Raw genomic sequence first — 57,671 nt, forward strand, 5'->3', positions numbered from 1 at the left:
GGGGAGGGTGTGTTGTTTGTTCTGGCGCCTTCGCGGGCAAGCCTCGCTTCTACAGGGAATGCATCGTGTGGACGACGTAAACCTGTAGGGGCGAGGCTTGCCCGCGAAGAACGATAACGCGGTGCTGCTGACGAAATCAGCGGCTTTGGCGTTGTTGTAACAACAGGTTGCTAAAGCCGCTGCCGGCCAGTTGTTTTTGCGCGGTGGTCAGCTGTTCGCGGTTGCTGAACGGGCCGACCAAAACGCGGTACCAGGTTTCGTCCTTGACCGTGCCGGATTCAACCGCCACGGCCTGACCGAGCAAAATGATCTGCGCGCGAACCTTGTCGGCATCCGCTTCTTTGCGGAACGAACCGGCCTGCAAGAAGAACTTGGTCACTGGCGCCGCTTTCGACACCGGCGGTGCTGGTGGCGGGGTAATCCCGGCCAGAGCCGCCTGAGCGCGCGCGGTGTCGATCTTCGCCGCTTGCTCCGGGGTCACCGGCGTGGTCGGCACGGCGGGCACTTGCGGCGTCGGCAGAGTCTTCTCCGGCACCGCGTCCGGCGGCACGATCACTTCCGATTCCGGCAGCAAGGTATAGAAGTCGTACTTCGGCTTCACCGGCTGCGTCGGGCTCGGCGGGGTCTTGTTGGCCTCGGCGATCTTCGACGCTTTCTGCTGTTCGATCTTTTCGCGCTTGACGCTCTCGCTGCCCTTGCCCGGTTCCAGTTTCATCAGGAACACGATAAACGCGCCGACCGTGAGGCCGATGGCCATCCACAGCCAACCCGGAATCGGTTGCTTGGCAGGAGCGGTGTAACGACTGGCGCCGCGCTTGGGTGCAGGTTTTTTCTTGGCAGCCAACTTACATACGCTCCAGAGTTTCCAGACCCAACAGTTCCAGGCCTTGCTTGAGTGTGCGGCCGGTCAGCGCGGCGAGGCGCAGACGGCTTTGCATTTGTGCCGGGGTGTCGGCGCTGAGGATCGGGCAGTTCTCGTAGAAACTCGAGAACAGACCGGCGACATCGTACAGGTAGGTGCACAGCGTGTGCGGCGTTCCTTTGTCAGAAACGTTGTTCAGCACTTCGGCGAACTGCGCCAGTTTGGTCGCCAGCTCCAGTTCATGCGGCGCTTCGAGGACGATCTGCCCTTCGACTGCGCTGAAATCCTTGCCCAGTTTGCGGAACACGCCGGCCACGCGGGTGTAGGCGTACAGCAAGTACGGCGCGGTGTTGCCTTCGAAGTTGAGCATCAAATCGAAGTTGAAGCTGTAGTCGCTGGTGCGGTGCTTGGACAGGTCGGCGTATTTCACCGCGCCAATCCCCACGACCTTGGCGATGTTGCGCAAATCGTCTTCGGCCAGCTCCGGGTTTTTCTCTTTGACCAGCGTGTAGGCGCGGTCCTTGGCTTCGGTCAGCAGATCGACCAGCTTCACGGTGCCGCCATCACGGGTCTTGAACGGACGGCCATCGGCGCCGTTCATGGTGCCGAACCCCATGTGTTCCATTTCCATCGGGTGCGTGACAAAACCGGCCAGCCGCGCGACCTGGAACACTTGCTGGAAGTGCAGCGCCTGACGCTGATCGACGAAGTACAACGCGCGATCGGCTTTCAGTTTGCCGCTGCGATAACGCACGGCTGCCAGGTCAGTGGTGGCGTACAGGTAGCCGCCATCAGCCTTGACGATGATCACCGGCAGCGGGTCGCCGTCGGCGTTCTTGAATTCGTCGAGGAACACGCATTGCGCGCCGTTGCTTTCGACCAGCAGGCCAGCGGCCTTGAGGTCGTTGACCACGTTGATCAGGTCGTCGTTGTAGGCACTTTCGCCCATCACGTCGGCCATCGTCAGTTTGACGTTGAGTTGTTCGTAAATGGCTTGGCAGTGCGACAGCGAAATCTCGCGGAAACGCGTCCACAGCGCCAGGCATTCGGCATCGCCGGCCTGCAACTTGACCACCAGGCCACGGGCGCGGTCGGCGAATTCTTCGCTGCCGTCGAAGCGCTGCTTGGCGGCGCGGTAGAAGTTTTCCAGGTCCGACAGCTCATCGCTGGTGATCGGGTTTTCCTGCAGATACGCCATCAACATGCCGAACTGGGTGCCCCAGTCGCCGACGTGGTTCTGCCGGATCACGGTGTCGCCGAGGAATTCCAGAACCCGCGCCACGCCGTCGCCGATGATCGTCGAGCGCAAGTGGCCGACGTGCATTTCTTTCGCCAGGTTTGGCGCCGACAGGTCAACCACGGTGCGTTGCAGCGGGCCGGCCTTGCGCACGCCGATATTTTTATCGGCCAGTGCGGCGTCGAGGCGCGCAGCCAGGGCTTGGGTGTTCTGGAAGAAATTGAGGAAGCCCGGCCCGGCGATTTCGGTTTTGCTGACGTTATCGTCAGCCGGCAGCGCGGCGATGATTTTTTCCGCCAGATCACGCGGCTTCATCCCGGCCGGTTTGGCCAGCATCATCGCGATGTTGCTGGCGAAGTCGCCGTTTTTCTTGTCGCGCGAGTTTTCCACCTGGATCGCCGGCGACAGGCCTTCAGGCAACACACCTTCGTTGACGAGTTGGGTGATGGCTTGTTGGATCAGCTGGCGAATGGTGTCTTTCATGGTGTTCTCTTTCGACCGCAAGCGCGGCGGCGCCTGGATGCGCTAGTGGAAAAACTGGGCATTATCCGTGGCACGGACGTGCTTGCCAACTATAGCGGGCAGGTTATGGATATGTGGTGACAAATAGGGCCTCTTCGCGGGCAAGCCTCGCTCCTACAGGTTATGGGTCGTGCGCATCATTTTCGAACGCCACATGACCTGTAGGAGCGAGGCTTGCCCGCGAAGGCAATTTCCCAATCAATACAAATCGACGGGATCAACATCCAGCGACCAACGCACCGCCCGCCCGCTCGGCATTTGCTCCAGCGCCAGCAACCAACTGCTCAGCAACCGATGCAGCGGCGCCCGCGCCGTGGCTTGCAACAACAACTGCGCGCGATAACGCCCGGCGCGCCGCTCCATCGGCGCCGGCACTGGCCCCAACAATTCAATCCCGCTCAGATTCTGCTCGGCAAGCAAGCGTTCCGCCTCGCTGCACGCTTCATCGAGAAAGCCTTCAGCCTGTCCCGGTTTGTGCGCTTCGGCGCGCAGCAGCGCCAGATGCGCAAACGGCGGCAGCCCGGCCGAACGACGCTCGCTCAAGGCTTGCTCGGCAAACGCGAAATAACCCTGCTCGGTCAATTGCACCAGCAGCGGATGGTCGGCGAGGTGCGTCTGAATGATCACTCGGCCCGGTTCTTCCGCCCGGCCCGCGCGCCCGGCGACCTGCACGATCAGTTGCGCCATGCGCTCGCTGGCGCGGAAGTCGCCGGAAAACAGCCCGCCGTCAGCATCGAGAATCGACACCAGCGTCACCCGTGGAAAGTGGTGCCCTTTGGCGAGCATCTGCGTGCCGACCAGAATGCACGGCTGGCCTTTCTGGATCGTCGCGAACAGTTGATTCATCGCATCCTTGCGCGAAGTGCTGTCGCGGTCGACCCGCAACACCGGCACATCCGGGAACAGAATCGCCAGGCGCTCCTCGGCGCGCTCGGTGCCGGCGCCGACCGGGCGCAAATCGACCTTGCCGCACTTCGGACAATGCCGCGGCACGCGTTCGACGTAGCCGCAATGGTGGCAGCGCAGTTCGCCGGAGCGCTGGTGCACGGTCATCCGCGCATCGCAACGCTGGCATTCAGACATCCAGCCGCAATCGTGGCACAGCAGCGTCGGCGCAAAACCGCGTCGATTGAGGAACACCAACACCTGTTGCCCGGCCGCCAGCGTCTGGCCGATGGCTTGCTGCATCGGCCCGGAAATGCCGCTGTCCAGCGGACGGCTTTTCACGTCCAGGCGCAGAAAGCGCGGTTGCTTGGCGCCGCCCGCGCGCTCGTTCAGGCGCAGCAGGCCGTAACGGCCGGTGTAGGCGTTGTGCAGGCTTTCGAGCGACGGCGTTGCGGAGCCGAGGACAATCGGGATGTTTTCCTGCCGCGCCCGCACCAGCGCCAGATCCCGCGCGTGATAGCGCAGGCCTTCCTGCTGTTTATAAGAGCCGTCGTGCTCCTCGTCGATGATGATCAGGCCGGGATTTTTCATCGGCGTGAACAGCGCCGAACGCGTGCCGATAATAATGTCGGCGTCGCCATCGCGCGCGGCCAGCCAGGCTTCGAGGCGTTCGCGATCGTTGACCGCCGAATGGATCAGCGCAATGCGCGCATTGAAGCGCTGCTCGAAGCGCGCCAGGGTTTGCGGACCGAGGTTGATTTCCGGGATCAGCACCAGCGCTTGCTTGCCGGCCTCGAGGGTTTCGCGGATCAACTGCAAATACACTTCGGTCTTGCCGCTGCCGGTGACGCCGGCCAGCAGGAACGCGTGATAACTGTCGAACCCGGCGCGGATCGCCTCGTAAGCGGCGCGTTGTTCCGGGTTGAGCGGCAGTTCCGGTTGCGCCAGCCAATGTTCGTGGCGGGCGTCGGGCGCGTGTTTGCGGATTTCCACCTGCACCAGTTCTTTGGCGAGCAACAGGTCGAGGCTGTCCTTGCTCAGCATCAGTTTGCTGAGCAATTGATGAGCGACGCCGTGCGGGTGCTGCGCCAGTGTCGCCAACGCTTCACGCTGACGCGGCGCGCGGGCGATGCGCGGGTCATCAAGGCTGGCGCCGGGCGCGGCGGACCAGAAGCGCTCCTGGCGCGCTTCGGCCAATTCACCCTGGCGCAGTAGAACCGGCAACGCCCAGCTCAACGTATCGCCGAGGCTGTGCTGGTAATACTGCGACGTCCACAGGCACAGTTTGAACAGCGCCGGTGGCAGCGGCGGCGTGGCGTCGAGCAGGGCAATCGCCGGTTTGAGTTTCTCTACCGGGACTTCGCTGGTGTCGGTGACTTCGACCAGAATGCCGATCATTTCCCGTCGCCCGAACGGCACCCGCAGGCGCATGCTCGGTTGCAACTGGGCGCGCAATACCCCGGCCGGCGCGCGGTAATCGAACAGACGGCGCAGCGGCGAAGGCAGGGCGAGGCGCAAAATGGCGTCGGGCACGCGGAGGGATCTCGATCAACAGAACGGCGGGGCTATCACCTGTAGGAGTGAGCCTGCTCGCGATGAGGGCGTATCAGTCAGCACTTGCGGCGTCTGACACAGCGCTTTCGCGAGCAGGCTCACTCCTACAGGGACGGGCGATTGGAGCGGGAGCCTAGCAGACGACCGGTTGAAGCGACAGCTTGCGCGATTTCAAAGGTCTGGTAGAATCCGCGGCCTAATTACGTGCGGTATTCAACAATAGTGTTGAGTGGCGGCACGCTAGCCTGAGGAATACACCATGAAAGCCGATATCCATCCAGCGTACGAAACCATCGTAGTAACTTGCAGCTGCGGCAACAAGTTCGAAACCCGTTCGAACCTGTGCAAGCCACTGGGTACTGACGTATGCAACGAGTGCCACCCGTTCTACACCGGTAAGCAGAAGACTCTGGATACTGGCGGCCGTGTACAGCGCTTCGCAGACCGTTTCGGTGCTTTCGGCAAGAAACCTGCTGCTGCAGAGTAAGGTTGAAGGGCCCGATGGGCTTTTCCCCGCTGTTGAAAAAGGCGTCCCTTGTGGGCGCCTTTTTTGTGTCCGCGATTTGGCTGTCCGCCGCGCAGGCCTTTTGTCCTGTGCCCGCCGGGCTGACGCCGATTGCCGTGGAGCGCGTGGTCGATGGCGACACTCTGCGCCTGAGCGACGGCCGCAGCGTGCGCATGATTGGCTTGAACACGCCCGAGCTCGGCCGTCAGGGTCGCGGCGACGAACCGTTCGCGGTGGCCGCTCGCCAGCGTCTTGTCGCGTTGGTGGCGGCCAGCAATGGCCGAGTGGGTTTGCGTCCGGGTAAAGAGGCGCACGACCGCTATGGCCGCACGTTGGCGCACGTCTACAGCGTCGATGGCGCCAACCTCGAAGCGCAAATGCTCGCCGAGGGTTTCGGTTTCCAGGTGGCGGTGGCGCCGAATGTCGATTTGGTCAGTTGCCAGCAATCCGCAGAGCGCGCGGCGCGACAGGCCAGCCTCGGAGTGTGGAAGCGCTCGCCGGTACTGCAAGCGGCGCAGATTCAACAGTCCGGGTTCGCCGTGCTCAGCGGCCGTGTGGCCAATGTGCAGCGCAATCACGGCGGAGTCTGGATCACCCTGCAAGGCTCGGTTGTACTGCGCGTTGCGCCCAATTTGCTCGGCAAATTCGACGTCGCGGCGCTGCAACGGCTCAAAGGCAAGCAGATCGAGGCGCGCGGCTGGGTGGTCGATCGCTCGCGGCGCGGTGGAATGAAACAGGGGCAAGCGCGCTGGTTGCTGCCATTGGGCGATCCATCGATGCTGCAAACGGCGCAATGGTAAAAAATTGTAGACATTTTTTATCCAGATTGTGAACAGTCAAGCCCTTGTGTTCCGTGGCTCTTGGCCCAAAGTCGTAGGGCAGGGCGCTTGACAGGGGTGACTGGTCAGTCTTGTAGGGACTTTGCGACACGCGTATCCTCGGCGGTCCGTCTGTCCAACAGTAAAAAGCGGAATGCCCACATGTCTGATTTGAAAACTGCCGCTCTCGAATATCACGCCCATCCTCGTCCAGGGAAGCTGAGTGTCGAGCTCACCAAGGCCACCGCTACCGCCCGCGATCTGTCGCTGGCCTACAGCCCCGGCGTAGCCGAACCAGTACGCGAAATCGCCCGCGATCCTGAACTGGCCTACAAATACACCGGTAAAGGCAACCTGGTTGCAGTCATTTCCGATGGCACCGCGATTCTCGGCCTGGGTAACCTCGGCCCGTTGGCTTCCAAGCCAGTCATGGAAGGTAAAGGCGTGCTGTTCAAGCGCTTCGCCGGCATCGACGTTTTCGACATCGAAGTCGACTCCGAAAGCCCGCAAGCCTTCATCGACACCGTCAAACGTATCTCCATCACCTTCGGCGGCATCAACCTGGAAGACATCAAGGCGCCTGAGTGCTTTGAGATCGAACGCGCTCTGATCGAGCAGTGCGACATTCCGGTTTTCCACGATGACCAGCACGGCACCGCCATCGTAACGGCGGCCGGCATGATCAACGCTCTGGAAATCGCTGGCAAAACCCTCGCTGACGCCAAGATCGTCTGCCTGGGCGCCGGTGCGGCCGCCATCTCCTGCATGAAATTGCTGGTAAGCATGGGCGCCAACATCGAAAACATCTTCATGGTTGACCGTACCGGCGTGATCCATTCCGGCCGTGACGACCTGAACCAGTACAAAGCGGTGTTCGCTCACGCGACCGAAAAACGCACCCTGGCTGACGCGTTGAGCGGTGCTGACGTGTTCGTCGGCCTTTCCGGCCCGAACCTGCTGAGCGCTGAAGGCCTGAAATCCATGGCGGCCAACCCGATCGTGTTCGCGTGCTCGAACCCGGATCCGGAAATCTCCCCGGAACTGGCACACGCCACCCGCGACGACGTGATCATGGCCACTGGCCGTTCGGACTACCCGAATCAGGTCAACAACGTGCTCGGCTTCCCGTTCATCTTCCGTGGTGCCCTGGACGTTCGCGCCAAGCGCATCAACGAAGAGATGAAAGTGGCCGCCGCCAACGCCCTGCGCGAACTGGCCAAGCTGCCGGTTCCTCAGGAAGTGTGCGACGCCTACGGCGGCATCAAACTGGAATTCGGTCGTGAGTACATCATTCCGAAACCAATGGATGCACGCCTGATCACCGTGATCTCCGATGCCGTGGCCAAAGCCGCGATCGAGACCGGCGTAGCGACCCTGCCGTACCCGAAGAACTACCCGCTGCAAAGCGTGGATGACGTGTTTAACGGCTAAGCCGTTGTAGCGCATCAACCGAAAGCCCCGGCTCGTAAGTGAGTCGGGGTTTTTTTATGCCTGGGAGTTTCGCAGCGGCAGTGATGGCCCCTTCGCGGGCAAGCCTCGCTCCTACAGGGATAGCGCCGGACCCGTAGGAGCGAGGCTTGCCCGCGAAGGCGTCGTGACAGGAAACACGGATGTTTGATCGTTCCCGCGCAGCGTGGGAACGATCAGAAACGAAAAAGCCCCGCGCTTCTTTCGAAGGCGGGGCTCCCGGTTTGCGTTACGCGATCAGAACAAGTCGATCGGCGCCGCTTCGTCCGCTGGCAGCGGGCTGCCCGGCGCGGTGCCGTTGCCCAGTTCGTTGGCCGACGGTGGCGTGTCTTCAGCCTTGAACAGCTCAAAGTACGCACCTGGCGTGCCTGGCGACGCGGCACGGCCGCTGACCGGGTCAACCCGCAGGCTGAGGATGCCTTCAGGCTCCGCTTGCGTGTGCGGCGGCTTGTCCTTGAGCGCGGCGGCCATGTAATTCATCCAGATCGGCAGCGCCACAGTGCCACCGAACTCGCGGCGACCGAGGCTTTCAGGCTGGTCGAAACCGGTCCACACCGTGGTCACGTAATCGGCGTTGTAACCGGAGAACCACGCATCCTTGGATTCGTTGGTCGTACCGGTTTTGCCAGCGATATCGGAACGCCCCAGCGCCAGTGCGCGGCGACCAGTGCCGCGCTTGATCACGTCCTCAAGCATGCTGTTGAGAATGAATGTGGTGCGACCATCGACAATCCGCTCGGCCACGGCCGGCGTTTGCGGCGCCGCTGCAGTGCTCGGCGCTTCACCCGGCGTTGCGTTGACCGTGAAGGCCTCGGCGGCAGCTGGCGCGGCTATGCCACTGGCCACGGCAGCGTTCTGCGGCACGCTTGGCGGGTTGGCGACGAACAGCGTGTCGCCATTGCGGCTTTCGATCTTGTCGATGATGTACGGGGTGATCTTGTAGCCGCCGTTGGCAAACGTGCTCCAACCGGTGGCGATCTCCATCGGCGTCAACGTCGCGGTGCCGAGGGCCAGCGACAGGTTGCGCGGCAGATCCTGCTTGTTGAAGCCGAACTTGCTGATGTAATCGATGGTGCGATCGACGCCCAGCGCCTGCAGCAATCGGATCGACACCAGGTTGCGCGACTTGTACAGACCTTCACGCAAGCGGATCGGGCCGAGGAAGGTATTGGTGTCGTTCTTCGGCCGCCAGACTTTGTCCAAGTACTCGTCGACAAACACGATCGGCGCATCGTTCACCAGCGTCGCGGCGGTGTAGCCGTTATCCAGCGCGGCGCTGTAGACAAATGGCTTGAAGCTCGAACCCGGCTGGCGCTTGGCCTGCAAGGCGCGGTTGTAGTTGCTCTGCTCGAACGCGAAACCACCGACCAGCGAGCGAATCGCGCCGTTCTGCGGATCAAGCGAAACCAGCGCCCCTTGAGCCTGCGGAATCTGGCTGAATTTCAGCGAATTGTCCGGCTGACGCTGCACGCGGATCAGGTCACCGACCTGCGCGACATCCGACGGCTGCTTCGGATTGGCGCCCATGCTGTTGGTGTTGAGGAACGGCCGCGCCCATTTCATCGTGTCCCAGCTGACGTGTTCGTCGCCGGTGCGGGTCAGCACCTGCACGCCATTCTTGTCGACTTGGGTAACGATCGCCGGTTCCAGACTGCTGATGGTGCGCTGCTTGGTCAGCTCGCTGGCCCAGGCTTCGCGGGTCTTGCCCGGCAAGCGCGACTCGGGGCCGCGATAACCGTGGCGCTGGTCGTAGGTCATCAAACCTTCGTGCAGCGCAGTGTTGGCCATTTCCTGAAGGTTGCTCGGCACCGTGGTGGTGACGCGGAAACCTTCGGTGTAGGCGTCGCTGCCGTAACGGCCGACCATTTCGGCGCGGGCCATTTCGGCGATGTAAGGCGCGTTCACTTCCGGGGTCGGCACGTGATAGCTGGCGTTCAGCGGCTCGTTGATCGCCGTGGTGTAGTCGGCTTCGGTGATTTTCCCGAGCTTGTACATGCGCCCCAGAATCCAGTCGCGACGCTCTTTGCTGCGCGCCGGGTTGGCCAGTGGGTTGAAGCGCGACGGGGCTTTAGGCAGGCCGGCGATCATCGCCATCTGCGCCAGGCTCACATCACGAATCGATTTGCCGTAGTAAACCTGCGCCGCCGCCTCGATGCCGTAAGCGCGGTTGCCGAGGTAGATCTTGTTGACGTACAGCTCAAGGATCTCGTCCTTGGTCAGCTGCCGTTCGATCTGCAGCGCGAGGAGAATTTCCGTGGTTTTACGCGAGAAGCTGCGTTCGCTGGTCAGGAAGAAGTTCTTCGCGACCTGCATGGTGATAGTGCTGCCGCCGGACTGAATGTGGCCGCTCTTGACCAGTTGGGTCGCGGCGCGCATCAGGCTGCCGGGATCGACGCCATAGTGGTTGGCGAAGTTATCGTCTTCAGCACTTAGTAACGCATTAATGAAATTGGGGGGAATGTCGGCGAAACGGATCGGAGTGCGGCGCATTTCGCCAAACTCTGCGATCAACTTGTTATCGCTGCTGTACACGCGCAGAGGAATCTGCAACTGAATGCTTCTCAGCGCCTCCACGGACGGCAATCCCGGACTAAGGTAAAGATAGGCGCCGCTGAGACCTAAAAGCAGTCCGCAGAAAACGGCGACGATGGACCAACCGAAAAATTTCAGCAGACGAATCAAGGCGTTTGGACATCCAGGGTGAAAAATGAATTTGGCGTCAGGGTCTTCTTAACAAGGAAAACAACCCGCGCTGGCAGTAAAAGCGGAAAAAATCGCTGGGCATTATAAGCATTTTTCCGCCGGGGGCGTCATGGGCGCTTCTGTCAAGACGTGGTGATTGAACGCAATGCACATTACAGAGTCCGTAACTCACGGATAGTCATAGGGAATTGGTAGTGCTAGGACTCTTCAATAAAAAGACCAGAACGCTTCTGGGGATCGACATCAGCTCGACGTCGGTGAAGCTTCTGGAGCTCAGCCGTCAGGGCGACCGCTACCGGGTCGAGGCCTACGCGGTGGAGCCTTTGCCGGCCAGCGCGGTGATCGAAAAAAACATCGCCGAGCTCGAAGGCGTGGGCCAGGCGCTGTCGCGTGTGCTGCTCAAGGCCCGCACCGGCATCCGCAACGTCGCAGTCGCTGTGGCCGGTTCGGCGGTGATCACCAAGACCATCGAAATGGACGCCGGGCTCTCCGACGACGAGATGGAAAACCAGCTCAAAATCGAAGCCGACCAATACATTCCTTACCCGCTGGATGAAGTTGCCATCGACTTCGAAGTGCAGAGCCTCTCGGCGCGCAACCCCGAACGCGTCAATGTGCTACTAGCCGCCTGTCGAAAAGAAAACGTCGAAGTCCGAGAGGCTGCGCTGGCCCTCGCCGGGCTGACCGCGAAAGTGGTCGATGTCGAGGCCTACGCGCTGGAGCGCTCATTTGGCCTGCTGGCCACGCAAATGGCGGTGAATCCGGAGCGCTCGACCGTTGCCGTGGTGGACATCGGCGCGACCATGACCACCCTGAGCGTGCTGCACAACGGGCGGATCATTTATACCCGCGAACAATTATTCGGCGGCCGCCAGCTCACCGAGGAAATCCAGCGCCGGTATGGCTTGACCACCGAGCAGGCCGGTCTGGCAAAGAAACAGGGCGGTTTGCCGGACGATTACGTCAGCGAAGTCCTGCAACCGTTCCGCGAAGCACTGGTGCAGCAAGTGTCGCGTTCATTGCAGTTTTTCTTTGCGTCCGGCCAGTACAACGCGGTCGACCATATCCTGCTGGCCGGCGGCACTGCGTCGGTGCCCGGACTTGACCGGTTGATCGAGCAACGCCTGAGCACGCCGACCCAGGTCGCCAATCCCTTCGCCGACATGGCGCTCAGCAGCAAGGTCAATGCCGGCGCCCTCGCCAGCGATGCCCCGGCGCTGATGATTGCCTGCGGTCTGGCCCTCAGGAGTTTCGACTGATGGCGCGGATCAACCTTTTACCGTGGCGCGAAGAACTGCGCGAAGAGCGCCGCAAACGCTTTCTGCTGGTGTTGATTGGCGTGGTGGTCGGCTCGATCGGCCTGGTGCTGATCACCGATCAAGTCATCGGCAACAGCATCAATCGGCAACTGGCGCGCAATGACTACCTCGGCAAACAGATTGCGGTGGTCGATGAGCGGATCAAGCAAATCAGCGAACTCAAGGCGCGTCGCCAGCAACTGGTCGAGCGCATGCGCATCATCCAGGACCTGCAAGGCAACCGGCAGATCAGCGGACGAATCTTCGACCAACTGGCGCGCACGCTGCCGGACGGCGTGTATTTCACCGAAGTGAAAATGGATGGCAAAACCCTATCCGTCACGGGCGCTGCCGAGTCGAACAACAAGGTTTCGGAGCTGATGCGCAACCTCGATGCGTCGGACTGGTTCGATGCGCCGAGCCTCACCGAAGTCAAAGCGACGACCGCCGGTCAGCTCGATCAGGCCAACGTGTTCCAGTTGACCGTGCGTCAGACGCAACCGGCGACGATGGAGGCTGCCAAATGAGCCCGTCGGAATGGTTTGAAGGCCTGCGCAAGATCGACATCAACGACCTGGACACCAACAACATCGGCTCCTGGCCGCCGGCCATCAAGGCTGCGGCGGGCATTCTGCTGATGGTTCTGGTGCTGGGGCTCGGTTACAACTTCTACATCAGCGACCTGGAAAACGAGCTCGATCTCAAGCGCGAGGAAGAAACCACGCTCAAGGAGCAGTTCGCCAGCAAGGCCAGCCTGGCGGCCAACCTGGAGCTTTACACGCAGCAGATGAAGGAAATGGAAAATTCCTTCGGCGTGCTGCTGCGCCAGTTACCCAGCGACACCGAAGTGCCGGGCTTGCTGGAAGACATCACGCGCACGGGGCTGGGCAGTGGCCTGGAATTCGAAGAGATCAAGTTGCTGCCGGAAGTCACCCAGCAGTTCTACATCGAGTTGCCGATCCAGATCACCGTCACCGGCGCCTATCACGACCTCGCGACGTTCGTCAGCGGCGTGGCCGGGCTGCCGCGCATCGTCACTCTGCATGACTTCGACCTCGCGCCGGCCAGCCCCGATGGCGGCACCAAGCTGCGCATGAGCATCCTCGCCAAGACCTATCGCTACAACGACAAGGGGTTGCAGAAATGACCCCGTTTCGTGGTTTGTCCCTGGGCGTTTTACTGATCGGTCTGGCCGGCTGCAGCGGCGAAAACGACTTCAGCGACCTCGATGCTTATCTCAATGAAGTGCGCCTGCGACCGCCGGGCAAGATTGAACCAACCCCGACATTCCGGTCCTACCCCACATTCACTTACAGCGCGGCCAACCTGCGCAGCCCGTTTTCGCGCCAGGTCAGGATCGACATGGCCGGGCAGAAGCACGGTTCGCGCAACGTCAAACCCGACCCCAACCGGGTCAAGCAGTACCTCGAAGGTTTCAACATCGAGCAGTTTGAAATGGTCGGCACAATCTCCAATGCCAACGGCTCCTTTGCCCTGCTGCGCGGGGCGGGCGGGGTGCATCGGTTGAAAGTCGGCGATTACCTGGGGCGTAACGATGGACGGATCGTCGCCATCAGCGGCTCGCAAGTCGATGTGGTCGAAATCGTTCCTGACGGCGAAGGCGCCTGGCTGGAACGGCCGCGGACCATCCCTTTGAAAGAGCACTCATAGTGGAACTCGAATAATGAACAGGATTTTCTCAACCCTCGGTATTTCGCTATGGATAGCGCTGTTATCGCCGATGGTCATGGCGGCCAACCTCAATGCGCTGGATGTCGCTGCGCTGCCGGGTGACCGCATCGAGTTGAAGTTGAGCTTCGATGGCCCGCCGCCCGCGCCCCACGGCTACACCACCGAATCGCCGGCGCGCATCGCGCTCGACCTGCCGGGCGTGGTCAGCAAACTGGCGAGCAAAAACCGCGATCTCGGCGGCGGCAATGCCCGCAGCGCCACGGTGGTCGAAGCCAAGGACCGCACGCGGCTGATCATCAACTTGACTGAGCTGACGCCGTACAGCGCCAGAGTCGAGGGCAACAATTTGTTCGTGGTGGTCGGCCAAGGTGCGCAACCGGCAGCGTCCAGAACGGCGGCACCCAAGCCTGCTACGGCTGCCAGCGCGCCGCGCACCGCCAGAGCCAATCCGGCGCCGACGAAAACCTTCGCGGCGGTCGGCAAAACTATTCGTGGCGTCGATTTCCAGCGCGGCACGCAGGGTGAAGGCAACGTCGTGATCGACCTGTCGGACCCTTCAATTGCGCCGGACATTCAGGAACGCGACGGCAAGATCATCCTTGGTTTCGCCCGCACGCAACTGCCGGAACCGCTGCGCGTGCGCCTCGACGTCAAGGATTTCGCCACGCCGGTGCAGTTCGTCAACGCCACCGCGACCGGTGACCGCGCGATGATCACCGTCGAGCCCAGCGGTGCTTACGAATACTCGACCTACCAGACCGACAACAAGCTGACCGTCAGCATCCGCCCGATGACCGCCGACGATTTGCACAAGCGCAACGCCGACCGGTTTGCCTACACCGGCGAAAAGCTCTCGCTGAATTTTCAGGACATTGATGTGCGCTCGGTGCTGCAACTGATCGCCGACTTCACCAACCTCAATCTGGTGGCCAGCGACACGGTGCAGGGCGGCATTACCTTGCGCCTGCAAAACGTGCCGTGGGATCAGGCGCTGCATCTGGTGCTGAAAACCAAAGGCCTGGATAAACGCATGATCGGCAACGTCCTGCTGGTCGCGCCAGCGGATGAAATCGCCGCCCGTGAACGTCAGGAACTGGAGTCGCAGAAGCAGATCGCCGAACTGGCGCCGCTGCGTCGCGAGCTGTTGCAGGTCAACTATGCCAAGGCTGCGGACATCGCCAAACTGTTCCAGTCGGTGACCAGCGCCGAAGCGAAAATCGACGAGCGCGGTTCGATCACTGTTGATGAGCGCACCAACAACATCATTGCCTACCAGACTCAGGATCGCCTCGACGAGCTGCGCCGGATCGTCGCGCAACTGGATATTCCGGTGCGCCAAGTGATGATCGAGGCGCGAATCGTCGAAGCCAACGTCGACTACGACAAGAGCCTCGGCGTGCGCTGGGGTGGTTCGATCCAGAACAAGGGTAACTGGAACGCTTCGGGTGTCAGCAGCGGCGCCAACGGTTCGACGACGATTGGCACGCCGGGCAGCACCAGCACCAACTCGCCGTTCGTCGACATGGGCACAGCGGCCAATACCTCCGGGCTCGGCATCGCGTTCATCACCGACAACGTGTTGCTCGATCTGGAGCTGACCGCGATGGAGAAGACCGGCAACGGCGAAATCGTTTCGCAGCCCAAGGTCGTCACGTCCGACAAGGAAACCGCGAAAATCCTCAAAGGCACGGAAATCCCCTATCAGGAAGCCAGCTCTAGCGGTGCGACATCGGTGTCGTTCAAGGAGGCTTCGCTGTCGCTGGAGGTGACGCCGCAAATCACCCCGGACAACCGCATCATCATGGAGGTCAAGGTCACCAAGGACGAACCGGATTACCTGAACAAAGTGCAGGACGTACCGCCGATCAAGAAAAACGAGGTCAACGCCAAGGTGTTGGTCAATGACGGCGAGACCATCGTCATCGGTGGGGTTTTCTCAAATACTCAAAGCAAGGTTGTAGATAAGGTGCCATTTCTCGGCGATGTGCCGTATCTTGGCCGCCTTTTCCGGCGTGACGTGGTTTCGGAGAAAAAATCCGAGCTGCTGGTATTTCTCACTCCGCGTATCATGAACAACCAGGCGATTGCTGTGAGTCATTGATTCTGTGCGAAATTTGATTCTTGTAGGACCGATGGGCGCTGGAAAAAGCACCATCGGCCGTTTGCTGGCCAAAGAGCTGCGCCTGCCATTCAAAGATTCCGACAAGGAAATTGAATTGCGAACCGGCGCCAATATCCCGTGGATCTTCGATAAGGAAGGCGAGCCCGGCTTTCGTGATCGCGAGCAAGCGATGATCGAAGAGCTGTGTGCCTGCGACGGCGTGGTGCTGGCGACCGGTGGCGGCGCGGTGATGCGTGAAGCCAATCGTCGGGCCCTGTATGCCGGCGGACGGGTGGTTTACCTGCACGCCTCGGTCGAGCAACAAGTCGGCCGCACCTCTCGTGATCGCAATCGTCCGTTATTGCGCACCGCCGATCCGGCGAAAACCCTGCGTGATCTGCTGACCCTGCGCGATCCGCTTTATCGGGAAATCGCCGATCTGGTGGTGGAAACCGATGAGCGGCCGCCGCGAATGGTCGTCCTCGACATTCTCGACCGCTTGCAGCAACTTCCTCCCCGTTAAAGCGCGGCGCGAAATGCGCTATCCTCGGCGTCCTGTCATGGCCGCAAAGGTTGTGGCGGATGGCTGGCAAGCGGCGTCACACCAGCAGACGCCCGGCTCATTTGGTTACCGGCACATTGGATTATTCAAGGCAGGACGCCTGATTCCATCTTCACTGTGGGGACACATGCAGACACTCAAGGTCGATCTAGGCGAGCGCAGCTACCCGATTCATATTGGCGAAGGTTTGTTGGATCAGCCTGAGTTGCTGGCCCCGCATATTCGCGGACGGCAAGTGGCTATCATCTCCAACGAGACCGTGGCGCCGCTCTATCTCGAACGCTTGAGCAAAAGCCTCGCGCAGTTTTCGGTGGTGTCCGTGGTGTTGCCGGACGGCGAGTCGTTCAAGAACTGGCAAACCCTGCAACTGATTTTCGACGGTCTGCTGACCGCACGGCACGACCGCCGCACCACGGTGATCGCCCTCGGCGGCGGTGTGATTGGTGATATGGCCGGTTTTGCTGCTGCGTGCTACCAGCGCGGCGTCGACTTCGTTCAGGTACCGACTACGTTGCTGTCGCAGGTCGATTCGTCGGTCGGCGGCAAAACCGGGATCAACCATCCGCTGGGCAAAAACATGGTCGGCGCCTTCTATCAGCCGAATGTCGTGCTGATCGACACCGCAACCCTCAATACCTTGCCGGCTCGCGAGCTCTCTGCGGGCCTGGCCGAAGTCATCAAATACGGTTTGATCTGCGACGAGCCGTTCCTTACCTGGCTTGAAGAAAACGTCGAGCGCCTGCGTGCGCTCGACCAAGTGGCGCTGACCTACGCGATCAAGCGCTCCTGCGAAGCCAAGGCTGAAGTGGTCGGCGCCGACGAAAAGGAAACCGGGGTTCGCGCCACGTTGAACCTGGGCCACACTTTCGGCCACGCCATCGAAACCCACATGGGCTATGGTGTGTGGTTACACGGTGAAGCGGTCGCTGCTGGCACCGTAATGGCGCTGGAAATGTCCGCACGTCTCGGCTGGATCAGCGAGCGGGAACGCGAGCGCGGCATCCGCCTGTTCCAGCGCGCCGGCCTGCCGGTGGTGCCGCCGGAAGAGATGACAGAAGCCGATTTTCTCGAACACATGGCAATTGACAAGAAAGTGATCGACGGTCGTTTGCGCCTGGTGCTGCTGCGCCGCATGGGCGAAGCGGTGGTGACCGACGATTATCCGAAAGAGGTTCTACAGGCCACGCTGGGAGCGGATTACCGCGCCCTGGCTCAGCTTAAAGGTTAATAAGATCCCGATGACTAGTTTGCATGCCGACGAGGCTTTCCTCGGCCATTTCCAGTTAAGCCATGACCCTTTTGCGCCACGGGTGCCTGGCTTCAAATTCTTCCCGGCCCAGCGCAAACCAGTGCTGGGTCAACTGCATCATCTGGCGCGTTACAGCCAGTTGCTGCTCGTTGTGACTGGCCCGCAAGGCAGCGGCAAGACGCTGTTGCGCCAGGCTCTGGTGGCCAGCACCAACAAGCAATCGGTGCAAAGCGTGGTGGTTTCCGCCCGTGGCGCCGGTGACGCGGCGGGCGTGTTGCGTCAGGTCGCGCAGGCGTTGAACGTTGCTCAGCCGGAGATCGGCGCGATCCTCGCTCAAGTGGTGCAATTGGCACTCACCGGGCAGGAAGTCTATTTGCTGGTGGACGACGCCGAGCAGCTCGACGAGTCCTCGCTCGAAGCCTTGATGGCGCTGGCCGCTGGCGCACCTGAAGGTCGCCCGCACGTGTTCCTGTTCGGCGAGTCGTCGCTGATTGCGCAACTTGAGGCTTTGAACCTCGAGGAAGAGCGCTTTCACGTCATCGAACTGCAGCCGTACACCGAAGAAGAAACCCGCGAATACCTCGATCAGCGTCTTGAAGGCGCCGGCCGCGGTATCGAACTTTTTACCGCAGATCAGATCTCTGATATTCACGAAAGCTCCGACGGCTGGCCTGGCAACATCAACCAGGTTGCCCGCGATGCGATGATCGAAGCAATGATTGCCAGCCGCACAGCGGTGAAGCGTCCAAGTATGGGGTTCAACATGCCGAAGAAACACGTATTGGCGATTTCCGCCGTCGTCGTGGTCGCGGTAGCCGCCGCCTGGTTGATGCCGGGCCGCAACAAGACACCGACCACCGGCGCTCCTGTCAACGAGCAGGCACAACTGCCGTTGGGCACGCCGCAACCGAACGCTGCTGGCGGCGCGCCTGCCGTCGAGTTCGCCGGTAACACCCAGCCAATGCCGCTGCCGCTGGTCGGCCAGCAGCAGCCGGTCATGCGCAGCCCTCTGGCCGAAGCGGCTGGCGGCATCACTGAAGGCGACGACGGCGTGCCGGTCGAAGGCTCCAGCGCGACGCCGCCAACCGTGACCACCTCGGCGCCACCGGCCGGCATTCAGCCAGGCCCGGCACCGACCCCGGCGCCAGCGGCCAAACCGGCTCCAGCGCCGGCACCGACCCAGATCGCAACCGCCAAGCCTGCCCCGGCGCCAGCGGCAAAACCGGCGCCAGCGCCGGCCAAACCTGCCGTTGCTGCCAAACCTGCCGAGAAGCCGGTCACCGTGGCCAAGGCTGCTGGCGCAGGCTGGTACGGCGGTCAGCCGACGAGCAATTACGTAGTGCAGATTCTCGGCACCAGCTCTGAAGCCGCTGCGCAAAGCTTCGTCAAGGAGCAGGGCGGCGAGTACCGTTATTTCAAGAAAGTGCTGAACGGCAAACCGCTTTACGTCATCACCTACGGCAGCTTCGCCAACCGCGATGCAGCCCTGACCGCCATCAAGGCCTTGCCAGCGAAGGTTCAGGCTGGTAAACCTTGGCCTCGCACTGTCGCCAGCGTCCAACAGGAACTGGCAACAACTCGCTGAAGATTCGGCGGCCTTACCCAGGCCGCCTCTCCAAGCACCTCAAAATTTCTGCAAGTGCGCGCCGTCTCTACAGACCGCGTGCCTTGTGGTGTCTGCGTCACAGTAGTCTTTGAGTCGTTGCGGTCAAAATTAAAAAAGTTTTGACTAGCACAGCAGATCGCTTTAAACCTTTCACAAATGCGACATAGATTTGCGACAGTTCGTCGTCAAATTTGTGAGCGTCTGTGTCGCTGTGTACAATGACCACCCTTTTGCCCCCGCTAAGCCGACGAACGTTCGGCGCGGATCGCAAGTGGTTGAATTGAAAAGAAATTTGCTTCGAAAAGAAGCAGCCTGGTGAGAAAGTGTCTATGAAAGCAGGTCTGTACCAACCAGATGAATTCAAGGATAACTGCGGTTTCGGCCTGATAGCCCACATGCAGGGCGAGCCCAGTCATACCCTTTTGCAAACGGCCATCGAGGCCCTGACCTGCATGACCCACCGCGGTGGGATCAACGCCGACGGCAAGACCGGTGACGGTTGCGGCTTGCTGATTCAAAAGCCCGATGTGTTCCTGCGAGCCATTGCCCAGGAAACCTTCGGCGTCGAACTGCCCAAGCAGTACGCCGTGGGCATGGTCTTCTTCAATCAGGACCCGGTGAAAGCCGAGGCCGCTCGCGAGAACATGAACCGCGAGATCCTCGCTGCCGGCCTGACCCTCGTTGGCTGGCGCAAAGTGCCAATCGACACCAGCGTCCTCGGCCGCCTGGCCCTTGAGCGCCTGCCGCAGATCGAGCAGGTGTACATCGGCGGTGAAGGCCTGAGCGATCAGGACATGGCGATCAAACTGTTCAGCTCGCGTCGTCGCTCGTCCGTGGCCAACGCCGCCGACACCGACCACTACATCTGCAGCTTTTCGCACAAAACCATCATCTATAAAGGCCTGATGATGCCGGCGGACCTGTCCGCCTTCTATCCAGACCTTAGCGACGAGCGCCTGCAAACCTCGATTTGCGTGTTCCACCAGCGCTTCTCCACCAACACCTTGCCGAAATGGCCGCTGGCGCAGCCGTTCCGCTTCCTCGCGCACAACGGCGAAATCAACACGATCACCGGTAACCGCAACTGGGCTGTGGCCCGGCGCACCAAGTTCACTAACGATCTGATGGACCTGGAAGAACTCGGCCCGCTGGTCAACCGCGTCGGTTCCGACTCGTCGAGCATGGACAACATGCTCGAACTGATGGTCACCGGTGGCATCGACCTTTTCCGTGGCGTGCGCATGATCATTCCGCCAGCGTGGCAGAACGTCGAAACCATGGACCCGGATCTGCGTGCGTTCTACGAGTACAACTCGATGCACATGGAACCGTGGGACGGCCCGGCCGGCGTAGTAATGACCGACGGTCGCTACGCCGTGTGCCTGCTCGACCGTAACGGTCTGCGTCCGGCGCGTTGGGTCACCACCACCAACGGTTTCATCACTCTGGCCTCGGAAATCGGTGTCTGGAACTACCAGCCTGAAGACGTTATCGCCAAGGGTCGCGTAGGTCCGGGGCAGATCTTTGCGGTGGACACCGAAACCGGGCAGATCCTCGACACCGATGCGATCGACAACCGCTTGAAGTCGCGTCACCCGTACAAGCAATGGCTGCGCAAGAATGCCCTGCGCATCCAGGCGACCATGGAAGATAACGACCACGGCTCGGCGTTCTACGACGTTGACCAACTCAAGCAGTACATGAAGATGTATCAGGTCACGTTCGAAGAGCGTGATCAGGTGCTGCGTCCGCTCGGCGAGCAAGGCTACGAAGCCGTCGGTTCGATGGGCGACGACACGCCGATGGCCGTGCTCTCGCAGCGTGTGCGCACGCCGTACGATTACTTCCGCCAGCAGTTCGCGCAGGTCACCAACCCGCCGATCGACCCGCTGCGTGAAGCCATCGTCATGTCGCTGGAGATCTGCCTCGGTGCCGAGCGCAACATCTTCGAAGAATCGCCGGAACACGCCTCGCGCGTGATCCTCAGCTCGCCGGTCATTTCCCCGGCCAAGTGGCGCTCGCTGATGAACCTGGAGCGTCCGGGTTTCGAGCGCGCGATCATCGACCTCAACTACGACGAAAGCGTCGGCCTCGAAGCGGCCATCCGCAACGTGGCCGATCAGGCTGAAGAAGCCGTGCGTTCCGGTCGTACCCAGGTTGTATTGAGTGACCGTCACATTGCTCCGGGCAAGTTGCCGATCCACGCTTCGCTGGCGACCGGCGCGGTGCACCACCGCCTGACCGAAAAAGGCCTGCGTTGCGACTCCAACATTCTCGTTGAAACCGCTACCGCCCGTGACCCGCATCACTTTGCGGTGCTCATCGGTTTCGGCGCCTCGGCGGTTTATCCGTTCCTGGCCTACGAAGTACTGGGCGACCTGATCCGTACCGGTGAAGTGCTGGGCGACCTCTATGAGGTGTTCAAGAACTACCGCAAAGGCATCACCAAAGGTCTGCTGAAGATCCTCTCGAAGATGGGCATTTCGACCATCACTTCGTACCGCGGTGCGCAGTTGTTCGAAGCCATCGGCCTGTCCGAAGAAGTCTGCGAACTGAGCTTCCGTGGTGTGCCGAGCCGCATCAAGGGTGCGCGTTTCGTCGACATCGAAGCCGAACAGAAAGCCCTCGCCGCAGAAGCCTGGAGCCCGCGCAAGCCCATCCAGCAGGGCGGTTTGCTGAAGTTTGTGCACGGTGGCGAATATCACGCCTACAACCCGGACGTCGTCAGCATGCTGCAAGCCGCAGTGCAGCAAGGCGACTACAGCAAATTCAAGGAATACACGGCGCTGGTGGACAACCGCCCAGTGTCGATGATCCGTGACTTGTTCAAAGTGAAGACCTTGGACACGGCGCTGGACATCAGCGAGATCGAACCACTGGAATCGGTGCTCAAGCGCTTCGACTCCGCCGGCATCTCTTTGGGCGCGTTGTCGCCCGAGGCTCACGAAGCCCTCGCCGAAGCGATGAACCGCCTCGGTGCGCGTTCCAACTCCGGCGAAGGTGGTGAAGACCCGGCGCGCTACGGCACCATCAAGAGCTCGAAAATCAAGCAGGTTGCGACTGGCCGTTTCGGGGTGACTCCGGAATACCTGGTCAACGCTGAAGTGCTGCAGATCAAAGTCGCGCAGGGCGCCAAGCCCGGCGAAGGTGGTCAGTTGCCGGGTGGCAAGGTCAACGGGCTGATCGCCAAGCTGCGTTATGCCGTGCCGGGCGTGACCCTGATTTCGCCGCCGCCGCATCACGACATCTACTCGATTGAAGACTTGTCGCAGCTGATTTTCGACTTGAAACAAGTCAACCCGAAAGCGCTGGTCTCGGTGAAGCTGGTTGCCGAAGCAGGCGTCGGCACCATCGCTGCCGGTGTGGCCAAGGCCTACGCGGACTTGATCACCATTTCCGGCTACGACGGCGGCACCGGCGCATCGCCGCTGACCTCGATCAAATACGCTGGCGCCCCATGGGAACTCGGCCTCGCCGAAACTCACCAGACCCTGCGCGGCAACGATCTGCGCGGCAAGGTCCGGGTACAAACCGACGGCGGCCTGAAAACCGGCCTCGACGTGATCAAGGCTGCGATCCTCGGCGCTGAAAGCTTCGGCTTCGGCACCGCGCCAATGATCGCTTTGGGCTGCAAATACCTGCGCATCTGCCACCTGAACAACTGCGCCACCGGCGTTGCGACGCAGAACGAGAAGCTGCGCAAGGATCACTACATCGGCACCGTCGACATGGTGGTGAATTTCTTCACCTACGTCGCCGAAGAAACCCGCGAGTGGCTGGCGAAACTGGGCGTGCGTTCCCTTGAAGAGCTGATCGGTCGTACCGATCTGCTGGACATCCTCGAAGGCCAGACTGCCAAGCAGCAGCACCTCGATCTGACGCCATTGTTGGGCAGCGATCACATCCCGGCCGACAAACCGCAGTTCTGCCAGGTTGACCGCAACCCGCCGTTCGACAAGGGTCTGCTCGCCGAAAAAATGGTCGACATGGCCACCTCGGCGATCAACGACAAGAGCGGCACCGAGTTCGAACTGGATATCTGCAACTGCGACCGTTCGATTGGCGCACGGATCTCCGGCGAAATCGCGCGCAAGCACGGCAACCAAGGCATGGCGAGCGCGCCGATCACCTTCCGCTTCAAAGGCACGGCCGGTCAGAGCTTCGGTGTGTGGAACGCCGGCGGCTTGAACATGTATCTGGAAGGCGATGCCAACGATTACGTCGGCAAAGGCATGACCGGCGGCAAACTGGTCATCGTTCCGCCGAAGGGCAGCGTCTACAGGACCCAGGACAGCGCGATCATCGGTAACACCTGCCTGTACGGCGCCACTGGCGGCAAGCTGTTCGCTGCCGGCACTGCGGGCGAGCGTTTCGCCGTGCGTAACTCGGGTGCGCACACTGTCGTGGAAGGCACGGGCGATCACTGCTGCGAATACATGACCGGTGGTTTTGTCTGCGTGCTGGGCAAGACCGGTTACAACTTCGGCTCAGGCATGACCGGCGGTTTCGCCTACGTGCTCGACCAGGACAACACCTTCGTTGACCGGGTCAACCACGAACTGGTGGAAATCCAGCGGATCAGCGGCGAAGCGATGGAAGCCTATCGCAGCCACCTGCAACGCGTGCTGGACGAATACGTCGCGGAAACCGACAGCGAATGGGGTCGTAACCTCGCTGAAAACCTCGATGACTATCTGCGCCGTTTCTGGCTGGTCAAGCCCAAGGCTGCCAACCTGAAATCGTTGCTTTCCAGCACCCGTGCCAACCCGCAGTGATATGCGCCTGAAGAGTTTGATGAGGTTTTAACAATGGCTGAACGTCTGAATAACGACTTCCAGTTCATCGACGTCGGGCGCAAAGATCCGAAGAAGAAACTGTTGCGTCAACGCAAGAAAGAGTTCGTGGAAATCTACGAACCGTTCAAACCCCAGCATTCGGCCGATCAGGCCCACCGCTGCCTGGGGTGCGGTAACCCATATTGCGAATGGAAGTGCCCGGTGCACAACTTCATTCCGAACTGGCTGAAGCTGGTGGCCGAGGGCAACATCCTCCAGGCCGCCGAGCTGTCGCACCAGACCAACACCTTGCCGGAAGTGTGTGGCCGGGTGTGTCCGCAGGATCGTCTGTGCGAGGGTGCCTGCACCCTCAACGACGGCTTCGGCGCGGTGACCATCGGTTCGGTCGAGAAGTACATCACCGACACCGCGTTCGCCATGGGCTGGCGCCCGGACATGTCCAAGGTCAAACCGACCGGCAAACGTGTCGCGATCATCGGCGCAGGCCCGGCCGGCCTGGGCTGTGCCGACGTGCTGGTACGCGGCGGCGTGACCCCGGTGGTGTTCGACAAGAATCCGGAAATCGGTGGTTTGCTGACCTTCGGCATCCCCGAGTTCAAGCTGGAAAAGACTGTGCTGAGCAATCGCCGCGAAGTCTTTACCGGCATGGGCATTGAGTTCCGCTTGAACACCGAAGTGGGCAAGGACGTGACCATCGAGCAACTGCTCGAAGAATACGATGCGGTGTTCATGGGCATGGGCACCTACACCTACATGAAGGGCGGTTTTGCCGGTGAAGACCTGCCGGGCGTGCACGATGCGCTAGACTTCCTGATCGCCAACGTCAACCGCAACCTCGGTTTTGAAAAGTCGCCGGAAGATTTCGTCGACATGAAAGGCAAGCGAGTGGTGGTGTTGGGCGGCGGCGACACGGCGATGGACTGCAACCGCACGTCGATTCGCCAGGGCGCCAAATCGGTGACCTGCGCGTATCGTCGCGACGAAGCGAACATGCCGGGCTCGCGCAAAGAAGTGAAGAACGCCAAGGAAGAAGGGGTGAAATTCCTCTACAACCGCCAGCCGATCGCCATCGTCGGTGAAGACCGCGTCGAAGGCGTAAAGGTCGTCGAGACTCGTCTCGGCGAACCGGACGCCCGTGGCCGCCGCAGCCCCGAGCCGATCCCGGGCTCCGAAGAGATCATCCCGGCCGACGCCGTGGTCATCGCATTCGGTTTCCGTCCGAGCCCGGCGTCGTGGTTCGAACAGTTCGAAATCCAGACCGATAGCCAGGGCCGCGTCGTCGCCCCGGAACAAGGTCAATACAAGCACCAGACCAGCAACCCGAAAATCTTCGCCGGTGGCGACATGGTTCGCGGGTCTGACCTGGTGGTGACGGCGATCTTCGAAGGGCGCAATGCGGCTGAAGGGATCCTGGATTATCTGGGGGTCTGATCAAGCGACATAAAACCCTGTAGGAGTGAGCCTGCTCGCGATGGCGGTAGTTCAGTCACCGAATGTGTTGACTGGTACTTCGCCATCGCGAGCAGGCTCACTCCTACAGTTGTTTCTCAGTGTTGCGAATACCCGGTTTTCACTGCGATTAATTGACCCGATAGACAAAAGGCTGACCTGCAACCGTGCCTTTTGCGTCGCGCTCTGAGAAAATGCCCGCACTTTTTTTCCGGATGCCGACATGACTGCCCTGAAGAACGACCGTTTCCTTCGCGCCCTGCTCAAGCAACCCGTAGACGTCACGCCGGTATGGATGATGCGTCAGGCCGGTCGCTACTTGCCGGAATACCGCGCCAGCCGCGCCAAGGCCGGTGACTTCATGAGCCTGTGCATGAACCCGGAGTTCGCTTGCGAAGTCACGATGCAACCGCTCGACCGCTATCCGCAACTGGACGCGGCGATCCTCTTCTCCGACATCCTGACCATCCCGGACGCCATGGGCCAAGGCCTGTACTTCGAAACCGGTGAAGGCCCGCGCTTCAAGAAAGTCGTCAGCACCCTGGCCGACATCGAAGCGCTGCCGATTCCGGATCCGCACAAAGACCTCGGCTACGTGATGGACGCAGTCAGCACCATCCGCCGCGAACTGAACGGCCGCGTGCCACTGATCGGCTTCTCCGGCAGCCCGTGGACCCTGGCGACCTACATGGTTGAAGGCGGCTCGTCGAAAGACTTCCGCAAGACCAAAGCCATGCTCTACGACAACCCGCAAGCCATGCACCTGCTGCTGGATAAACTCGCGCAGTCGGTCACCAGCTACCTCAACGGCCAGATCATGGCCGGCGCGCAAGCGGTGCAAATCTTCGACACGTGGGGCGGTAATCTTTCGGCAGCTGCATACCAGGAATTCTCTCTGGCCTACATGCGCAAAATCGTCAGCGGCCTGATCCGCGAACACGACGGCCGCAAAGTCCCGGTCATCCTGTTCACCAAAAACGGCGGTCTGTGGCTGGAAAGCATCGCCGACGCCGGCGCCGACGCGCTGGGCCTGGACTGGACGTGCGACATCGGCAACGCCCGCGAGCGCGTCGGCAACAAAGTCGCGCTGCAAGGCAACATGGACCCGACCGTGCTCTACGCCAAACCGGAAGCCATCCGCACCGAAGTCGGGCGCATCCTGGCCAGCTACGGCAAGGGCAGCGGCCACGTGTTCAACCTCGGTCACGGGATCACCCCGGAAGTCGATCCGGAACATGCCGGTGCGTTCCTGCGGGCGGTGCATGAACTGTCGGCGCAGTATCACGAGTGATCGTGAAGGGTTAACAAATACCCGGTTTTAATGTGGGAGCGAGCCTGCTCGCGATGGCGGCGGATCAGTCAACAGAGATGTTGAATGTGAAGCCGTCATTGCCAGCAAGCTCGCTCCCACAGTTGTTTGTGGTTGGCCGAACTCAGGCCTTTACCGCGCCGAGCGGCGGCAACTTCGCCAATTTCAACGCCACCAACAAAGCAATCACCAGCAGCCCGCCAATAAACAAGCCGATCCCGTTCCAGCCACCCATGTGCCAGAACACCCCGCCCGCCGTGCCGGCAATGCTCGAACCCGCGTAATAGCTGAACAGATACAGCGACGAGGCCTGGCCCTTGGCCTTGATGGCGCGGCGCCCGATCCAGCTGCTGGCCACCGAATGCGCGCCGAAGAAGCCGAACGTGAAGATCAGCATGCCGATGATCACCAGCGGCAGCGGCGTGAACAGGGTCAGCGCCAACCCCGCGAGCATCAGCACAATCGTCGCCCACAGCACTTTGCGGCGGCCGAGTTTGTCGGCCAGCGAACCGATTTTCGCCGAGCTGTAAATCCCCGACAGGTACACCACCGACAACAACCCGACAAACGCCTGATCCATGTTGAAAGGCGCCGCCAGCAGGCGATAGCCGATGTAGTTGAACAACGTAACAAACGCGCCCATCAGCACAAACGCCTCGAGGAACAGCAGCGGCAAACCGGCGTCGCGAAAGTGCATGGTGAAGCCGTCGAGCAGGCTGCGCGGGTGCAGCGAGCGCGCGCGGAAGTTGCGTGATTCGGGGAGGATCTTCCAGAACACCGTGGCCGCGATCAGCGCCAGAGCGCCAATCACCAGCATCGCCGTGTGCCAACTGACGAAGTCGATCAACACGCCGGTAATCAAGCGTCCGCTCATCCCGCCGATCGCGTTGCCGCCGATGTACAAACCCATCGCCAGGCCGATGTGTTGCGGGTGAATTTCTTCGCTCAGGTACGTCATGGCGACTGCGGCCAGGCCGCTCAGCGACAAACCGATCAACGCGCGCATGATCAACACGCCTTCCCAGCTCGGCATCATCGCGCTGGCCATGGTGCACAGAGCGGCGGAAAACAGCGCCGTGACCATCACGCGTTTGCGCCCGACGCGATCGGAAATCGGCCCGGTGATCAGCAAACCAATCGCCAGCATGCCGGTGGCCACCGAGAGGATCAGGCTGCTCTGCGCCGCGTTGATCGAATATTCGTGGGACAGCAGCGGCATCATCGGCTGCACGCAATAGAGCAACGCAAACGTCGCGAAGCCGCCGGAGAACAGCGCCAGCACCGTGCGCATGAACATCGGCGTGCCTTTCTCGATGTAAATCTCTTGCAGCTCGGCGACCGCCTCATCCAGCGCGGAGGGCGGAACTTCTTGGGCAAGTGGAGCAACAGCAGTTTTCACTTCGGACCTCGGAGGACGCAGCCGGTCAGGCAATGAAAAAATCATATAGCTGGCTAATGATTCAATCCAATATATTGTTCGACCTGTTTGATAGGTTTAACGACCTAATGGAGTTTTCATGGAATTGCGCCACTTGCGCTACTTCATCGCCGTCGCCGAAGAACTGCACTTCGGCCGCGCCGCACAGGTGCTCGGCATCTCCCAACCACCTCTGAGCCAGCAGATTCAAGCGCTGGAAGCGGAGGTTGGCGCACGTTTATTCGAGCGAACCAATCGTCGGGTCGAACTCAGTGAAGCCGGTCGATTGTTTCTCGAAGAGGCGCGACTGGTGCTGGCGCAGGTCGATAAAGCCGCGGACGTCGCCCGCCGCGCGCAACTGGGTGAACTGGGAGAACTGAAAATCGGCTTCACCTCGTCGGCGCCGTTCAACTCGACCATTCCTCAAGCGATTTTCTCGTTCCGTCAGCGTTTTCCGGCCGTGCATTTGAACCTGCGGGAGATGAGCAGCACGCAAGTGGCGGACGCCTTGGTCGACGAATCAATCGAAGTCGGGATCATGCGACCGCTAGGCCTGCCGGATTCGCTGAGCGTTGTCGAACTGATGCGCGAGCCATTGGTGGCGGTACTCAGCTCCAAGCATCCGTTGGTGCAGGACAGTGAAGATGGACTGTTCCTGGCGGCGTTGGCCCTCGAACCTTTCGTCTTTTTCCCACGTAGTTATGGCAGCGGTCTGTACGCCCAGTTACTCAGCCTGGCGCGCGATGCGGGGTTCAGTCCGCACTTCGCGCAAGAGGCGGGCGAGGCCATGACCATCATCGGCTTAGTCGCGGCAGGTCTGGGCGTGTCGGTGTTGCCGGCGTCGTATCAACGGATGAGGATTGACGGCGTGGTCTATCGACCGCTGCTTGATCCAGAAGCGGTGTCAGCTGTGTGGCTGGTGCAGCGCAAGGATCAGAAATCACCGATGGCGAAAGCGTTTGTGGAGTTGCTGACGAGGAAGGTTGAGCCGCTGAAAACGTGAGGGCATTCGCTGGTTGATTGATGTTGCTGACGCTATCTATGCCACCCAGCAACTCCCCTGTGGGAGCGAGCTTGCTCGCGATAGCGCCAGTCGAATCATCAACAATCTTCAATCCGACAAAGGCAATCGCACCAAATCCCCGCGCAACGCTACTCGCGCCACAAATACCCCGACCCGACACTCGAAGGTATTCAAATCCTTGCGCACATGTTGGTCGTAATAACTCACGATATTAGTCACCGCGTTAGCCCCAACGCGCTTCGCATCAGTCTGCAACTTGATCAAATTCGACTGCAGCACCCACTCGCACGCATCGTGGTCGCTCTTGTTGGACGCGTTTGTTCCCAAGTCGCTGATTACATTCGCGCGCAATAAATGCTGATTCGCGGTCGGGCCATTGCCGGCCAGATAAAACTTCACACTTCCATCCAGCCGCCCGGCAAGCATCGCTTTAGAGAGAACGGTTTCGAATGGCATGTACATCAGATTAGTCGCGTGACTGGCGCTGGGGAGGAGGGTAAACATGAACATGGCGAGAATGGCTTTCACTTGCATGGTCAACTCCTTTGACGTGAGAGAGAACCGTGGGGGCCTTCGAGGTTGAATAACCCACCGTTCAATTTGGCTGCTCGCATGAGCCTGTTTGAGCGAGTGTAGATGCAGATTTCCGTCACCTCTATTCGGTTTTAGCCATTGAGGCGGTGGGACATTTCAGGTTACGGATCTAGGTTAGACAGGATCAAGAGTCGGGATCGTCGGGGGAAGCCTGTTTACTCAATCTCACAACTTGAAACAGATGAGTTTGCGGCTGTAAAAGCCGCAGTCCGCAGCGCTCTTGGGCTGTGATGGCAGTACAGATGGCGCGATGGGGCGGATTGCCAGCCGTTGTCGTTTGCTCAAGTTAAAGCAATACTGCGCACGTTCCCGAAAGGGGCTTGTGAGACTCTGAGGATCCTGGGTAACCAGCTGTCGCAGAGCCAGACAGGTAAATGGCGATGACAAGCCACCTGTTTGTGAGAGGGCGCCGAAAGGCGCCCTTTGTCGTTGTGGCGAAGAAAAGCTGCCGCGTTTTGAACGAAAACGCTGACTCCGTCCTGTAGGAGCGAGGCTTGCCCGCGAAGCTTTTCAGAGAATGTCGGATTTTTGGGGCTGCTGCGCAACCCAGCGCGAGCAAGCTCGCTCGCCACGGGTGTTCGGGTTTACTCGGGTTACTTGAGCTGAACCAAGTCACCTTTCAGCGCAACGCCCGCCATGATGGCGCCGGCGTGGCATTCGTAGTTCTTGGGGTCTTTGCGTTCGTTGCTTTTGTAGAAGCTGACGATGTTGGTCACTGCGTTTGCGCCAGCGCTTTTTGCTGCCTGGTGCAGGCTGATGATTGCCGATTGGGCAACCCATTCGCAGGCCACTTCGTCAGTTTTGTTGAAAGCGTTGGTTTTTTTGTTGGTCACCGAACCGGCGCTGAGGACGGTGGCTTTGCCGGCGGGTGTGTTGCCGGCGAGGTAGAACTTCACGCTGCCGTCGATTTTGCCGGTGCGGGTGGCTTCGGCGACGGCTTTGTCGAAAGGCAGGTACACGGCGGTGTCACGGGCCTGGCTGACGGCGGGCAGGGCGCAGATCAGCAGGGTGGCGGCGGCAGCGATTTTCTTGAAGTGCATGAAGGTCTCCTTGACCCTGAAGTGTGAGTTACGACCAGCGGCGGAAGATCAGCGAAGTGTTGACGCCGCCGAAGGCAAAATTGTTGTTCATGACGTACTGATTGCTCATCTGGCGGAATTCGCCGCGCAGGTAATCGAGTTTGCCGCAGTGCGGGTCGACCTCGTCGAGGTTGAACGTATGGGCGTAGAGGTCGCGGTTCATCATTTCGATGCTGAACCAGGATTCCAGCGCGCCGCACGCGCCGAGCGTGTGGCCGAGGAAGCTCTTCTGCGAACTGATCGGCATGTGCTCGCCGAACAATGCGCTGGTCGCCAGTGTTTCGGCGATGTCGCCCTGTTCGGTCGCGGTGCCGTGGCCGTTGACGTAGCCGATGTCCGAGGGCTGTAGACCGGCGTCTTCCAGCGCCAGCTCCATGGCCCGGCGCATGGTGACTTGCTCGGGGCGCGTGGTGTGCTGGCCGTCGGCGTTGCTGCCGAAACCGACAAGCTCGGCGTGGATGTGCGCGCCACGGGCCAGGGCGTGTTCGAGTTCTTCGAGCACCAGCATGCCGCCGCCCTCACCGATCACCAGGCCATCGCGGCCACTGTCGTAGGGGCGGGGCGAGGTCTGCGGGGCATCGTTTTTCAGGCTGGTGGCGTAGAGCGCGTCGAACACCATGGCTTCGGTCGGGCACAGTTCTTCGGCGCCACCGGCGAGCATCAGCGGCAAGCGGCCGAACTTGATCGATTCGTAGGCGTAGCCGATGCCCTGGCTGCCGCTGGTGCAGGCGCTGGAAGTCGGGATCAGCCGGCCGGTGAGGCCGAAGAAAATGCTGATATTCGCCGCAGTGGTGTGCGGCATCATCCGCACGTAGGAGTTGGCGTTGAGGCCTTCGGCGACCGAGTTGAGCAGCATGTTGCCGAACGCCTTGATCTCGTCGGTGCTGCCGGTGGACGAGCCGCACGCGACGCCCATGCGCCCGTCCTTGATCGATGCGTCGCCCAGCAGCCCGGCGTCGGCCAGCGCTTGCTCGGCGGCACCGACAGCGAGGCGCGAGACGCGGCCCATGCTGCGCAATTGTTTGCGTGTCCAGTGGCTGGGAACCTTGAAGTCATCGATCGGCCCGGCGAGGCGCGTGTTGAGTTCGGTGAAGCGGTCCCACTCGTCCATGCGGCGGATGCCGCTGCGGTTGGCTGCGAAGTTGGCGGCGATGGTCGGCCAATCGCTGCCCAGTGAGGTGATGCCGGCCATGCCGGTGACGACGACGCGCTTCATCAGCACAGGCCTCCGTTGACGGCCAGAACCTGCCGGGTGATGTACGAGGCTTCCGCCGACATCAGGAAATTCACCGCGCCGGCCACCTCTTCAGGTGTGCCCATGCGTTGTGCGGGGATCATTTTCATCAGTTCTTCCACCGGCACGTTTTCGTCGAGCATCGCGGTGTCGATCAGGCCGGGTGCGACACAGTTGACGGTGATTTTGCGCTTGCCCAGTTCAATCGCCAATGCTTTCGCGGCGCCGATCAAACCCGCTTTGGAAGCGCTGTAGTTGACCTGGCCACGGTTGCCGATCAAACCGGACACCGAGGTGATGCAGACGATACGCCCGGCAGCGCGACGACGAATCATCGGCATCATCACCGGGTGCAGCACGTTGTAGAAACCGTCGAGATTGGTGCGCATCACCACGTCCCAATCATCCTCGCTCAACGCCGGAAACGCACCGTCGCGGGTCAGCCCGGCGTTGAGCACCACGCCGTAATAGGCGCCGTGGGCTTCAACGTCGGCTTCGAGAATGGCTTTGCAACTGGCGCGATCGGAAACGTCGAATTGCAGCACGCGGGCAGTGCGGCCCAATGCCTGGATTTCGGCTTGAACGGCCTCAGCCTCGGCCCGGCCGCTGCGGCAATGCAGCACGATGTCATGGCCGGCCTGGGCCAGACGCAGGGCGATGGCGCGGCCGATACCACGGCTGGAACCGGTGACCAGTACGGATTCAGTCATCACTCGACTCCTTGGGATTCTTCAAGATAGTGCGCCGCTTGCGGCGGACGGTACACGTTCAGCCGCGCGGTGGCGTGGATGCCGGGCGCGTTGATGTGGCATTCGAACACGCCCATGCCGCTGTCATCTTCCAGCGAACGCACGCCGTGGATGCTCAGCTCGGTGCCGGCGGGAAAATGCTCGACGTTGCATTCGAATTTGCGCGTGCCGAGCAGGAAACCCAGATCCACCGCATCCCCGCGCGCGCGTGCGTGGCAACCGGCGTAAGCGGCGACGCTCTGCGCCATCAGCTCGATGCCGACCCAGGCCGGCAAACTGCCGTCGGCGCGGTTGAACAAGCCACCGGGTTTGACGGTGAGGCGCGTGTGAATCTGCTCGTCATCGAACGACAGGATCTGCTCGATGAGGATCATGTCGCCAGCGTGAGGCAGCAGTTCGGCGAGCGGCCAGTCAATCATGGGGCGTCTCCGATAATCAGGCTGACGTTATTGCCCCCGAAGGCAAACGAATTGCTCATCAGGTAGCGAGGTGCAATGGACGCCAGGCGCGTGGCCGAGGTCACCCAAGTCAGCGGCGGCAGGTCGGGGTCGGGTTGGCCGTCCCAGACGTGCGGCGGCAGGTCGTGCCGCGGATTGTCGGCGCTGAGGCTCAGCCAGCAGAACGCTGCCTCCAGCGCACCTGCGGCGCCGAGGGTATGACCGGTCATCGGTTTGGTCGACGAGCAGGGCACGCCGTCCGGGAACAATGTGGAAACGGCGAGGCTTTCCATCGCGTCGTTATGTTGTGTGGCGGTGCCGTGCAGGTTCAGGTAAGCGATTTGTGCCGGTTGCAGCTGCGCGCGGCCCAAGGCTTTGCGCATCGCTTGCAGGGCGCCGCGACCGCTCGGTTCCGGCGCGGAAATGTGATGCGCGTCGGAACTGGCACCGCTGCCGAGCAAGGCAATCGCTTGGCCGTCGCCCGGTTGTTTGCTCATCAGGAACAGCACCGCCGCTTCGCCGATGTTGATGCCGTTGCGGTTGATCGAAAACGGATTGCAGCGTTGTTCGGACACTGCTTCCAGCGCCGAGAAACCGTTGAGCGTCAGTTTGCACAAGCTGTCGACGCCGCCGCACAGCACGGCGTCGCACAAGCCGAGATCGAGCAGACGCTGCGCGCTCATCAACGCGCGCGCGCTCGACGTGCAGGCAGTGGAAATCACGTAGGCCGGGCCGCTCAATTGCAGCCAGTCGGCGAGGAAATTGGCGGGGGCGCCGAGTTCCTGTTGCTGATAGTCGTAGTCGGCGGGGAATTGCTGCTCGCGAATGTAATGCGCCAAGCCGCGACTGGCTTCGTCGATGCCTGAGGTGCTGGTGCCGAGCACCACGCCGATGCGCCCGTGGCCGAAGGTCTGGATCGCGCGATCGATGTCCGCATGAATCTGCAGCGCGGCTTCCAACAGCAATTGATTGTTGCGACTGCGCTGATCGGCCATCTCTGGCGGTATCGCCGCTAATTCACCGTGAACCGCCGCCACGGGCAACGAACGTTCCGCGACCCAACCGGCCTCGCTGCGCATGCCCGAGCAATCGCCGGCAAACAGATTGCGCGCGACTTGCTGCTTGTCGCGACCGAGGGCGCAAATCACCCCGAGGGCGTTGAGATAGGCGGTCATGGCGCGTCACCGTTGAGCGGTGTGATTTGGTATTTCGGGCCTTTTGGCAGGCTCAGTTCAAAGCTGTTCGGCGCGGCATAACGCACGTCCCAATGCTCGGGTAATGCGCGTTGCGCGCCGTGCTGCTGCGCGGTGGGGTAGTTGGCTTGCAACTCGGCGTTGGGCGTCAGCGCAAACAATAACGCGGCGAACAACTCGCGGGCCTCGGGGTTGGGCGGTAGCAGACCATCGGCGTGCCATTCGCCGTCTTGCAGCTTTTGCCGCGCCTGGGGAATGCCGAGCAAATCCATCATCGACCAGCGCAGCGCCGGGCCTTCCTGCTGAATCACTAACACCCAATCCTGACGCTGATCGGCGACGAGGCGCTGGATGTGCAATTGCATCGGCAGCGCGAGGTTCGGCAGCTGCTCGGGCAGCGGGGCGTGGCTGGCGCAAGCGCTCAGCAGCAGCGCACAAGCCACCAACACCATTCGCAACAACCCCGCAAACCCTGTGGGAGTGAGCCTGCTCGCGATAGCGTCCGTGCAGCCAACGTTGGCGGAGGCTGACCCACCGCTATCGCGAGCAGGCTCACTCCTACAGGTATTTGTGCAGTTTTGTTGGATTGCGCTAGACATCACACAGCACCTTCAAGCGGCTTGCGCGCCACCACGTTGACCAGGGTTTCTTCCCGTTGGCCAAAGGGCTTGGGCTTGCGCAAACCAAAGCGTTCCAGCAACCCGAAATCCTTCGCGCGGCTCCACCACAAGTACGGGTAAGAAACATTCTGCGGCGCGAACTCAAAACCCTGCTGACGAATCATCTGCAGATACCCCGCAGCGCTTTTCTGCACATGCATCGGGTGGCGGAACAACCAGCGGATCACCCACGTATCAATGTAAGCCTCGGTCGACTCGGCAAACAGCAAATAGCCGCCCGGTTTGAGCACCCGATAAAACTCGGCCAACGCCTGATCCTGCTCCACCAGATGATGAAATGTCTGGTGGCAGAACAGCAGATCAACGCTGGCATCGGCGACATTCAGCGTCGCGCAATCGCTGCCGATCAACTCGACCTGCATGCCCTGACGCGCCGCTTCTTCGCCACTGAGTTTCAGGCTGTGCGGGTCGGCATCGACGCCAATCAAACGCTGCGGGGCGAAGGTCTGGCGCAGGTATTGGAACGACTTGCCTTGGCCGCAACCGGCGTCGAGCAAAACCGGATCTGCCGGCAGCGACTCACTGAACAACCCGCGCAAATCATTGATCGCCACGCGCAGCACATGGTGTTGCCAAGTGTGGCTGCGCAGGAACCAGAAACCGAATCGGGTTTCTTCGACGTAGTTGTCGCTCAGGTAACTCATGTCGCTTCCCTTGCGCAGATTTCCGAGATCACTTTCAACCGGCGTTTCGCTTCGCTGACAAACGGGTTGCGCTCATCCCAGGCGTAACCGGCGAGGATCGAAGCGATCATGCGGCGGATATCCGGCGAGCTGGCTTCATGGAAAATCACGTCCTGGAACGTCCCGGCGTACCAGCCTTCGACGTAGCAGCGGAAGGTGTCGACGCCGCGTTTCAGCGGTTCGGCGAACTCGGTTTGCCAATCGACGCTTTCGCCCTGCAACTGGCGGTGCAACACGGCGGCGGCCATGCTCGCCGAACGCATGGCGATGGTCACGCCGGAGGAAAACACCGGGTCGAGGAATTCCGCCGCGTTGCCGAGCAGTGCGAAGCCCGGGCCGTGCAGCGTTTTGACGTTGGCCGAGTAGCCGCCGATGGTCCGCGCCGGGGTGTCCCACACGGCGTTGTTCAACACGCTGGCGAGGCTTGGGGTTTCGGCAATAAAACCGCGCAGGCAGGCGTCGAGATCGTCGGTCCGGCCGGCGAAATGTTCCGCCGCCGCGACCACGCCCACCGAGCAGCGCCCGTTGCTGAACGGGATGCTCCAGAACCAGATGTCGCGGTGGATCGGGTGGGTGGTGACGAGGATTTTGCTGCGGTCGAATTTCGGGTTGTCGATGTGATCTTCGACGTGGGTGAACACCGCTTGGCGCACCGGGAAATTCGACGGCGCTTCGAGGTCGAGCAGCCGCGGCAGGACGCGGCCATAACCGCTGGCGTCGAGGACGAAATCGGCCTCGACACGGTATTCGCTGCCGTCCTCGCGCAGCACATTCAGTTGCGGTTTCGCCAGGCTGAAATCGGCGCTGACGATGGCCTCGCCGTAGCGCAACTCGACGCCTTGCAACGCGGCTTGATCGGCCAGCAACTTGTCGAAATCGGCACGTTGCACCTGGAACGTGGTCGGCTTGCCGTTGCTGAACGTGTCGCCGAAATCGAAGGCGCTGTACTGCTCGCCCCAGGCGAACGCGGCGCCGGTCTTGAGCTGAAAACCGGCGACGTTCACCGCGTCGAGCATGCCGGCTTCTTCGACGAAATCCAGGCAATGCGACAACAGGCTTTCGCCGATGGAAAACCGTGGGAAATGCTGACGTTCGATCACCAGAACATCGTGACCGTTGCGCTTGAGCAGCGCGGCGGCGATGGCCCCCGAAGGGCCGGCACCGATGATCACCACCTGACGATGTTCCATTTCAACTGTTGGCACGAGGACTCCTTGCCGGGGCGGCGATGTTCAGCGGGATTCGGTGCATGCCGGCCAGTGCCGGCAGCAGTGTGGCGATCAGGCCCATCAGCATCAGCGCGAAATACAGCGCCGGGCTGATGAGTTGTTGTTGCAGCAGCAGGTTGAGGAACACGATCTCGCTCAAACCGCGAATATTCAGCAGCAAGGTTTCGCGCCAACGGCTGGCGCCTTGAAACGACACGCCGGCCCAACCCAGGCCCAGCCAGTTGCCGAGCATTTTGCTGAGAATCGGCAACAGCAGCAGAGCCGTCAATTGCAACCAGCCGAGGCTGGCCATGGCGCTGTGCACGTCGATCTGCACGATGCCGAACGTGAGGATCAGCGGGATGGCGATCCACGTCTGCAAACGGTTCATCCACTGCGCCGGCAGCGGCAATACCAGCGGCACTTTCAGCGCGGCCATGCACAGCAAATAACCGATGCCGAAAATCAGCGCGTTGAGCTTGAAGTGTTCGGCCACCACCAGCAGCGCGAAGAAACAACCGCTGTGCAGCAGCGGCCGGCGCAAGCCGAGCAGGCTTAACAGCAACGGCAGGCACGCGCCGGCCAGCGGCAATAACAGACTGCTCAGGTGCAGGCTGCCCTGGGCGAAACCAAACAAGGTCCAACAAGCGAGGTCGATGACGATCGCGGTTTGCACCAGACGCCGGGTCGCGGCGGGCGGGTAATTGATGTGGCGCAGGTACAGGTACAACACCGGCACCGCCGTAATCGCGAACACCAGCCCGACCGCCAACGAACTGAGCCACGGTTGCGCCGGCAGCAGCCAGACTGCCGTTGCGAGCCCGCAGGCGAACGGCAGGCAGAAACTCGGCAAAGCGATTTTCAGGCTCTGGCGGTCCAGTCGCAGGTCGATCACGTCGCTGAGAATATGCCCCAGCAGCAAGGCAAAACTCAGGCTGTAGAGGTTTTTCAGCCACACCGGCGAGATCAGCGCGGCGCCGCTGAGTTGCCAGCCCGGTTCGATCCAGAAGTACATCAGCAGCGGCAAACCGAAGGTCGCCAACAACAATTGGCTGACAATCGGGATCAGCCCGAAGTGCCGCCCGACACGGGTCGCCACGGCGAACAGCAGCAGGGCCATCGCCCAAAACAACGCGATCATCATGCGACCGGCTCCGTGGCTGCCACGGCCGGTGACGGCGGATGATCGGCGCGTCCGGCCCACGGCGCCAGAATGAAGCTGAATGCCAGACCCAGGCTCACCGACAAGCCGAAGTTGCTCACTGCCGGCGTACTCGACACCGCGAGCAAACCGAACGACAGCCACGTCGTCACTGCCGCAAGCAAGGTGCCCAGCAGGCTGACGGCGACGCCGCCGATCTGCTCGCGCATGAGGATCGCGTAATCGACGCTGATCGCCGTCACCAGCAGCAAGCCGAACAGGCTGAACAAGGTCAGCGGTTGCCCCAGCCAACCGAGGCTGGCGAGGCTGCACAGCGCCGCGAGCAGCGGCAGCGCGACGATGCGCAGCGCACCGCCGAAGCCGAATGGCAGGATCAGCACCAGCACAATCAACACGCAGGATGCGAGTTTCAATTCGGCGGCGCTGATCTGCGTTTTGGCGAAAACATTGTTCAGTTCGCCAAGACGATCAACCAGTTGCACCCCCGGCAAGTCCAGCGCCTGCACGCGCAGCAACGACGGATTATTCAAACCTTGCAGACTGACCATCGCCGCCACGCCGCCGTCATCGGTCGGCCCCAGCCATAACGGGCGATAAGGTTCGGCCAGCGGGCCGAGCAGCGCCGCGTCGATGTCTTCGGTGGGCAACGCCTGCAATTTCGCCAGCTCGGCTTGCAGCGCTGCGGCCGGCACGCCGAGGTCGAGCAAGGGTTGCCAGAATTGCGGCAATTTGTTCAGCGCTTCGCGCACTTGCTGTTGTTCGCTCGGCTGGCTGACCAGTTGATTGAGCGACAAAAAGCCCTGCAATTTATCGAGGTTGACCAGTTGCTGCAGCCGCTCGCTGAGCGCGTTCTGCCGCTCGAGCAGCTCTTGCTGATTGGCCGCGCGGATCAGGAAAAACTGGCTGGTGGGCTGGTAGCCGGTGATGCGCGCAATGGCCTGCGCTTCATCGGTCAGGTGCTGCGGCATGCCGACCCATTGGCGAATGTCGTTTTTGCTGTCGAGCTGCAATATCCCGCCGACACAAAACGCGAGCAACAGCGCCAGCAACACCGGCGTTTTGACGTGGTTGAGCAACGCTTCGCGCAGGCTCACCAGGCATTCGGCGACGCGCAGCGGCCATTGCGCCGGGCGCAGATCGGCGCCCTTGAGCAGTGCTGGCAGCAGGCACACCGCCGACAGATAAGCGCCGAGCAGGCCGGCGGCGGAGAACACGGCGATTTGCGTCAGTGCCGGGAACGGCGTCCAGGCCAATGCGAGGTAGCCGATGCAACTGGTGATCAGGCTCAGCGTCAGCCCTGGCAACGTCAGGCGCAACGCCGGCCAACTGTGCCAGGGTTTCAGGCTCCAGCTCTTGGACAAGTAATGCAGCGGGTAATCTACAGCGACGCCGATCAGGCTTGAGCCGAGCACCAGCGTCATCACATGCATATGCCCGAACAGCGCCACGCACGCGACACCGCCGAACAGCATGCCGACCAGCACCGGGACAAACGCGAGCAACACGCGCCAGCGCCGAAACGCCAGCAATAGCAACAATAGAATGCCCAGCGTGGCGCCGCCGCCAACCCAGGTCATTTCGCGCGTGGCTTGCCGTTGACCGTTGGCGGCGTAGAGCAAACCGCTGGCGGCGAGCAATTGCACGTCGCTTTGCGCGGCTTGTTCGCGGCTGTGTTCGAGCAGGTCGGCGACTTGCAGCGGCAGGTTCATGTCGAAGGCGTTGCCGGTGGTGCGCGCGCGCAGCAACACCCAACTCTTGCCGTCGGCATCGGCAATCAACGCGCCGCTGCCGATGTCCAGTTGCACCGCGCCGTGCTGCGGCTGGCTGTTCTGGATTCGCCCGGTGAGGCCCAGCCAGTCGTCCTGGCTCGGCACCAGCGTGAATCCGGTGAACGGGTCAAACAACGCCTGGACGCGTTGCTGGATAAAGGCTTGCGGATGCTCGATCAGTTGGCGCCGATCTTCATCACCGAGCATCGCCAGGCGTCCTTGCAGCAGTTGCGTGCGCAGGGCCGGCAAGTCGGCTTGCAAGGTCCACCGGACCTTTTCGAACACACCGCTGGCCTGCCATTGCTCGCCGATTTTTTGCGCCATGGCCACCGCTTGCTGGCGATCGGCGTGGCCGACCAGTACCAGCATTTCGCGGTTCAGCGGTTCTTGCATGCGTTGTTCGGCGCGCAGTTCCAGCGCGTCCGGCGTCGTGCCTGGCACCAGTTCCATCAGGTTGGCCGACAGCGGCGCGCCGTCACGCCACTGCCAACCGGCGAGCGCGAGCACCGCCAGCAGCAGGATCAGAAACAGCCGTGGGAGCATCCGTTCACTCGGCAAAGTCATGTTGCTCCGCATCGCTCAACGGTTGGGCGCTGGTGCTGTCCTGCATGCGCAGCAGCGTGCTGTCGCCCTGGGTTTCGAGCAGTTGGATGGTGTTGACCAGTTCGCCGCCAGCAATGTTGATCTGGTTGAACACTTGCTTGAGCAGCATCGAGCGTGGGGTCAGGGTCAGCTTCCATTGCTGCGCATCGCCGCTCAGCGCCAGTTCGAAATCCCGTTGCAAACCGCTGCTGTCGCCTTGCAGGACGGCGAGGAACAAGCGGTTCTGCTCGGCGCCGGCACTCTTGCCGGGCAGCAATTGCCAGCCGTTGGCATCGCGTCGGGCGATGCCTTTGGCGCTGATGCGGTAATCCTGTTGCAGCGGGGTTTTCAGCAACCACAGCAAGCCGTGGTTCTTCGCGAGGACAAAGGTGCCTTTGCTGACTAGCGGCTGGGGCAGGGCGCGCAGGTGTTTTTCCTGGATGAAATTGCCGTGGATGACCTCGGGTTTCGCCAGTTGATCGCTCAGCTGCTGCAAATCGAAAGCCTGTGCCCACGACGAAAACCCCAGCAGCGCCGAAATCAACACCCAACACCTGAATGCCGAAAACCTGAACACGGAAAACTGTGGCGAGCGAGCTTGCTCGCGTCGGGCAGCGAAGCGGCCCCAAAAAAGAGAGTGCTGCGCACTCTGACGCGAGCAAGCTCGCTCGCCACGGGGAGTGGGGTTGGGGTTGAGAATGGGGTTGGTCGCGGTGTTCATGGCAGCATCCTTTCGACGGCTTCGGTGAAGACCTTGGGCGAGGCCAGTTGCATTTCGCGGCTGCTCATCTCGACCGCGACTTGCACGGTGCTGGCGCGGGTCAGGCGTTCGCTGGTGTGCAGGTCGCTGATCAGGTAATTGATCTTCAACCGGTTCTCCCATTCGACGAGGCTGGCGCGCACGTTCAGCGTCTGGCCGAACACCGCGCCGCGCACATATCGCAGTTGCAGGTCGATCACCGGCCAGGCAAACCCCGACTCGACCATCGCCGTGTAGTTGTGGCCGATTTTGTCGAGCAACGCGCACCGGGCGATTTCCAGGTATTTCACGTAATGGCCGTGCCAGACCACGTGCATGGTGTCGACGTCAAAGAACGGCACGAGGATTTCCGTATCGGCGTGAAGCACTCCTTTGCTACGCATGCAGCCTCCAGTGTTGCTCGGCGATACGTTGCAGGCACAGACGCAATTCGCCTTCCAGCGCACGGTCTTCGATGACCGGCGCAAAGTCTTTCGCCAGCTCTTCATGCATCGCTGCCAGCGCGGGCGGCAACGGTCGCGCATCTGGCGCCCGGCTGCGCAGCCACACACCTTGGTTGGCCGCGAGCAGGGTGGCGGCGGCGACCTGTTCGGTCAGCTCCAGCACCCGCACGGCATCGCGCGCGGCGATGGTGCCCATGCTCACTTTGTCCTGGTTATGGCACTCGGTGGAACGCGAGAACACGCTGGCCGGCATGGTGTTTTTCAGCGCTTCGGCGGTCCAGGCGCTGGTGCCGATCTGCACCGCTTTGAAGCCGTGATTGAGCATGGCGCGCTCGGCGCTGGCGCCGGAAAGATTGCTCGGCAAACCGTGGTTGTAACGCTCGTCGACCAGCAGCGCGAGTTGTCGGTCCAGCAGATCGGCGACGTTGGCGACGAGGTTTTTCAGGCTGTCCATGGCGAACGCAATGTGGCCACCGTAGAAGTGCCCGCCGTGCAGCACGCGCTCGGCTTCGGCGTCGATGATCGGGTTGTCGTTGGCGCTGTTGAGCTCGATTTCGATGAACGAACGCAGCCAGTTCAGGCTGTCGGCCAACACGCCGAGTACGTGCGGCGCGCAACGCAGGGAATAGCGATCCTGCAGACGATGCAGCGGCGCGGTGGGCGCGTCGATCGCCAAATCCTTGCGCAACCACGCGGCGACTTGCATCTGTCCCGGATGCGGTTTGGCGGCGAACAGGCGCTCGTCGAAATGCTCCGGATTACCTTGCAGTGCGACCACGTTCAGCGCGGTGATGCGCGTGGCCAGTTGCAGCAGATAATCGGCGCGGGCGAAGGCGAGGCAGGCAATCCCGGTCATCACCGCCGTGCCGTTCATCAGCGCCAGCGCTTCCTTGGGGCGCAGCACCAGCGGCGTCCAGCCGAGTTCGCGATGCACGTCGGCAGCTTGTCGGCGCTCGCCACGGAACAGCACTTCGCGTTCACCGGAGAGGGTCGCGGCGACGTACGACAGCGGGGTCAGATCACCGCTGGCGCCGACCGAACCTTCTTCCGGAATCAGCGGCAGGATGTCGTGTTCGAGGAAGGCTTGCAGGCGTTCGAGCAGTTCCACGCGAACCCCGGAAACGCCGTGGCACAGCGACTGCAAACGCGCCGCGAGCACTGCGCGGGTCGCCTGGGCGTCGAGCAATTTGCCCAAGCCGCAACCGTGGAAAGTGTAGAGATGACGCGGCAGCGCTTCGACGTGATGCAGCGGCACCGCGACCACGCAGGAATCGCCGTAACCGGTGGTCACGCCGTAGATCACGCCTTCCTTGTCCAGCAGCGAGTCGAGAAAACGCGCGCCTTTGGCAATGCGTTCGCGGTATTCAGGGTCGCCCTGCAACTGCGTCGGCGCGTGGCGGTTGGCCACGGCCAGCACGTCTTCGATGCGCAAAGGGAGTTCGCCGAAGGTTACCGGCTCAAGCGTTGGCGTCGTCATCGGTCTTCCAGAAAGGGTAAAAGTTGAACCATTGTTGAGGCGCTTCAAGGCAATAGTGGCCCAGGCGGTCGGCGTAGCGGGTCGCCCACTGATGAATGACCTGCTCGCGGTCGCTGCGTTTCCACACGATGGCGTCGGCGAACGGTTCGAGGGTCAGGCGATATTCGCCGTCGGGCTTCTTCAGGCACAGCAGCAGATTGACCGGGCATTTGAGCAGCCCGGCCAGCAGCCACGGGCCTTGCGGGAACGCTGCCGGGTGGCCGAGGAAGTCCACCGTGACGCTGCGCCCGCCGTGCAGCGGCACGCGGTCGCCGGCAATCGCCAGCCACTCGCCGCGCTCCAGGCGTTCGTGCAATTGCAGCATGATCACCGGGTCCAATTCGCTGACCTGAATCAGGCGCAAATTGGTCGCGCCGGCCTCGCCGAGCAGGCGATTGAACTGCTCGGCGTGCTTGGTATGCACCAGCACGTTCATGGTGACTTTCTCGCCGATTTCCGCCAGTGCGCGGCAGACTTCGAGGTTGCCCAAGTGCGCGCCCACCAGCAGTTGCCCGCGGGCGCCGCGCAGTTGCGTGCGCAGCAACGCCGGGTCGATGATTTCGATCTGGTTGATGCTGAGCTTGCCGTTCCACACGTCGAGCTTGTCGAGCATGGAATCGGCGAACGCCATGAACTGGCCGAATACGCGCCAGTGCGTCGGACGCAATTGCGCGCGAGCGCTCCAGTCGGCGAGGCGCTGCTGGTATTGCCAGGCGCTTTTACGGGCGCTGCGGCCGAACAGGAAAAAGTACAACACGATGCCGTACAGCAACGGGCTCAACAGCCGTCGGCCAAGGACTTTGGCGCAGACGGCGGTGAATTTCATCAGCCAGAAACTGCCGCGCTCCTGGCGATCGGCCCAGTGCTTTTTATCGGTATTGGCGCTCATGTGCGCCACCGACGCCAGAGGATCAGCGGCGCGCGCAGCAACATGCCGAAGAACAGCCGGGTGTGCATGCTCGATATCAGGACGTTGTCGTGGAACAGGCGAAAATGCGAGACGCCGTCCAACGGGTAATGGACCTTGGTTTGCAGCCACAACATCGGCTGATTGCGCCACGCCAGGCGCACCAGAATGTCCGAGTCGAAATCCATGCGTTTGCCGATCTTCGCCGAGCTGATCAGCGCCAGGGTTGGCGGCAATGGATAGACGCGAAAACCGCACATCGAATCGCGGATTTGCAGCGACAAGGTGTTGATCCAGACCATCACGTGGGTCAGGTAGCGCGCATACAAACGGCCCTTGGGCACGCTGGCGTCGTACAGCGGATAACCACAGATCAACGCTGCCGGATTGGCCCGCGATTGCTCGATGAAAGTCGCGACGTCGGTGAGGTCATGCTGGCCGTCGGCGTCCACTTGCAAGGCGTGGCTGAAGCCCAGCCGCGAGGCTTCGCGCAGCCCCGTCATCACCGCGCCGCCCTTGCCTTGATTGACGGTCAGGCGGACCAGGAAAACGTCATCGCGCTGTGCCAGTTGGTCGAGCACTTTCGCGCACGCCGGGGTGCTGGCGTCGTCGACCAGAATGCACGGCAAAGCTTGGGCGATCAGGGCATCGACGACCGTGGTGATCGCGGTTTCGTGGTTGTAGACCGGGATGATTGCGCAGGGGTTATGCATTTTGATACCCACCGCACCCTTGTAGCAGCTGGCGAAGCCTGCGATCGGCCGCGAAGCGGTCGCAAACCAGGTCAACGAGATCCTTCAGAATCACCGTGGCGGCCTGATTGCGAGCGCTTCGCACTCGGACGCAGCCTGCGGCAGCTGCTACACGGGAATTCAACTTATCCACAGGACGCCTCCAGCACAATCCGTCCGCTTGAGCAGGTGGCGGTGTGGTTGCGGAAGGTGAAATACAACTTGCTGCGCGTGGTGTCGAAACGCAGGTGCAGTTGGATTTCGTCGCCGGGGCGCACCAGTTGCTGGAATTTCAGCACTTCCATGCCGGCGAAGCGGCTCGGCAGGTTCATCAGTTGCTGGCCGAGGCTGAGCGCCCAATCCACTTGCACCACGCCGGGCAACACCGGGGTTTGCGGGAAGTGACCGCTGAAATAGGCGAGGTCCGGCGGCACGGCCAGTTGCAGGCTCCATTCACCGTCGGTTTGCACTTGTTCCAGCACTTCCGGGGTCTTCGCTCGCGGTGCCAGCAGCAGCGCCTCGACGCTGGCCTGCGGCAGCTTGCCTTGGGCGTTCAGCGGCAATTGCCGGAGGATGCGCCAGCGCCGTGGCAGTGCCAGCGCTTCGCAATGCTGGCTCAGGTGCTGGCGCAGTTCCTGGGTCAATGTGCGGCGGCCCTGATTGCGCAACGCATGCAGCCCTTGTTGACTGAGCACCAGCAGCGCGCCCAGCGAAGCACGGTTTTCCTGGACCACGCCAAGCCGCGCGTCGGCGACCCAATCGTGCGACATCAGCGCTTGTTCGAGCATCGGCAGGGAGATACGTTTTTCTTCCAGTTTGACGATCCGGTCGAGCCGGCCGAGCAATTCGAAACGACCGTCGGCGCTCATTCGCGCCGCGTCGGCGGTGTGCTCGATGTGGCCGGCAGGCAAGTACGGCGAGGCGATCAGCAAAGCGCCGTCGCTGTCCTGACTGAGCACCACGTCGGCGAATGGCTGCCACAGGTTTTGCCCCTGGCGCCAGGCAATGCCGCCGGTTTCCGAGCTGCCGAGGATTTCCGTCGGCCATTGCTGCAAGCGTTCGAACAGGCTTCGCGCGGCGTCGGCAGGCAGCGCGCCACCGGAGGAAAACACCCGGCGCACCGCGCTCAGGGCCGGCCAGTCGAGGTTGTCGCCCATGCGTTTGAGCAGCGCCGGGCTGCCGACCCAGGCAAACGCCGGGTATTCGCGGCTGGCGCGCTGCAGGTCTTCCGGGAAGGCCAATTGCTTGCGCACAAACGGACGCCCGGCGCACAACGGCCAGAGCACGCGAAACAGCAAACCGTAAATATGCTGAGTGCCGACGCTGCCGATGATGCAGGCCTGGCCCAGATCGGCGCCCCACAGCTGTTCCAGCGCTTCGACCTCATTGGCCAGTTGGCGCAGGGTTTTGTCGATACGCTTGGGTTCGCCGCTGGAGCCGGAGGTGCACAGGCTCAGCTCGCAGCGATGCAGATCCAGCGCAGCGGCGGCCAGCGGCGCGTGTTGATAATCGGCCAGATGCGCGTCGTCGGGCTGATCGGTCAGCCACAGATCGACTTCGCCCGACCAGCGTTGGCGCGTCTGCGCTTGCAGGTCGGCCGGCAGCAACACGCTGACCCCGGCACGCCAGGCGCCGAGTAGCGCAATCGCCAGGTCGGCGGCGTCTTCGAGGTGCACGGCAATGCGTTTGACACCGTCGGCTTGCAGGCCGGCGGCGAAGCTCAGGGCTTGCGCGCACAACTGCGCGTGATTCAGCGCCGGGGCGGCCGTGATGGCGCGTTCCGGCTGAGCCTTGAGCAGCAATTGCTCAAGTTTTATCCAATTCATGGGTGGCCTCTTACCCGTTGTCGTATCAGCCATTCAATGGCAAACATCAGGCCGATCAATCCATAGGAGATCAGGCCGGTGTACAACATCCACCAACTCAGCGGCGCCCAGAGGGTCAACGCGGCGGCGCACAATCCGTTGCAGAGGAAAAACACACTCCAGGCCAGCGTGACCTTGCGTGTGTAAACAATCGCCTTCGCGGGCAATTTCGGTTCGCGCAAGCGCGCCAGGCGTTCGGCCATGGGTGGGCCATATTTCAGGCTCAGCCCGAACAGCGCGAGCATGAATGCGTTGATCAGCACCGGGTACCAGCGCAGCAGCGCTGGGCTGTCGAACAGCGCCAGCAGCAGGCAAAACCCGATGGCGACGATGGCCATCCACAGGCTGCCGGGCCGGCGCACGCCGGTCAGCGCGCGCGCCAGCCACAGGCTGCCGAGCAGCAGGCCAAATTGCCACGGGGCAAAATGCTCCATGCCGAAATACACCGCGAAGGGGTACAGCAGGCCCGCCAGCAGCAGGCCGAGGCCGATCACTCGGCTCATGCGGCGGGTTGAACCAGACGGTAGACCGCCTCGACCACGTCGCTGACGGTGCGCACCGATTTGAATTCTTCGGCGGCGATTTTCTTGCCGGTCTGGCGCTTGATGTGGTCGATCAGGTCGACCGCGTCAATGCTGTCGATTTCCAGGTCCTGATACAGGTTGGCGTCGAGGCTGACGCGCTCGGGCTCCAGCTCGAAGAGTTCGACCAAGGCATCGCGCAGGGTGTTGAAAATGTCGTCACGAGTTTGCATGGTCCGGTCTCAAGCTGCCTGTTTTGCGCTGACGAATGCCGCAAGGCTCGCCACGTTGCTGAAATGGTTGCGAGTGTCCTTGGCGTCGGCGTCGATCTTGATGCCGTATTTTTTCTGGATCGCCAGACCCAGTTCCAGAGCGTCGACCGAATCCAGGCCCAAGCCTTCGCCAAACAGGGTCTGATCGTTGCCGATGTCGTCGGCACTGATGTCTTCGAGGCCGAGAGCTTCGATGATCAGTTGTTTAATATCCTGCTCGAGGCTATTGGTGTGCAGATCGCTCATCTTCGGCGAGCTCCTTAATAAAGTAGGTGTGCAAATAATCGTTGAGCTTGCGCGAGGCTTGCGGGGCAGGGCCTTGCGCGGCGAAGGTCTGTGGGTCTATATCGGCCCCGACACGGAAACTGAAGTGCACGCGCCGTTTCGGGATGCGATACCACGGTTCGGCTTTGGTCAGGGTGGTCGGGCTGACTTTGATAATCACCGGTGTGAGGATTTTCGCACCGCGCAGGGCAATGGCCGCGCCACCCCGATGAAAGGCCGGTGGCTGGCCGGGCTGGGTGCGCGTGCCTTCGGGGAAAATGATCAGGGTCTGGCCGCTTTTCAACGCGTCGGCAGCGGCGTCGAGCATGTCTATGCTGCCGTCGTTGCTGATGTATTCGGTGCGGCGCAGCGGGCCACGGGTGAACGGGTTTTCCCACAGGCTCTTTTTCACCACGCAATTGGTGTGGCGCACCAGACCGATCAAAAAAACTACGTCGATCAGCGACGGGTGGTTGGCGATGATCATTTGCCCCGGACGACCCAGTTTCTCCGCGCCTTGAATGTCGTAAGTCAGCACGCCTGCGCGGGCCATGAAACGCACGAAAAACCAGAAGCAGCGGCTGACGGTCTTGCGCGCTCGCAGCCGATGCGTCGCGGCATCACCGGGCAGGCAAGCGAGCACCGGGAACACCAGCAATCGCAGGCACAGCCCACCCAACCCGAAGAGGGCGAAGCTCGCGGCGGTGGCCAGCAAACGCCAATAGTAGGCGTCGCGGTTTTTTCCGGTTACGGGTTGCGTTGCCAGGTCCATACACGATTTTTCCAGGCATGTTGGCAGGTTGACTGCTGGCCGAGCAGGGTACGCAAGAGATTCAGGGCATGGGGCCAGTGGGTTTTCGGTAATTGCTGCGGATTGTTGCTCAACGACAGCTGCCAATCGTCGCCGGCGGTGAGCAAAAGGCCAACGGCGTAAGGGAACGGCACATCGTCGATCCACGCCGAGTAGGCTTGCGGCGGTTGTTCTTCGGTGACCACCAGCAGCACGGCGGGCGCGCCTTCCGAAAGTAGCGCCGCAGCCTCAAGCATGCCGTGTTCAAGGCCATCGCCGGCAGCGGCGAGGGCGGTCATTTCACTGGTTTCGCCGCGCATGATCGACCACAGGCCAATAACGGCGTTGTGCACCGAGAGGCTGAACTGGGTCGGCGACAGCGGCTGATCGGCGGCCAGATCGCTGAGAATTTCAAAGGTGCGCGGGGTTTCGCCATGACGGGAAATAAAGACCAGCGGTAGGTCCTGCCGACCATCGGCCAGTGGCCAGCCAACACTGAACGCCATCCGCGCCAGGCGGCTGAGTCGCCGGCGCTGCATGGCCGGCAGAAACGACACATCCGGGGCGGCATCGCTGCAGGTGGGCGCGACCGGTTGTCGGCACCATGCCTGCCAATCGTCCACGCTTTCGAGCCCAGGAGCCCATGCGCGCCATTGGGCGATGTTGAAGTTGATCACTGAGATTCATCCCGCCCCTGCGGGCTTTCCTTGACGTGGCGAGTCGCACAGATGTGCGCCCGACCTCACGTGGCGTTGAACGCCGAGTGGCGCGCATTATCCCGGTGCGGCGGGCGTGTAGCAAATGCTGGTTACATTTTGCGCAATGAAATGTACCGGTTGGTTCGTGGTAAAGCTGTCGTATTGCCATTATCCACATTCCAGCGCGCAAATCTGTCGGCTGCATCAGTGATGAACCAGCGATTTTGCGTCTTTTTTATCAGGAGTTTGCACTCGCCCGTGTAGGCCGGATGCGCGCAAGGTAGCTAAGCAGCGCGATGGACTACTACACTCGGGCAATTCTTTGATACACGGAGGTTTCGACATGCGGCGTGTGGTGTTCAATCAGAAAGGTGGGGTGGGCAAGTCGAGCATTGCCTGCAATCTGGCCGCAGTCAGTGCCAGCGAGGGTTATCGCACCCTGCTGGTGGATCTCGATGCCCAGGCCAACTCGACGCAATACCTGACCGGGCTCACCGGCAATGACATCCCGATGGGCATTGCCGATTTCTTCAAGCAGACCTTGTCTTCCGGGCCGTTCTCGAAGAAAAACCAGGTCGATATCTACGAAACCCCGTTCGACAACCTCCACGTGATCACGGCCACCGCCGAATTGGCCGACCTGCAACCCAAACTCGAGGCCAAACACAAGATCAACAAGCTGCGCAAATTATTGGACGAGCTGGACGAGGACTATGACCGGATTTACCTGGATACGCCGCCGGCGCTGAACTTTTATGCGGTGTCTGCGTTGATCGCCGCCGATCGTGTGCTGATTCCCTTCGACTGCGACAGTTTCTCGCGCCAAGCGCTGTATGGCCTGCTGGCGGAAATCGAGGAGTTGAAAGAGGACCACAACGAAGGGCTGGAGGTTGAAGGCATTGTGGTCAACCAGTTCCAGGCGCGGGCGAGCCTGCCGCAGCAGATCCTCGACGAGCTGATCGCCGAAGGCCTGCCGGTGTTGCCGGTTTATTTGGGCAGTTCGGTGCGCATGCGGGAGTCGCACCAGGCAAACACGCCGCTGATCTACCTGGATCCACGGCACAAACTGACCCAGCAATTTGTTGAACTGCATAACCTGCTTGAGAACGCCTGACCCCACAGCCACCTCCGAACCACTGTGGGAGCGAGCTTGCTCGCGATGAGGCCTGCACATTCAACATCTTTGTTGACTGAACGACCGCCATCGCGAGCAGGCTCACTCCCACATTTGGTCTGTGGTGGGCTTAGATTCCTTGGCTACGCAGCCAGCTGAGCAACTGCGGCAATGGCAGCGCGCCGCTCTGGCGCGCGATTTCCCGGCCGTTTTTGAACAGGATCAAACTCGGAATCGAGCGAATTCCCAACTGCGCCGACAGCTGTTGATTGGCCTCGCTGTCCAGTTTCGCCAACCGACACTTGCCCGCCAATTGCCCGGCCGCTTGCTCGAACACCGGCGCAAATGACTTGCACGGCCCGCACCATTCGGCCCAGACATCCACCAGCAACGGCAGATCACCCTTGATCTGGCTGGCGTAATCGCCTTGTTTCAACTCAAACGGTTTTCTCAGCAACACTTCAGCCTTGCAGCGACCGCATTTCGGCTGATCGCCCAAGCGCTCGGCGGGGATGCGGTTGAGGCCGTTGCAGTGGGGGCAGGGGATTAACAGTGGTTCAGACATGAGGGTGGTCCTGGTAAGAAGCCGTTGTCGTGTATTTGGAGACGTCTGCTGACATTTTCAATCGTGCAGCCTACCGCGCGAAAACTAGGCTGAGGTGAATCAGTGAGACCGCTGGTCTTTCGGGTGTTATCGCAACTTGCGATATTCCCAATCTGTGATTAACTCCCCATAGCAGAATGCGATAAGGATGTTGCATGCATGTCATCACCGAAAAACGCATACGCGAAGCCAAGGTCAAATGGCCAATGACTGCTAGCGCACTGGATCATTGGTATCACTTGGCCAAAGGAAGCAAACCGCACGATTTTGCGGCAATGAAGGCTCTGTTTCCCGCCATCGATAAAGTCGGTGAACTGCATGTTTTCGATATCGGCGGCAACAAGCTACGGCTGATTGCCTACGTCAGGTACCGTTCGCAGAAGCTCTATATCAAGCATGTACTTGATCACCGTGAGTACGAGCGCGGGAAGTGGAAGGAGGAAAGGGTATGAGTATTTTGATCAAAAGAGCTGCCGAGCATTGGGAGTTCGTTGCCCCGTTGATGCGCAAACCGAAAAACGAAGAAGACTACGACCAATTGGCCCAGGCTCTCGATGAATTGCTGGCGATGACCGGCGGCGATGAGTCCCACCCGTTGATGAGTCTGGTGGATATCATCGGCGACTGGATTGAGGAGTGGGATCACAAGCATCACCCGATGCCCAAACCGAGTGGCGTCGAGGTTCTCGGCTATTTGATGCGCGAGCACGCATTGAGCCAAAGCGACTTGCCGGGTGTCGGAACCCAATCAGTGGTTTCCGAAATCCTCAGCGGCAAGCGTCAGCTCAACGTGCGCCAGATCCGCTGGTTGGCTGAGCGCTTCGCTGTTTCGGCGGAAACGTTTATTTGAGCACTCACGACGAACAACTGATTTCCAAATGCTTGCCCCATTCCGGCGGCCGTTCTGCATAACTTTCCATCCCCGGCTGTTCCACGAACGGATTGCTCAGCACCGCATGCAGTCGGCGCACCTCGGCGTAGTCACCGCTTTCTGCTGCATCGATAGCTTTCTGCGCCAGGTAATTGCGCAGGATGTACAGCGGATTCACCGCGTGCATCCGAACTCGGCGTTGCGCTTGGTCGAGCAAGCCTTCGCGCGCAACCCTGGCCACATACAGTTCGGCCCAGGCATCGAAACCCTTGATGTCGACGAAGTCATCACGCAACTGCGCGACCGCCAGTTCCGGCGATTGATCGCCGAGGCGGCGGAAGAACAGGGTGTAGTCGACGCCGCTGTTTTGCATCAGTTGCAGCAGGTGTTCGAGGAGTTTCTGGTCGTCGTCTTCGGCGGTGGTCAGGCCGAGGCGGCGGCGCATCAGGTCGAGGTAGTGCGCTTGATACAGCGGCAGGTACAGGCCGAGGGTTTCGCGCAGGGCGTCGACGCTGATGAACGGCGTCAGGGCCTGGGCGAGGGCGCTGAGGTTCCATTGGCCGATCGGCACCTGATTGCTGAAGGAGTAGCGGCCCTGATCGTCTGAGTGGTTGCAGATGAAATTGGCGTCGAAATCATCAAGAAAGGCGAACGGGCCGAAGTCGAAGGTGATGCCGAGGATCGACATGTTGTCAGTGTTCATCACGCCGTGGCAGAAACCGTAAGCCTGCCATTTGGCGATCAGTTCGGCATTGCGCTCGACGATTTCGCGAAACATCGCCAAATACGGCTCGGGTTGTTCCAGGCATTCGGGAAAATGCATGGCCAGCACGTGCTCGCCGAGCTGCTTTTGCTGCTCGGGGCGCTTGGTGTAATAGAAATATTCGAAATGGCCAAAGCGCACATGGCTCGGCGACAGGCGCAGGACCATGGCCGCGCGTTCCTGTTTTTCACGCCACACCGGCGTGTCGGAGCCGATTACGCAGAGTGCGCGGGTGGTCGGGATGTTCAGCGCATGCAGGGCTTCGGAGGCGAGAAACTCGCGGATCGAGGAGCGCAACACCGCGCGGCCATCGCCCATGCGCGAGTAGGGCGTCTGGCCGGCGCCCTTGAGGTGCAAGTCCCAGTGTTCGCCGGCCTCGTTGTAGACCTCGCCGAGCAGCAGGCCGCGGCCGTCGCCGAGTTGCGGGTTGTAGCTGCCGAATTGATGACCGGAATAGACCATCGCCCGTGGTTCGGCCTCGGCCCAGAGCTTGTGGCCGCCGAACAATTCAGCGAACACCGGCGTCTCGGCCAGCGCCGGGTCGAGGTCCAGCAGGGCCATGGCGGCGGGGCTGGCGACCACCAGTCGCGGCGCGGCGATGGGCTCGGGCAGCACGTGGGTTGAGAATGCGTCGCCGAGGCGGGCGAAGCGATTATCGAAGGTCAGTTCGTCGAGGGCTTTCAACGGCCATCTCCAGCAGAATGTCCGAGCATTCTGCTAGGGATAAACGCGTTAGTCGAGTTTGGTCGGTGGCGGCTCTTGTTCCGGGTCATCCTTGGCGAGCCCGGTCGAGACATCCTTCGAAGGGTCTTTCGGCATGTCGGCTGCGCCATCCGCCGGCACTTCGCGCGAGATGATGGTTTTGTTCTCTTCCTCGACCGGCACCAACTTGTATTCCTGGCCATGCAGGTTCTTCAGGTAAACCTCCATCTGCCGGAACGAGATGTTGATGTTCTGCTTCTTGAACTCGTTGTTGATGAAGCGGTTGACCTCGTCGAGCACCGGGTTGCGGTCGCCGAGGTCGCGCACGTGCATGCGCAACTCGTGGTCGAGGGTGCTTTCGCCGAAATTCAGGAAATACACGTGCGGCTCGGGCTCCTTGAGCACGCGCGGGTTTTCGCGTGCCGCTTGCAGCAGCAAAGCCTTGACCAGATCGAGGTCGGAGCCGTAGTCGACACCAAGTTTCAGTGTCACCCGGGTAATGGTGTCGGTCAGCGACCAGTTGATCAGTTGCCCGGTGATGAACGTCTTGTTCGGGACAATGATGTCTTTGCGGTCGAAATCGGTGATGGTCGTGGCGCGGATGCGGATCTTGCTCACCGTGCCGGACAGGTTGCCGATGGTGATGGTGTCGCCGATCCGCACCGGGCGTTCGAACAGGATCATGATCCCGGAGATGAAGTTGGCGAAGATTTCCTGCATGCCGAAACCGAGGCCCACCGAGAGCGCCGCCACCAGCCATTGCAACTTGTCCCAACTCACGCCGAGCGTGGACAGCGTCGAGACAAAACCGACGCCGGCAATCACATACGACAGCAACGTGGTGGTGGCGTAGGCGCTGCCCTGCGCGAGGTTGAGCTTCGACAACACCAACACTTCGAGCAAACCGGGCAAGTTGCGCGCGAGGGCGAACGTGATGCCGATGATGATCAGCGCGCCGAGCATGTCGCCGATGCTGATCGGCACCATGCTCATGTTGGCGCCGGTGCCGCTGGTGTATTCGTAGAGCGTGACGTTGTCGAGGTACGAGAACACCGAAATCAGGTCCGACCAGACCCAGTACAGCGCGGCGATGAAACCGCCGAGCAGCGCCAGACGGATCAGGCGCAGCGATTGTTCGTTGACCTTTTCGATGTCCAGCGTCGGCTCTTCGATGACGGCTTCGCCCTCGCCGGCCTCTTTTGCAGCCTGACGTTTGGCCAAGGCGCGGTGATAGGCGAGGCGCCGTGCGGCAACGCTGAGGCCGCGCACAAACGTGGCTTCGATCACCAGCCAGAACATCAGCAAGTACAGGGTGTTGATCAAGCGATCACTGAGTTTCAGCGCGGTGTAGTAATAGCCGAAACACACGGCGACAAACAACGCGATTGGCAGCACCGCGAACAGCACCCCCACCGCGCGGCGGAACAGCGAAGCGCTTTCATGCGTCGGACTGCTGATCAGCAGGCGACCGAGCAACCACGCCATCAAACCGTAACAAGTCAGCACCACCGGCATGCCCAGCACATCGTCGGCCAGTGCCGCCGGTTGCAATTCGGCAACCGCCACCACGGCCACGAGGGCCATGACCACGAGACCGAGACGGCGGATCCAGCCCTGGAGGAATTCGACCTGAGGTTTTTCCCAACGGAAATGTAGTTCGGCGACGCCGCCCGGCGCGAGAATCCGGTAAGCGGTGTAGAACACCAGCCACGCCTGCCCCATCTGGATCAGCGCCGCGCCCATATTGGCGTTTTGCCCGCGGGCGTCGAATTGCAACGCGAGGCCGCACAACGCCAGCCCCAGCGCCACCGGCATCGCCAGCAGAATATTGATCAGAATCGCCTGCGGCGTATGCCACTGGCTGTCGCGTTTGAAGTGGCCGATGTCCTGGTGAACCTTGTTCAGCCGCGCGTACAAACTCTTGCGCCGCCACAGCAGCGCGCCGATCAGCAACACCAGCGGCAGGAACAGCAATGGCCGCTGCACCAGACCATCAATCAACTCGCTGACGCTCGACGTCCACGGCAGCGTGTTCACCTGACGCTGCAAGCGTTCCGGCACGCCGCGCATCCATTCCGGGTCCAGCGGTTTGTTGCTGGGAATCCAGAACATCTGCTCGTCGAGCGTCGCGCGCAGGCTCTGCGCGGTGCTGAGCAATTGTTTCTGATTGAGTTGCAGGGTGATCGATTCGTTGAGCACCGCGCTCAATTCGCGGTTCAGCCGCTCCAGCAGATCGGAGCGAGTGTTGGCCAGTTCCAGCAGGCTTTTGCGCAGTTGCGGGGTGACTTGCTCGGGCGGTTGCGTGGACAACAGATTGTCGACGTAGGCCGCCGGGTTGCTGAGCAATTCGCGCTGCTGGCTGACTTCAAATTGATACAAACGAATGTCGGCAATCTGGTCCGCGAGGTCGCGGTCGAGTTGCAGGCGCGGCAATGCTTGCTTCTGTTTATAGAGAATCTTCGACAGCAGCAGGCTGCCCTTGAGCACGTTGATTTGCTCGTCCAGCGCCGAATCGCTTTGCGTCACGCTGTCGAGTTGCTGCTTGGTTTGCAGGTTCTGCTGGGTGACTTCGTTGAGGCGGTCGGTGCTCTTGAGCAAGTAATCGGAGAGTTTCAGGTTGGCCGCGCTTTCGATCGCCAGCAGGCTGCTGCTGCCGGACTTCTGCGCTTCAATCGATTGCTGCGTCACGGTTTCCTGGGACTGCGCGAGACGCTTCTGGTTGATCAGCGTTTGCAGTTCCTGGATTTCCTGGTCCAGACGCGTGGCTTTTTCCGAGAGCAGGTCATGCTGGCTGTTGCCCAGATCCTGCAACTGATTGTTGCCGGCCAGTTCCTGGCGGCGCAGCGGAATCAGCGCGTTGAGCGCCGCGAGTTCGGCATTCAGTTGGTCGCGCTGCTCGCCGCTCAAGGTTTTGCCTGCGTCTTTGCCGGACTTGAGCGTGTTGTTGATCTGCTGAATGCGCGTCTGGCTGCTGGCGATCTCCGCTTGCGCGCGCTCGGGACGCGTCTGCGCGGTGATGATCAGGCTGTTGGCTTCAGACAGGGCTTTTTGCAGATCGCTTTGCTGGGTGGAACGCTCGGTCAGCATCTGCTCGAGTTGCTGGATCGACGAGTTGGCGTAGCGTTGTGCCACCGGCAGCACTTTGGTGCCTTTGAGCCGGGCCAGTTCGCGCTGATTCTCGATGTTGAGCTTGGGCGCGGTGGCCAGTTGCTGCTTCAGATCGCTGAGTTTCTGCTCGTAGTCTTTCTTGTTATTGAGCTGGGTCAGCGTGCCTTGCAGCACCGATTGCAGGGCTTTCTGGTCGGCCTCGGGCAGTTTGCGGTCGGCAATCTTGTCCAGGTTTGCCTGCACGGCTTCGCTGGTCGGCGGCTCCGCAGCTTGCAATGGACCAATGGAAAGACTCAGGCCCAGCAGGGCGATGGCGAACAGGGAGCGCAGGGTTGGCATAGATACCGGTCTGGAACTAGGTGAAAAGAATGGCAGTTTAGAGGAAGAGTCCCGGACCCGGGCGACTTCCTTCGGGGAATCTGACGCCCACTTTGCCAATCTTGTTCCCGTCCATGACCGCGACCGTCCAAATGGTACTGTTCCATTCCACCTGGTCACCGACGACCGGCGCACCGCCGACTTTCTGCGCGATAAAGCGGCCCAGCGACATGTCCGGATCGATGCCTTCGACCTTCAGCCCGTACAGCGCCGCAACCGCAGCCAGCTGGGCATCTCCTTCGAGTACGAAGTCGCCGAAGAAGCGCAAATCCAGACCGCGTTGCGGTGCCTGACTGAAGAGTTTGCCGAGCGCCGGGAGGTTGTGTTCATGGCCGATCACGCAGAGCAAATCGTCGACTTCGAGCACGGTACTACCCGACGGATGGAGCAGTTGCTGACCACGAAACAGGGCGGCGATCCGCGTACCTTCGGGCATTTTCAGCTCGCGAAGCGGTGAACCGATGCACCATTTCTCGGCGCCGAGGCGGTAAACGAACAACTCCCACTCGCTGGTGACGTGCACTTCCAGCGCCGAACGGGAGATCGGCGCGGGCTCCGGCGGCACCGTGACTTTCAGCAGCTTCGCCACCCATGGCAGGCTCGTGCCTTGCACCAGCAGCGAAACGAGGACGATGAAGAACGCGAGGTTGAAATACAGCTGAGCGTGCGGCAGGCCGGCCATCAGCGGGAACACCGCGAGAATGATCGGTACCGCGCCGCGCAGACCGACCCACGAGATAAAGGCTTTTTCCCGTCCGTGGAACGCTTTGAACGGCAGCAGGCCGACCATCACCGACAGCGGCCGCGCAAACAGGATCATCCACAGCGCCAGGCCCAGCGCGGGCAGGGCGATGGGCAGCAAGTCGTGCGGCGTGACCAGCAAACCGAGCACGAGGAACATGCCGATCTGCGCCAGCCACGCCATGCCGTCGAGCATG

49 protein-coding genes (1 of these 49 only partly in view) are annotated in these 57,671 nt (G+C 61.2%); 18 read left to right on the forward strand and 31 right to left on the reverse strand.

The window, feature by feature from the left end:
• Positions 1-136: 136 nt before the first annotated feature.
• The 3 genes from FBY12_RS19555 to FBY12_RS19565 form a co-directional block, all read right to left on the reverse strand.
• Complete coding sequence (locus FBY12_RS19555; protein WP_092274507.1) at positions 137-844, reverse strand: SPOR domain-containing protein; 708 nt, start codon at positions 842-844, stop codon at positions 137-139.
• 1 nt (position 845) lies between these two features.
• The gene (gene argS, locus FBY12_RS19560) at positions 846-2,582 is read right to left on the reverse strand and encodes an arginine--tRNA ligase (RefSeq protein ID WP_121731590.1); all 1,737 of its coding nucleotides are present in this window, start codon (positions 2,580-2,582) and stop codon (positions 846-848) included.
• Between the two features lie 237 nt (positions 2,583-2,819).
• Positions 2,820-5,039 (reverse strand): primosomal protein N', encoded by a 2,220-nt coding sequence (locus FBY12_RS19565; protein ID WP_145255081.1) that lies wholly within the window; start codon positions 5,037-5,039, stop codon positions 2,820-2,822.
• 280 nt (positions 5,040-5,319) lie between these two features.
• On the opposite strand from FBY12_RS19565, the gene rpmE reads away from it, so the two are divergent.
• From rpmE to FBY12_RS19580, 3 genes are all read left to right on the forward strand, one after another.
• A complete protein-coding gene (gene rpmE, locus FBY12_RS19570) occupies positions 5,320-5,547 on the forward strand; it encodes a 50S ribosomal protein L31 (RefSeq protein ID WP_092274498.1) in 228 nt (75 codons plus the stop codon).
• Positions 5,548-5,561: 14 nt separating this feature from the next.
• On the forward strand, positions 5,562-6,365 hold the full coding sequence (locus tag FBY12_RS19575) for a thermonuclease family protein (RefSeq protein ID WP_145255083.1): 804 nt from the start codon (positions 5,562-5,564) through the stop codon (positions 6,363-6,365).
• Positions 6,366-6,545: 180 nt separating this feature from the next.
• A complete protein-coding gene (locus FBY12_RS19580; RefSeq protein ID WP_145255086.1) occupies positions 6,546-7,814 on the forward strand; it encodes a malic enzyme-like NAD(P)-binding protein in 1,269 nt (422 codons plus the stop codon).
• A gap of 273 nt (positions 7,815-8,087) precedes the next feature.
• Here FBY12_RS19580 and FBY12_RS19585 read toward each other — a convergent pair whose 3' ends face one another.
• Positions 8,088-10,532: a penicillin-binding protein 1A gene (locus FBY12_RS19585; RefSeq protein WP_145255090.1), complete on the reverse strand. Its 2,445-nt coding sequence runs from the start codon at positions 10,530-10,532 to the stop codon at positions 8,088-8,090.
• Positions 10,533-10,747: 215 nt separating this feature from the next.
• On the opposite strand from FBY12_RS19585, the gene FBY12_RS19590 reads away from it, so the two are divergent.
• From FBY12_RS19590 to hemE, 11 genes are all read left to right on the forward strand, one after another.
• The gene (locus FBY12_RS19590; RefSeq protein WP_145255093.1) at positions 10,748-11,812 is read left to right on the forward strand and encodes a pilus assembly protein PilM; all 1,065 of its coding nucleotides are present in this window, start codon (positions 10,748-10,750) and stop codon (positions 11,810-11,812) included.
• The gene (locus FBY12_RS19595) at positions 11,812-12,378 is read left to right on the forward strand and encodes a PilN domain-containing protein (protein ID WP_101207720.1); all 567 of its coding nucleotides are present in this window, start codon (positions 11,812-11,814) and stop codon (positions 12,376-12,378) included. Before FBY12_RS19590 ends, FBY12_RS19595 begins: the two co-directional genes overlap by 1 nt.
• A complete protein-coding gene (pilO, locus tag FBY12_RS19600; protein WP_092274480.1) occupies positions 12,375-12,998 on the forward strand; it encodes a type 4a pilus biogenesis protein PilO in 624 nt (207 codons plus the stop codon). Before FBY12_RS19595 ends, pilO begins: the two co-directional genes overlap by 4 nt.
• Positions 12,995-13,522, forward strand: coding sequence for a pilus assembly protein PilP (locus FBY12_RS19605; RefSeq protein WP_101207719.1), 528 nt, complete (start codon positions 12,995-12,997; stop codon positions 13,520-13,522). Before pilO ends, FBY12_RS19605 begins: the two co-directional genes overlap by 4 nt.
• Before the next feature lie 13 nt (positions 13,523-13,535).
• Positions 13,536-15,644, forward strand: a complete 2,109-nt coding sequence (gene pilQ, locus FBY12_RS19610) for a type IV pilus secretin PilQ (protein WP_145255096.1) — start codon at positions 13,536-13,538, stop codon at positions 15,642-15,644.
• 4 nt (positions 15,645-15,648) lie between these two features.
• Positions 15,649-16,167 (forward strand): shikimate kinase AroK, encoded by a 519-nt coding sequence (gene aroK, locus FBY12_RS19615; protein ID WP_121731583.1) that lies wholly within the window; start codon positions 15,649-15,651, stop codon positions 16,165-16,167.
• Positions 16,168-16,333: 166 nt separating this feature from the next.
• Entirely contained in the window at positions 16,334-17,434 is a 1,101-nt protein-coding gene (aroB, locus tag FBY12_RS19620) for a 3-dehydroquinate synthase (RefSeq protein WP_145255567.1), read from the forward strand.
• A 10-nt stretch (positions 17,435-17,444) separates the two neighbouring features.
• Positions 17,445-19,040 (forward strand): AAA family ATPase, encoded by a 1,596-nt coding sequence (locus FBY12_RS19625; RefSeq protein ID WP_145255099.1) that lies wholly within the window; start codon positions 17,445-17,447, stop codon positions 19,038-19,040.
• Positions 19,041-19,390: 350 nt separating this feature from the next.
• Positions 19,391-23,836, forward strand: a complete 4,446-nt coding sequence (gene gltB / locus FBY12_RS19635; protein ID WP_145255102.1) for a glutamate synthase large subunit — start codon at positions 19,391-19,393, stop codon at positions 23,834-23,836.
• Positions 23,837-23,869: 33 nt separating this feature from the next.
• Complete coding sequence (locus FBY12_RS19640) at positions 23,870-25,288, forward strand: FAD-dependent oxidoreductase (protein WP_121731579.1); 1,419 nt, start codon at positions 23,870-23,872, stop codon at positions 25,286-25,288.
• A 241-nt stretch (positions 25,289-25,529) separates the two neighbouring features.
• Positions 25,530-26,597, forward strand: coding sequence for a uroporphyrinogen decarboxylase (gene hemE, locus FBY12_RS19645; protein ID WP_121731578.1), 1,068 nt, complete (start codon positions 25,530-25,532; stop codon positions 26,595-26,597).
• A 142-nt stretch (positions 26,598-26,739) separates the two neighbouring features.
• On the opposite strand, the gene FBY12_RS19650 is transcribed toward hemE, so the two are convergent.
• A complete protein-coding gene (locus tag FBY12_RS19650; protein ID WP_145255105.1) occupies positions 26,740-28,014 on the reverse strand; it encodes an MFS transporter in 1,275 nt (424 codons plus the stop codon).
• A gap of 118 nt (positions 28,015-28,132) precedes the next feature.
• Between FBY12_RS19650 and FBY12_RS19655 the strand changes: the two genes are divergently transcribed.
• Positions 28,133-29,035: a LysR family transcriptional regulator gene (locus FBY12_RS19655; protein ID WP_145255108.1), complete on the forward strand. Its 903-nt coding sequence runs from the start codon at positions 28,133-28,135 to the stop codon at positions 29,033-29,035.
• 108 nt (positions 29,036-29,143) lie between these two features.
• Here FBY12_RS19655 and FBY12_RS19660 read toward each other — a convergent pair whose 3' ends face one another.
• The 22 genes from FBY12_RS19660 to FBY12_RS19765 all read right to left on the reverse strand — a co-directional run bounded on the left by FBY12_RS19660 (position 29,144) and on the right by FBY12_RS19765 (position 49,178).
• The gene (locus FBY12_RS19660; RefSeq protein ID WP_145255111.1) at positions 29,144-29,590 is read right to left on the reverse strand and encodes an excinuclease; all 447 of its coding nucleotides are present in this window, start codon (positions 29,588-29,590) and stop codon (positions 29,144-29,146) included.
• Between the two features lie 653 nt (positions 29,591-30,243).
• A complete protein-coding gene (locus tag FBY12_RS19665; RefSeq protein WP_121731574.1) occupies positions 30,244-30,690 on the reverse strand; it encodes an excinuclease in 447 nt (148 codons plus the stop codon).
• A 28-nt stretch (positions 30,691-30,718) separates the two neighbouring features.
• Positions 30,719-31,945, reverse strand: a complete 1,227-nt coding sequence (locus FBY12_RS19670; protein ID WP_145255114.1) for a beta-ketoacyl-ACP synthase — start codon at positions 31,943-31,945, stop codon at positions 30,719-30,721.
• The gene (gene fabG, locus FBY12_RS19675; RefSeq protein WP_109519889.1) at positions 31,945-32,673 is read right to left on the reverse strand and encodes a 3-oxoacyl-ACP reductase FabG; all 729 of its coding nucleotides are present in this window, start codon (positions 32,671-32,673) and stop codon (positions 31,945-31,947) included. Before fabG ends, FBY12_RS19670 begins: the two co-directional genes overlap by 1 nt.
• A complete protein-coding gene (locus FBY12_RS19680; RefSeq protein ID WP_145255117.1) occupies positions 32,673-33,131 on the reverse strand; it encodes a hotdog family protein in 459 nt (152 codons plus the stop codon). The genes fabG and FBY12_RS19680 overlap by 1 nt, the downstream gene beginning before the upstream one ends.
• Entirely contained in the window at positions 33,128-34,324 is a 1,197-nt protein-coding gene (locus FBY12_RS19685; RefSeq protein WP_145255121.1) for a beta-ketoacyl-[acyl-carrier-protein] synthase family protein, read from the reverse strand. The genes FBY12_RS19680 and FBY12_RS19685 overlap by 4 nt, the downstream gene beginning before the upstream one ends.
• Positions 34,321-34,794, reverse strand: a complete 474-nt coding sequence (locus FBY12_RS19690; RefSeq protein ID WP_371927486.1) for a hypothetical protein — start codon at positions 34,792-34,794, stop codon at positions 34,321-34,323. The genes FBY12_RS19685 and FBY12_RS19690 overlap by 4 nt, the downstream gene beginning before the upstream one ends.
• Before the next feature lie 146 nt (positions 34,795-34,940).
• Entirely contained in the window at positions 34,941-35,666 is a 726-nt protein-coding gene (locus tag FBY12_RS19695; RefSeq protein ID WP_145255127.1) for a class I SAM-dependent methyltransferase, read from the reverse strand.
• Positions 35,663-36,910 (reverse strand): NAD(P)/FAD-dependent oxidoreductase, encoded by a 1,248-nt coding sequence (locus tag FBY12_RS19700; RefSeq protein ID WP_145255130.1) that lies wholly within the window; start codon positions 36,908-36,910, stop codon positions 35,663-35,665. The genes FBY12_RS19695 and FBY12_RS19700 overlap by 4 nt, the downstream gene beginning before the upstream one ends.
• The gene (locus tag FBY12_RS19705) at positions 36,897-38,057 is read right to left on the reverse strand and encodes a sodium:proton antiporter (RefSeq protein WP_145255133.1); all 1,161 of its coding nucleotides are present in this window, start codon (positions 38,055-38,057) and stop codon (positions 36,897-36,899) included. The genes FBY12_RS19700 and FBY12_RS19705 overlap by 14 nt, the downstream gene beginning before the upstream one ends.
• Positions 38,054-40,408, reverse strand: a complete 2,355-nt coding sequence (locus FBY12_RS19710) for an MMPL family transporter (RefSeq protein WP_145255136.1) — start codon at positions 40,406-40,408, stop codon at positions 38,054-38,056. Before FBY12_RS19710 ends, FBY12_RS19705 begins: the two co-directional genes overlap by 4 nt.
• Entirely contained in the window at positions 40,392-40,973 is a 582-nt protein-coding gene (locus FBY12_RS19715) for an outer membrane lipoprotein carrier protein LolA (protein WP_145255139.1), read from the reverse strand. Before FBY12_RS19715 ends, FBY12_RS19710 begins: the two co-directional genes overlap by 17 nt.
• Positions 40,974-41,143: 170 nt before the next feature.
• Positions 41,144-41,569 carry a thioesterase family protein gene (locus FBY12_RS19720; protein WP_145255142.1) on the reverse strand — a complete coding sequence of 142 codons (426 nt, stop codon included), beginning with the start codon at positions 41,567-41,569 and terminating at the stop codon, positions 41,144-41,146.
• Positions 41,562-43,106: a histidine ammonia-lyase gene (gene hutH / locus FBY12_RS19725; RefSeq protein ID WP_121731566.1), complete on the reverse strand. Its 1,545-nt coding sequence runs from the start codon at positions 43,104-43,106 to the stop codon at positions 41,562-41,564. The genes FBY12_RS19720 and hutH overlap by 8 nt, the downstream gene beginning before the upstream one ends.
• Positions 43,087-44,034 (reverse strand): glycosyl transferase, encoded by a 948-nt coding sequence (locus FBY12_RS19730; RefSeq protein WP_145255145.1) that lies wholly within the window; start codon positions 44,032-44,034, stop codon positions 43,087-43,089. Before FBY12_RS19730 ends, hutH begins: the two co-directional genes overlap by 20 nt.
• Positions 44,031-44,765, reverse strand: coding sequence for a glycosyltransferase family 2 protein (locus FBY12_RS19735; RefSeq protein WP_145255147.1), 735 nt, complete (start codon positions 44,763-44,765; stop codon positions 44,031-44,033). The genes FBY12_RS19730 and FBY12_RS19735 overlap by 4 nt, the downstream gene beginning before the upstream one ends.
• Positions 44,766-44,929: 164 nt before the next feature.
• Positions 44,930-46,609 (reverse strand): acyl-CoA synthetase family protein, encoded by a 1,680-nt coding sequence (locus FBY12_RS19740; protein ID WP_145255150.1) that lies wholly within the window; start codon positions 46,607-46,609, stop codon positions 44,930-44,932.
• Complete coding sequence (locus tag FBY12_RS19745; RefSeq protein WP_092274396.1) at positions 46,606-47,151, reverse strand: hypothetical protein; 546 nt, start codon at positions 47,149-47,151, stop codon at positions 46,606-46,608. The genes FBY12_RS19740 and FBY12_RS19745 overlap by 4 nt, the downstream gene beginning before the upstream one ends.
• On the reverse strand, positions 47,148-47,402 hold the full coding sequence (locus FBY12_RS19750; RefSeq protein ID WP_121731562.1) for an acyl carrier protein: 255 nt from the start codon (positions 47,400-47,402) through the stop codon (positions 47,148-47,150). Before FBY12_RS19750 ends, FBY12_RS19745 begins: the two co-directional genes overlap by 4 nt.
• Before the next feature lie 9 nt (positions 47,403-47,411).
• Positions 47,412-47,687: a phosphopantetheine-binding protein gene (locus FBY12_RS19755; protein ID WP_145255153.1), complete on the reverse strand. Its 276-nt coding sequence runs from the start codon at positions 47,685-47,687 to the stop codon at positions 47,412-47,414.
• Positions 47,665-48,477, reverse strand: a complete 813-nt coding sequence (locus tag FBY12_RS19760) for a 1-acyl-sn-glycerol-3-phosphate acyltransferase (RefSeq protein ID WP_145255155.1) — start codon at positions 48,475-48,477, stop codon at positions 47,665-47,667. The genes FBY12_RS19755 and FBY12_RS19760 overlap by 23 nt, the downstream gene beginning before the upstream one ends.
• Entirely contained in the window at positions 48,453-49,178 is a 726-nt protein-coding gene (locus tag FBY12_RS19765) for a beta-ketoacyl synthase chain length factor (protein ID WP_145255158.1), read from the reverse strand. The genes FBY12_RS19760 and FBY12_RS19765 overlap by 25 nt, the downstream gene beginning before the upstream one ends.
• A gap of 358 nt (positions 49,179-49,536) precedes the next feature.
• Here FBY12_RS19765 and FBY12_RS19770 point away from each other — a divergent pair, with 358 nt between their 5' ends.
• Entirely contained in the window at positions 49,537-50,307 is a 771-nt protein-coding gene (locus tag FBY12_RS19770) for a ParA family protein (RefSeq protein WP_109504082.1), read from the forward strand.
• Between the two features lie 130 nt (positions 50,308-50,437).
• Here FBY12_RS19770 and trxC read toward each other — a convergent pair whose 3' ends face one another.
• Positions 50,438-50,872, reverse strand: a complete 435-nt coding sequence (gene trxC, locus FBY12_RS19775) for a thioredoxin TrxC (RefSeq protein WP_121731557.1) — start codon at positions 50,870-50,872, stop codon at positions 50,438-50,440.
• A 194-nt stretch (positions 50,873-51,066) separates the two neighbouring features.
• Here trxC and FBY12_RS19780 point away from each other — a divergent pair, with 194 nt between their 5' ends.
• Positions 51,067-51,363, forward strand: coding sequence for a type II toxin-antitoxin system HigB family toxin (locus tag FBY12_RS19780; protein WP_145255161.1), 297 nt, complete (start codon positions 51,067-51,069; stop codon positions 51,361-51,363).
• On the forward strand, positions 51,360-51,761 hold the full coding sequence (locus tag FBY12_RS19785; RefSeq protein ID WP_145255164.1) for a type II toxin-antitoxin system HigA family antitoxin: 402 nt from the start codon (positions 51,360-51,362) through the stop codon (positions 51,759-51,761). The genes FBY12_RS19780 and FBY12_RS19785 overlap by 4 nt, the downstream gene beginning before the upstream one ends.
• Positions 51,762-51,765: 4 nt before the next feature.
• On the opposite strand, the gene selO is transcribed toward FBY12_RS19785, so the two are convergent.
• The 3 genes in view from selO to FBY12_RS19800 are tightly spaced (at most 48 nt apart) and all read right to left on the reverse strand, a layout consistent with a single transcriptional unit that may run on beyond the window.
• The gene (selO, locus tag FBY12_RS19790; RefSeq protein WP_145255167.1) at positions 51,766-53,229 is read right to left on the reverse strand and encodes a protein adenylyltransferase SelO; all 1,464 of its coding nucleotides are present in this window, start codon (positions 53,227-53,229) and stop codon (positions 51,766-51,768) included.
• A gap of 48 nt (positions 53,230-53,277) precedes the next feature.
• Positions 53,278-56,694, reverse strand: a complete 3,417-nt coding sequence (mscK, locus tag FBY12_RS19795) for a mechanosensitive channel MscK (protein WP_371927489.1) — start codon at positions 56,692-56,694, stop codon at positions 53,278-53,280.
• 37 nt (positions 56,695-56,731) lie between these two features.
• Positions 56,732-57,671, reverse strand: partial view of a potassium/proton antiporter gene (locus FBY12_RS19800; RefSeq protein WP_121731554.1) — the 3' portion only. The gene runs 803 nt beyond the window's last position; the window shows 940 of its 1,743 coding nt (coding positions 804-1,743); the start codon falls outside the window, past its right edge; the stop codon is at positions 56,732-56,734.

Origin of the sequence: Pseudomonas sp. SJZ131 (assembly GCF_007828705.1) — a bacterium.
Classification (GTDB): domain Bacteria; phylum Pseudomonadota; class Gammaproteobacteria; order Pseudomonadales; family Pseudomonadaceae; genus Aquipseudomonas; species Aquipseudomonas prosekii.

Bases quoted from the DNA above. Each gene is read 5' to 3' on its own strand.
- FBY12_RS19755 (WP_145255153.1), bottom strand. From the start codon at position 47,687: ATGAGCGATCTGCACACCAATAGCCTCGAGCAGGATATTAAACAACTG.
- trxC (WP_121731557.1), bottom strand. From the start codon at position 50,872: ATGTCTGAACCACTGTTAATCCCCTGCCCCCACTGCAACGGCCTCAAC.
- hemE (WP_121731578.1), top strand. From the start codon at position 25,530: ATGACTGCCCTGAAGAACGACCGTTTCCTTCGCGCCCTGCTCAAGCAA.
- FBY12_RS19750 (WP_121731562.1), bottom strand. From the start codon at position 47,402: ATGCAAACTCGTGACGACATTTTCAACACCCTGCGCGATGCCTTGGTC.
- hutH (WP_121731566.1), bottom strand. From the start codon at position 43,106: ATGACGACGCCAACGCTTGAGCCGGTAACCTTCGGCGAACTCCCTTTG.
- aroB (WP_145255567.1), top strand. From the start codon at position 16,334: ATGCAGACACTCAAGGTCGATCTAGGCGAGCGCAGCTACCCGATTCAT.
- pilO (WP_092274480.1), top strand. From the start codon at position 12,375: ATGAGCCCGTCGGAATGGTTTGAAGGCCTGCGCAAGATCGACATCAAC.
- FBY12_RS19580 (WP_145255086.1), top strand. From the start codon at position 6,546: ATGTCTGATTTGAAAACTGCCGCTCTCGAATATCACGCCCATCCTCGT.
- FBY12_RS19670 (WP_145255114.1), bottom strand. From the start codon at position 31,945: ATGAAGCGCGTCGTCGTCACCGGCATGGCCGGCATCACCTCACTGGGC.
- FBY12_RS19720 (WP_145255142.1), bottom strand. From the start codon at position 41,569: ATGCGTAGCAAAGGAGTGCTTCACGCCGATACGGAAATCCTCGTGCCG.
- FBY12_RS19745 (WP_092274396.1), bottom strand. From the start codon at position 47,151: ATGAGCCGAGTGATCGGCCTCGGCCTGCTGCTGGCGGGCCTGCTGTAC.
- FBY12_RS19705 (WP_145255133.1), bottom strand. From the start codon at position 38,057: ATGATGATCGCGTTGTTTTGGGCGATGGCCCTGCTGCTGTTCGCCGTG.
- FBY12_RS19740 (WP_145255150.1), bottom strand. From the start codon at position 46,609: ATGAATTGGATAAAACTTGAGCAATTGCTGCTCAAGGCTCAGCCGGAA.
- fabG (WP_109519889.1), bottom strand. From the start codon at position 32,673: ATGACTGAATCCGTACTGGTCACCGGTTCCAGCCGTGGTATCGGCCGC.
- FBY12_RS19680 (WP_145255117.1), bottom strand. From the start codon at position 33,131: ATGATTGACTGGCCGCTCGCCGAACTGCTGCCTCACGCTGGCGACATG.
- FBY12_RS19665 (WP_121731574.1), bottom strand. From the start codon at position 30,690: ATGCACTTCAAGAAAATCGCTGCCGCCGCCACCCTGCTGATCTGCGCC.
- FBY12_RS19780 (WP_145255161.1), top strand. From the start codon at position 51,067: ATGCATGTCATCACCGAAAAACGCATACGCGAAGCCAAGGTCAAATGG.
- argS (WP_121731590.1), bottom strand. From the start codon at position 2,582: ATGAAAGACACCATTCGCCAGCTGATCCAACAAGCCATCACCCAACTC.
- FBY12_RS19655 (WP_145255108.1), top strand. From the start codon at position 28,133: ATGGAATTGCGCCACTTGCGCTACTTCATCGCCGTCGCCGAAGAACTG.
- FBY12_RS19595 (WP_101207720.1), top strand. From the start codon at position 11,812: ATGGCGCGGATCAACCTTTTACCGTGGCGCGAAGAACTGCGCGAAGAG.
- FBY12_RS19695 (WP_145255127.1), bottom strand. From the start codon at position 35,666: ATGAGTTACCTGAGCGACAACTACGTCGAAGAAACCCGATTCGGTTTC.
- FBY12_RS19605 (WP_101207719.1), top strand. From the start codon at position 12,995: ATGACCCCGTTTCGTGGTTTGTCCCTGGGCGTTTTACTGATCGGTCTG.
- mscK (WP_371927489.1), bottom strand. From the start codon at position 56,694: ATGCCAACCCTGCGCTCCCTGTTCGCCATCGCCCTGCTGGGCCTGAGT.
- FBY12_RS19785 (WP_145255164.1), top strand. From the start codon at position 51,360: ATGAGTATTTTGATCAAAAGAGCTGCCGAGCATTGGGAGTTCGTTGCC.
- FBY12_RS19660 (WP_145255111.1), bottom strand. From the start codon at position 29,590: ATGCAAGTGAAAGCCATTCTCGCCATGTTCATGTTTACCCTCCTCCCC.
- FBY12_RS19710 (WP_145255136.1), bottom strand. From the start codon at position 40,408: ATGACTTTGCCGAGTGAACGGATGCTCCCACGGCTGTTTCTGATCCTG.
- FBY12_RS19685 (WP_145255121.1), bottom strand. From the start codon at position 34,324: ATGACCGCCTATCTCAACGCCCTCGGGGTGATTTGCGCCCTCGGTCGC.
- FBY12_RS19760 (WP_145255155.1), bottom strand. From the start codon at position 48,477: ATGGACCTGGCAACGCAACCCGTAACCGGAAAAAACCGCGACGCCTAC.
- pilQ (WP_145255096.1), top strand. From the start codon at position 13,536: ATGAACAGGATTTTCTCAACCCTCGGTATTTCGCTATGGATAGCGCTG.
- gltB (WP_145255102.1), top strand. From the start codon at position 19,391: ATGAAAGCAGGTCTGTACCAACCAGATGAATTCAAGGATAACTGCGGT.
- FBY12_RS19625 (WP_145255099.1), top strand. From the start codon at position 17,445: ATGACTAGTTTGCATGCCGACGAGGCTTTCCTCGGCCATTTCCAGTTA.
- FBY12_RS19640 (WP_121731579.1), top strand. From the start codon at position 23,870: ATGGCTGAACGTCTGAATAACGACTTCCAGTTCATCGACGTCGGGCGC.
- FBY12_RS19730 (WP_145255145.1), bottom strand. From the start codon at position 44,034: ATGAGCGCCAATACCGATAAAAAGCACTGGGCCGATCGCCAGGAGCGC.
- FBY12_RS19690 (WP_371927486.1), bottom strand. From the start codon at position 34,794: ATGGTGTTGGTGGCTTGTGCGCTGCTGCTGAGCGCTTGCGCCAGCCAC.
- FBY12_RS19770 (WP_109504082.1), top strand. From the start codon at position 49,537: ATGCGGCGTGTGGTGTTCAATCAGAAAGGTGGGGTGGGCAAGTCGAGC.
- FBY12_RS19575 (WP_145255083.1), top strand. From the start codon at position 5,562: ATGGGCTTTTCCCCGCTGTTGAAAAAGGCGTCCCTTGTGGGCGCCTTT.
- rpmE (WP_092274498.1), top strand. From the start codon at position 5,320: ATGAAAGCCGATATCCATCCAGCGTACGAAACCATCGTAGTAACTTGC.
- FBY12_RS19735 (WP_145255147.1), bottom strand. From the start codon at position 44,765: ATGCATAACCCCTGCGCAATCATCCCGGTCTACAACCACGAAACCGCG.